Source organism: Rhodococcus sp. IEGM 1306, assembly GCF_036541985.1.
In the GTDB taxonomy this organism is placed as follows: Bacteria; Actinomycetota; Actinomycetes; order Mycobacteriales; family Mycobacteriaceae; genus Rhodococcus_F; species Rhodococcus_F qingshengii.
On record NZ_JAZHFF010000008.1, the window covers coordinates 1 to 56,705 of the forward strand.

Genomic DNA, 56,705 nt, shown 5'->3' on the forward strand with positions numbered 1-56,705 from the left:
AGAACCTCGGCAACGGTAGGGATAATTGGTAAACTCATGACAGATCTCCTGCTTTCGTAAGGGTTGTTGGGGTTCTGGACGGCGCTGGTCACACTTGCGGTTGCAGCCGCAGTGATCGGCGCCGTTTTGCACTCGCGCATCAGTCGTTACTCGCCACAGTTGCGTACTGCGCTTCTTCCCAGGCGATGACATCGCTCAGTTTGTAGCGGCAGAATCGGCCCATTTTCGCGTAGGGGGGACCAACCCCCTCGCTTCCCCACTTGGCCAAGGTCTTGATCGGAATCTTCAGTCGGGTGGCGACGTCTGGCCGAGTGAGCCAGTAATCATCTGAACTGTTCACGTCACTCCTATCGCATTTCGGATTAGCGTCGAACTAGTTTCACGGTACACGACGAGATGCGTTAGGCGCTACCGAGAAACGCAATTAACATGTCGGGTGTGGACACCGACGAAGCAATTGGCAAGCGACTGGAGAAACTGCGGAGAGACGCAGGCTTGAGCCAGGGAGAGCTGGCCGAGAGACTTCGCGACGCAGACTTGAATTGGTCGCAGGGCACTCTATCGAGAGTCGAAACCGGCTCCCGCCCAATGCGTTTCACCGAGGCACTTGTGGTTTCCACAGTCCTCGGCGTCAGCGCCGAAGAACTCAGTCCGGTGAATACGAATCTGGATTACCAGATCCAGAAGCTGCGTGACGAGCAGAAACGCCACATCTCGACGATCGGCGCATCTCGCGCAATGCTACGAGAAGTGAACGACGGCATAGCAGCCCTCACTCTGGCCCAAGAACTGGCCGAAGGCAGAACTCGATACTCCGTCCAAGGCTCACCGCTGCAATTCGCAGAGCTCCTCTCCTCGTGGATCCCCGGAGGTAGCGGCACTTCCATATCCTCGAACTTTCTCCGCGGCTTGGAGCTCATCGGGATCGAGTATGGCGGAGACCCAACGCCGGATGTCGAATCCGAAGAGGATGCATTTCGAGAGATCGAAGAGGCGCGAAGCCTTGAGGTTGCACGCCTAGTCCGCGCGAAATATCCACGCCTAGAGTTCAGCGAGTACAGCGAGAAATTTCGGGTGATCGGACTGACTGAGTTCGTTGAGGAGCCGCAAAACGCCGTTCCTGGGCTTGCCGCATACCTTGATACGCCACCCCGAAGCTGGATAGACGACTTCAATGGCAGGTAGACCGCCCCTGCGAATCGGCCAACACGGCAAGATCGCGCGCATCCCTCTCGGCGGTGACGCGTACCTAGCCCGATGCCGCTACCGCGACGATGACGGCATTGTGCGCATTGTCGAGCGGCGCACACCGGTCGATATTAGGGACCAGCACGGCAAAATCGCCGAAGAAGAATTATTGGACGCACTAGCGGCACGCCGAGCGCCTTCCGAGGATGAAATCGACTCCGACACATTGGTTTCCGCGCTCTGTACAACTTATCTTGCAAGACTCCAGGAAGAGGGTCGCGCCGCCAACACGATGTCCACTTACGAGTTCGCGCTCGGCAAGCTCAACCTGAAAATCGGTGGCCTCCGCCTGAGTGAGGCATCCGCCGGCCGGATCGACACGGCGCTGCGGGCGATGTCGAAGCAGCACGGACCAACTATGGCGCGCCAAGCGAAGACCATCCTCCGCGGCGCGTTGGCAATGGCGGTCCTTGTCGGGGCACTGAGTTCGAATCCTGTGAATGACGTGTCGAGGATCCGGGCCAAGAATCCGCCGGCGGGCGCGAAAGCACTCACAGGCGACCAGCTGGGAACTCTCCTGGTCGCACTCGGAGAGTCGGACTACTGCCAAGCGAACGACCTCGTAGACCCGATCACCCTCTTGATTGCCACGGGGGTACGGCGTTCCGAGCTGCTTGCGATCCGTCGTCAGGACATCGACCTGGACTCCGGCACCGTAGCCATCACCGGCAAGGTCGTCAGGGAAAAGGGAGTGGGGCTGAAACGTGTCGATGAGACGAAGACCGCCGCCGGACTACGCACCATCCCGCTCCCCCAGTTCGCAATCGAGATGCTGAAGAAGCGAGCGAAGCAACCGCGTTCCGGCACCCTCGATGTCATCTTTCCTTCAGCTGTCGGCACGTTGCGAGACCCGAACAACTTCGGCAAGCAGTGGCGCAAGGTCCGCGATGACCTCGGGGTCGCTGACAGTACCTCCCACACGTTCCGTAAGTCGGTGGCCACGCTCATCGACGACGAGGGCCTGTCTGCACGCGTTGGCGCCGACCATCTCGGGCATCGAAACATCTCGATGACTCAGGACAAGTACATGACACGCGGACGCCAGCACTCGGAAGTTGCGAAACTGCTGGACAAAGCTGTTGCCATAAAAGATGAATAAACGATGGATGCCCTCTCTCGATTTTCGAAAAAGGGCCTCTGACGTGGGGCGGGCGGGGCTCGAACCCGCGACCAATGGATTATGAGTCCACGGCTCTAACCGACTGAGCTACCGCCCCATCCGGATGCGATGCATCGCGGCGAATCCGAATGTTACCGGCACATCCGACGCGGATCACAATCGGGCAGGCGGTGACGCGTTGCACTCTTTCGAGTCGAGTCTTCCAAGGTTGGTCGGCACAGGCGCGATGAGCCGATACCGTGGGAGTGCACACCCCACGGAACAGGATCACCACATGAAGCTTGCACTGACCGAATTCAAGAACTCGAAGGCCACGATCCGGATCATCATGTCCGACGGCGCGAAACTGAACGGCACCGTCACCGATTTCACCGAAGACACTCTCGTTCTCAATTCTCCGAATGGTGTCTACTACATCAACCCCAGCCACATCATCCGGCTGTTCGAGCCTTCGGATCGCGCAGCGAAGTAGGCGCACCGGTCAAACAGTTCGACGGTTCCACCGAAAGCCCGACGCAGACACTTGCGTCGGGCTTTGGTGTATCTGTCGCCAATATCTTCGCGTCGCGTTCACGGGTGCTGATGCCGCCTATCCTCTCCGACATGGCGAACGACAGCGGACCACCTGAACTCGTGTTGTTCGACCTGGGCGGTGTGCTGTGTCGATTCGAGCCTGACCGTCGCGCCGCAGAACTGGCTGCGGCCATCGGCGTCACGGAAGACGAGATTCATGCCCTCGTGTTCGCGTCCGGGTTCGACCAGGAATGCGATCTCGGCATTCACTCCGAAACCGCGATCCTGGAACGCTTTCGACGACTCGGGTTTCCTGGTGACCGCGACGAGCTACGCCGAGCCTGGGCCAAGGCCTTCATCCCGGACCGCGCGGTCATCGATCTCGCAATCGCGCTTCGAAGCGAGGGGGTCGTGGTCGCCACACTCTCCGACAACGGACTTGTTCTCTTGGCCGCCATCGAGAGTGTCGTAACTCCATCGGCAATCGACGAGCATGTTTTCTCCTGCATGCTCGGAGCTACCAAACCCGAACCTGCGGCCTTCCTGGCTGCGCTGGAGTTGCTCGATGCGCGTCCACAGCAGACCTTCTTCGTCGACGACAACCCGGTGAACGTCCTCAGCGCTCGACGGCTGGGAATTCGCGGCGAACAAGCAAACAAGGCGGCAGACGTCGAATCGGCACTTCGATCGGTGGGTCTGCTGCGAGCGCACTAGGTCAGACAAAAACAAGGTCAGACCAAAACGCGGTCAGACCGAAACAAGAAAGCCCCCCACCCGATTTCTCAGGTGAGGGGCTTCGCTGCTCCCCCGGCTGGACTCGAACCAGCAACCGTCCGATTAACAGTCGGAAGCTCTGCCAATTGAGCTACAGGGGATTGTCTTGCTCGCTTCGCCCGTTCCGGCGTTGCCTGAGAAACTGTAGCGAATCCTTCACCGAAGTACCAAATCGCCTGCCCAGCGAGTCATCAGGCAGGATGGAGTCAGGACGATCGGTGCTGGAGGGAAGCAGGAATGATGCGTTTGTTGATCGGTGTTGCAGCTGGGTACGTCCTGGGAACCAAAGCGGGCCGCGCACGATACGAGCAGATCAGCCGGGCCGCGAAGGCGGTGGCCACCAGTCCGGCCACCAAGAAGGTGTTGGACGCGTCACGGCAGAAGCTGGCCGACTCACTGAGTACTCAGCCCAAGCTCGAGCCGATGAAGCCGATCAACGAGGAGACTACGATTCTGGTCCCCCACGACCAGTTGAAGAAAAACCGCTAGGTCAGACGCTTTGGTCGCCGACAGCCTGCTCACGCAGCTGTCGGCGATACTGCTCCAGCGCCACGAGGTCGCCGAACAGTGAGTTGTACTCCTCGGGGGCTGCAGCAGGTGAAACGCGCTGAAGCTTGGATTTGAGGTCGGCAACCTGCTCGCCCACCCACGCTTCCTGCAGTCGTGCGAGCACTCCGTTGATGTAGCGCGGAACCGTGTCTTCGTCACACGGCATCGGTTCGACGGCCAGCTCAGATACAACCGAGGCCACCGTCATGTCTTCGACGCCCTTGGTTACGACTTCGATCCACTCGGCGCCGCCGAGTCCCTTGCTCGTTCCACCGGCGTCAGCCATTGCCTGTCTGATGACAACGTAGGCGGGGTGGGTGAACGTCTCGGGCGGCAACGAGTCGAAGACACTGCCGGCGATGCCAGGGTGCTGCAATGCGGCCTTGAGGACAGCTCGCTGCGTCGAGAGCGCGGGATCGTTGGGCCGGGGCCTGGAGATTCCGATCGGCAGCGCAAGCGCATCGGCAGCAGGTTGGTCGACAACCTGACGACGCTTGGGCGCCGGTGACGATCCACGCGTCGACGCCCGTTTGCGAGCTTCGTCACGCACGCGTCGTCGAACCGACGGAAGATCGTCCCAACCGACCCATCCGCACAACAGATTCGCGTAGCTGTCGCGCAGAGTTGATTCCTTGATCTGCGCAACGACGGGCACGGTACGACGCAGTGCCTCGACACGACCTTCAGCGGTCTCCAGATCGTGTTCGGTGAGGATGGACTTCACCACGAACTCGAACATCGGAGTGCGCCGTGCCACGAGGTCGCGAACGGCGGCGTCACCAGACTTCAGTCGCAGATCACACGGGTCCATTCCGTCGGGCGCGACGGCGACGAACGTCTGCCCGGCCATCTTTTGATCACCCTCGAACGCCTTCATCGCAGCGGCCTGCCCCGCGGCATCACCGTCGAAGGTGTAGATGATTTCACCGCGAAAGTAGCTGTCGTCCATCAGGAGTCGACGGAGCATCGCAAGGTGCTCCTCACCGAAGGCGGTTCCGCACGAAGCGACGGCGGTCTTGACGCCGGCCAAGTGCATCGCCATGACGTCGGTGTAACCCTCGACGACTACCGCCTGGTGCCCCTTGGCGATGTCGCGCTTGGCGAGGTCCAAGCCGAACAGGACCTGAGACTTCTTGTAGAGAATCGTTTCCGGCGTGTTGACGTACTTACCCGGCATGGTGTCGTCGTCGAAGAGCTTGCGGGCACCGAAGCCGATGACGTCACCGGCGACGCTGCGGATCGGCCACAGAAGTCGGCGATGGAACCGGTCGATCGGACCTCGCCGGCCTTCTTTGGACAGCCCGGCTGCTTCTAGTTCTTTGAACTCGAAACCTTTGGACATCAAGTGTTTTGTGAGAGTGTCCCAACCTTCTGGCGCGTATCCACACCCGAACTGCAGGGCCGCTGCACCGTCGAAGTTTCGCTCGGTGAGGTAGTCGCGAGCCGCCTGAGCATCGGGTTCGCGCAGACGAGCGGCGTAGAACTCCTGAGCCGCCGCGTTTGCTGCGATCAAGCGTGCACGGGTGCCGCGATCGCGCTGAACGGACGGTCCGCCGCCCTCGTACGAAATCGTGTAGCTGAGTCGATCCGCCAACTGCTCGACGGCCTCTACGAAGCTGATGTGATCCATCTTCTGCAGGAACGAGTACACGTCACCACCCTCACCGCAGCCGAAGCAGTGGTAGAGGCCGTGGTTGGGTCGCACATGGAACGACGGCGACTTCTCGTCGTGAAAGGGACACAGACCTTTGATCGAATCGCCACCGGCACGCTTGAGTGAAACGTATTCACCGACGATGTCCTCGATGCGAGTGCGTTCGCGAATGGCCGCGATGTCTCTGTCAGAAATTCGGCCCGCCACGTACATCAGTCTAGGCGGTCGCCCGGCACCTCCTGACAACGATATGTTGATGGCCGACTCTGCACCGCAGCGATGGGACCGACGATGACTGAAAACGCCTCGAGCTCGCACGAAGGGCGATCAGGAACCCGATTCGGCGTGTACGAGTTGCGTAGCCTCCTCGGCCGAGGCGGAATGGGTGAAGTGTACGAGGCGTACGACACCTCGAAGGATCGCCTGGTCGCTCTCAAGTTGCTCCATCGAGAGCTTGCGGCCGACCCGTCATTCCAAGCTCGTTTCCGCCGAGAATCTCGCACCACCGCCGCCCTGAACGAACCGCACGTGATCCCTGTGCACGACTGGGGCGAGATCGACGGAGTTCTCTTCATCGACATGCGATTGGTCGAAGGTCATACGTTGCGAGCCGAGTTGACCGAATTCGGCCGACTCACGCCTGTACGAGCCGTCGACATCGTCTCGCAAATCGCGTCGGCGTTGGACGCCGCCCATGCCCGCGGGCTCATCCATCGTGACGTCAAACCAGACAACATCATTCTCACGAACAACGGCTTCGCCTACCTCGTCGACTTCGGAATCGCATACTCACAGACGGACACGAAGATCACCACCGAGGGAAGCGCAGTCGGTTCGTATGCATACATGGCGCCGGAGCGGTTCGGAATCGAAACGCCGACGGCCGCAGCGGATGTCTATTCCCTGGCTTGTGTCCTCTACCAATCACTCACCGGAACAACACCTTTCAACACCACAAGCATCGAGCATCTGGTCAATTCGCACCTGAACGCTCCGCCGCCACGCCCCACACTGGCGGTTCCGTCGCTCCCGCAAGGCCTTGACGCCATCGTGGCTCGCGGCATGGCAAAGGATCCCGCACACCGCTATCCGACTACGGGAGCGCTCGCACTCCAAGCGCGGCAGGCCCTCTCGACGACCCACACCCCCGGTGCCGCCGGCGGATTGCAACCCACGATCGTCGGGCAGCCCACCTACACCACGGCGAATCCCGCTCACGGGAACTACACGCACATCGTGACAAAGACCAAGCGAAACCGAGCACCGATCGCGATCGGTGCGGCTGGAATTGCACTCGTTCTGGCCGCAGGAGGCACGGCGGCCTGGGTGACGCTGGGGAATTCGGGCCCCGAATCACCAACCGCTGTAGCAGCTTCCACCGCCACGTCGGCACCGGCACCCATTCAGGATCCAGTCAGAACGCCGAAGCTCGAGCCGCTACCCACCGCCGGACTGCAGGCGACCACGACCACCCGGGCGTCGAACCCGTCCGCGAGAAATGGCGACCTCGGGGTGAGCAAGCCGATCACCGTCCCCTCATGCAAAGGAACCGGAATCGTGGTGTTGGCCAATGCCACCGATCCGGCAACGTACGCCAGCGAGATTCAGAACTACCTCGACGCGTTCCCCGGCTCGAAATACCTACGCACAGACCAGTCCTGCCCGTCACTACGTCAAGTCTCCGATTCGGGGACGGCGATCTACACGGTGTATCGCGAATCCGGGAACACCGAGTCGAAGATCTGCAAGGACGTTCGCGCAGCAGGTGGCGACGCTTACGGCAAGTGGCTCGATACCACTACCGACCCGTCGACGCGGATGACTTGCTGAGGGCGTAAGTGGCTCAGCCCCAGCTGGCCTGCGCGCCCAGGCTCGCTTTGTCCACCCGTTCGAGCCGACTCTCCGTGTACGACGCGATCTGATCCACCACTACCCGGACCCGAGCACCGTCGTCCGCGGTGCGTTCCCACGCGGGCAGCAGGATCGGATCGAGCCCGGCCGGCGCAGTTGCCAGCAGCCATTCCGCGACGCGATGAACACGATCACGCTGCCGATCCTGACGCGCCTTGTGTCCGGCGTCGGACATCACATAATACAGCGCTACGGTCTTGAGCAACGCCACCTCGGATGCGACGGCCTCGGGTACGTCGAGGTCGGCTTGATAGCGCGAGAGGGGTCGGTCACCGTGTGTCAGCCGGGTGCTGGCGATCGCCGCGGTGGCGAAGCGACCCACCAATTCACTCGTGAGATTCTTCAACGCGACGGAACTTCCGAGTGTTCCGTCGAAACTTCCGACCCCGCGTACGACGGGGAGTTCGGACAGCCGTTGGGCGGCTTCGATCAGATCGTCGACTACCAACCCCCGAAACTCGGAGGCCCCCAGTTCTGCCAGTGCGCGCTGCTCGGACGGATCAGCAAGCGAGCGAAGGTCGATACGGCCTGCGATCACCCCGTCCTCCACGTCGTGCACGGAATACGCGATGTCGTCGGCCCAGTCCATGACCTGAGCTTCCAGGCATTGCCGACGCTCGGGTGCTCCCTCGCGAACCCAGGCGAGCACCTCTGCGTCGTCGTCGTATGCCCCGAACTTCGCGCCGGGCTCAGGGCGGGTCCAGGGATACTTGATGGCTGCGTCGAGTGACGCCCTGGTGAGATTGAGGCCTGCGCTCAGACCGTCGGGGCGCAGGATCTTGGGTTCGAGGCTGGTCAAGATCCGCAGATTCTGCGCATTGCCCTCGAAACCTCCGCAGTCCTTGGCGACTTCGTCGAGGGCCTTCTCGCCGTTGTGACCGTACGGTGGGTGCCCGATGTCGTGCGCGAGACCGGCGAGGTCCACCAGGTCCGGATCGCAACCGAGTCCGTCGGCGATCCCTCGCCCGATCTGTGCGACCTCCATCGAGTGCGTCAACCGCGTGCGAGGTGTGTCACCGTCGCGCGGGCCGACAACCTGGGTCTTGTCGGCCAAGCGCCGCAAAGCCGCGGAGTGTTGGACACGCGCCCGATCTCGCGAGAAGTCCGAACGATGCTGCGCCGCTGCGATCTGCGAACCCGGCAACCCCGCTCGCTTCGGCGCCTCGACGACACGACGTTCGAGGTCGTGTTCGGAGTAGGTGCCGCCTCCGTAGGTGGTGTGAGCTGTCATGGTCTCTATTGCCCTGCTGTGTAGGGGAAGTCTGCCGAGAAGTGCGTGAGCTGATACCAGAGCAGCGCGCCGGTTTCGCGAGCGATTCCGTGTAACTGGGATTCGCGGGTGAACACAGCCGGGCCTTGACGAGTAGGTGCGGTCCACGCTTGAAGGCCCGTGTCGCGGGCCATCGTCCGCGTTCGCAAGGAGTGCCACGGATCACTGACCAGGACGGCGGAATTGATTCCCTGCGAAGACATCTCGGCACTGACTGCGTCGATGCTGAGCAGTGTGTCCGAACCGGTCTCCACCGCGGTGATCGCACTCGAAGGAATTCCGCGATCGGTCAGATACATCTTTCCCGACGCCGCTTCGGTGTACTCGTCGCCTTCCTGTTTACCGCCGACAGTGATGATCTGCGGAGCCACTCCGCGCTTGTACAGCTTGTACGCCTGCTCGAGTCGGGCCTCGAAGACGGACGACGGAGTGCCGGAATACTGAGCCGCGCCCAGAACGACTATCGCGTCGGCCGGCCGCGTGTCGTCGATGCGCGCCACCTGCCACACCCGGAACGCAGTACCCCCGACCAGAACCACGGCCATCAACACCGCACCGGCGATCAGACGGCGCGTCCAGCGAGCCAATCCTGCCCCGAAGCCGCCCGCCCGCGAGGGTGATGGGTCGTGGGGGCGGTTACCGAAAGCAGGTTTCACTCCCGCAATTCTGCCAGTTCGCAGCGATCACCTCCGATGCCGACGCGCCACAACGGATAGATTTGCGTCATGGCCCTCGCACCACACTTCGCGCAGTTGTCCTCGGTAGAGCAGAGTCGGACAACCACCCGACCCGTTCGGCGTCGGGGAAGCGCCGCCGCCGTCGCTGCGATTTTCGCTTTGCTGGCGCTCGTCTTCAGTCCTGCGCTCGCCTCGGCGGACGCCCCGATGGTGTTGCCGAATCACATCACCGACACCTCCGGGGTCCTCGATTCCGGGCAACGCAGCGACATACAAGCCGCGATCGATCAACTCGGCGAGGACCACCAGATCGATCTGTGGGTCGCGTTCGTCCCCGATTTCAACAACCTGGGTGGCCAGGCGTGGGCACAGCAGACAGCCACGAAGTCGACGCTGAGCACGAAGTCCGTCCTGCTTGCAGTTGCCACGGCGGAGCGTGCTTACTACCTCGATGTGCCCGCTGAGCTGAGCAACATCACGGATTCCGACATCGAATCGATCAATACCGACGCGGTGGAACCGGCTCTCGCCGAGGATGATTGGACCGGCGCGGCAATTGCCGCAGCCGGCGCACTCGGCGACGCGAACAACACGAGCGGCGGAATGGGAGTCGGAACACTCCTCATCGCGGGCGGCGCTGTGGTGGTCGGGACGGGCGGTGTGGTCCTGTACTCACGGAAGCGCAAGAACGACAAGAACAAGGCAAGCGTCGAAGCCGCGAAGAACATCTCCCCCGACGACATCGCCAGCCTCAACGCACTCCCGCTGCCGACGCTCGACGAACGCGCGAAGGAGATCCTCGTCGAGACGGACAACGCGATCGCCGGCAGCCAGGAGGAGCTCGATCTGGCCCGCAGCGAGTTCGGAGACTCCGCCGTCGCACCCTTCTCGGCAGCATTCGACAAGGCCAAGGCCACCCTCGCCGAAGCCTTCGCGATCAGGCAGCGACTCGACGACGCCATCCCGGAAACTCCCGATCAACGCCGACAGATGCTGATCGACATCATTTCCTCGTGCGGTCGAGCCGACCAAGAACTCGAAGCTCGCGTCGAGGAATTCGACGGACTCCGCGACCTTCTCATCAACGCCCCCGCCCGCCTCGATGCGTTGACGCAGAGTGTTGTTTCTCTCAGCGTGCGCTTGCCCGAATCCGAGGCGATTCTGACCAAATTGAAGGATCAATTCCCCGCGCCGACGCTGGCATCGGTCGTGAACAACGTCACGATGGCGAGTGAGCGCCTGACGCTCGCCGAGAAGTCGATCGAGGAAGGACGAGACGCGACGGCACTGCCGGCCGGTAAGCAAGGCGCTGCCGTCACTGCGATTCGCACGGCCGAAGCCGCCCTCGATCAGGCACGCAAGCTACTCGACGGCGTCGATCACGCCGCCGACGACATCCGAAACGCCATCGCGACACTTCCGTCCGCGATGGACGACGTCCAGCAGGGCATCACCGCTGCGGACGCTTACCTGGCGCAAGGCGGGCAGAAGTTGGCGGACGCGAAGGCCGCAGCCCAGGCAGCGTTGGCGAATGCTCAGACGTCGAAGGACAGCGATCCGCTGACAGCCTTCAACCAGATCGTCGCAGCCGACGCCCAACTCGACGCGCTTCTTGCCGACGCTCAGGAGCAGAAGCAGCAGCTCGAACGTGCACAGCAGCGCCTCGCCCAGGACATTCTGGCCGCACAGGCTCAGGTGACCGCTGCAGGCGACTTCCTCGGAACCAGGCGCGGCGCGATCGGGGCGGAGGCGCGCACTCGCTACGCCGAGGCTCAGCGGCACCTGCAGGCGGCCCAGCAATTGCAGACCTCGGATCCGTCGAAGGCACTGCAACACGCCCAGGCCGCGACCACCTTGGCGACGCACTCACTTCGCGCCGCGCAGAACGACGTCAACACCTGGGAAGCAAACCAACGACCCCGCGGTGGCGGCGGCGATGCGACGGGAGCGATCCTCGGCGGCATCCTGATCAACAGCATTCTGCGAGGTGGCGGCGGGCCCCGCTCGTACGGCGGACCGAGCAGCAGCGGACGCTCCGGTCGCGGTGGCGGCGGCGGTGGTTTCGGCGGCGGGGGCGGCGGCCGAACCAGTCGAGGCGGCGGCGGCCGGTTCTGACGGATCCCGTCGAGGTAGTAAAATCCCTACTTTGTTCACGACCGCACTCGTCGTACGCTTCATCCGGCAAGTCGGGATCACAGATCATACGAAGGTGTTATGGAAAGCGTCGCCCCGCAGATAACCGTCGTTGTACCTACATACAACGAGCGTGAGAACCTGCCAAAGCTCGTCGATCGCCTCGCCGCGTTGAAGATCCCGAACCTGCACGTCCTCGTGGTGGATGACAACTCCCCCGACGGCACGGGTGAGGTTGCGGACAAGTTGGGTATCGACGGTCCCATCCCGGTCGGAGTGCTTCACCGCACGGTCAAGGACGGACTCGGCCGTGCTTACGTCGCGGGCATGAGCCGGGCTCTGGCGGAGAACGCAGACATCGTCATTCAGATGGACGCAGATCTCTCGCACCCGTCCGAGGCGATCCCCGCCATGATCGAGATCCTCACCACTACCGATGCGGCAGTCGTTCTCGGCTCCCGCTATGTCGAAGGCGGCGCAGTCGCCGGCGACTGGCCGTGGCACCGCAAGGCTTTGTCCGCCTGGGCGAACTTCTACGTCAACGCCATTCTGCGACTGCACGTCAAGGATGCGACCGCCGGCTTCAAGGCGTGGCATGCAAAGACCTTGCGCGACATCGACGTCGAATCGGTGCAGAGCAACGGCTACGCGTTCCAGGTCGAGATGAACTACCGAGTTGTTCAGCGCGGCATGAAGATCGCCGAAACGCCCATCCGCTTCGAGGAGCGCACCGAAGGCGTCTCCAAGATGAGTCTCTCGGTTCAGTTGGAGTCTGCACTGGTGCCGTGGAAGCTCAAGTTCGGCAAGAAGTCCCTGTGACCTCGGCGGCCGATCGAAAGTAGTCGGCCGTCTGCGTGTCCGACGGGTAGAACGATTCGATCGCAATCTCTGCGAGCGTGACGTCGCGCGGCGTACCGAACACTGTGGTGGTGCTGAACATCGCCAGTTCGGTATCGCCGACGCGTAGACGCAACGGAACCAGCAGGGAATTCGCGCGGTCGTCGTGCCAGTCTCCGCCGCTGGGATAGGCGCGCAGCTCGTCGAGCAACGACGACAGCTGCGCATCCGCACTGACCTCCACTTCCCGAGCCAGCCTTGTGAGCAGGTGGGCCCGCCACTGCGCGAGGTTCACGATCCGCGGCGCCATGCCCTCGGGATGCAAGCTCAGACGCAATACGTTCACCGGTGGTTCCAGGAGGAAATCAGCGGCGCCCGCGGTCAAAATTCCCACGGCCTGGTTCCCGGCGACCATCTCCCACTGCTGATCGACCACCACGGCCGGATACGGGTCATGCGCGTCGATGATGCGATCGATGGCCTCACTCACCGCTGACATCGGCGCTTCTGCCAACGACTTCTGCGAGTACTCCGGCGCGTGGCCACTTGCCAGCAGAAGCGTGTTCTGTTGTCGTAGAGGAACATCCAGACATTCGGACAGGTGAAGAATCATGTCCCGGCTCGGCTTGGAGCGGCCGGTTTCGATGAAGCTCAGATGCCTGGTCGACACTCCTGCCGCCGCCGAGAGTCCCAACTGAGTGAGCCTTCGCCGCTCCCGCCACCGCTTGAGTTCGGAGCCCACGTCCATCGTCTCGAAGGTCATTCTTTCAAGTTAGCGACCCGAGGTAGCCGAGGCCATGACCTCAGAGGTAATCGACCCGACGCAGTTTCGGAGGAACAGTGGTCTCAGCCGGCGAGGCCGCCGGACATTCACCACCGGAAACTGATCAAGGGAGCGACCATGAGCGACTTCGACGCAATCGCCGACGCCTACATCGACATGTGGAACGAAACCGATACCACCGCCCGTAAAGCACGGGTCGAGCAATTGTTCGCACCCGGCGGTCGCTACACCGATCCGCTCGCGGACGTCACCGGACACGATCAGATCGACGCGATGATCAACGCTGTGCAGCAACAATTTCCGGGCATGCACTTCACCCTCGTCGGACCTGTGGACGCGCATCACCGACAGGCCCGATTCGGTTGGGCTCTCGGCCCGTCGGGGGCCGAGTCACTGATCGACGGATTCGACGTACTCGAACGCGACGACGACGGCCGGGTGACGCTTGTCCTCGGGTTTCTCGACAAGGTGCCTTCGGCCTGAATCGGGACTACCACCGACAGCGTTCGTCACGAAGGTTGTCGGTGGTTCGTGGCATCATCGGTGCCGATGAACGCCGACGGATTTACCTGGTCCACACCGATTCCCGAGTCCGAGGGTGCTGAGTACGACGCTCACACGCTGACCGTCAACGGCCTTCCCACCGTCTATCGAACCGCCAAGACGACGCCGACCAAGCTCGGTCAGTTCGTCACACTGTGGCGCCGTTCCGAGGCCGGGCCCATCCGCCCATTCGACGCCAGCGACCGCGTGATGCTGTTCGTGGTGAAGGTATACGACGAAGAGCATTCGGGGCACTTCGTCTTTCCCGTCGAAACCCTCGTCGAACACGACATCGTCTCGACGAACTTCTCCGGCGGTAAGCGCGCTGTCCGGGTCTATGCGCCCTGGGTTACGCCGACCAGCGCGCAAGCAGTCAGAACTCAGCGCTGGCAGATCCGGCATTTCGGCGAGTTCCCTGATGTACTCAGCTCGACTGTGTTCAGCTCAACTGTGTTCAGCTCAACTGATACGTCGCGATGATGACGCCTGTTGTCGTGGGGACGCTGTCGGTGAGGGTGAACTGAGCGAGCGCAGCTCCGTCGGGGAACAATCTGCGCCCGGTTCCGAGAACCAGCGGATGTATCAGCAGAGTGTAGGTGTCGACGAGACGTCGCTCGGCCAAGGACGTGATCAAGTCGCCGCTGCCCAGAATCACCAGATCCGGGCCCTCACTTTCCTTGAGCGTGGCGACCGCTTCGGCGGCATCACCTTTCAACAAGGTCGAGTTCTTCCACGGCAGCGGTTCACCCAAAGTCCTTGACGCTACGTACTTCTGCGTGTTGTCGAGCACCTCGGTAAACGGATTGTCGGTCTGAAACGGCCAGTACGAGGCGAAGTTTTTGTAAGTTCTGCGACCGAACAGCAACGCCGATTTCTTCGCCATCCCCTCCCCCATCTTCTGCGCCATGACGGAATCGTTGAAGGGTGCTGCCCACCCACCGTGCTCGAATCCGCCACGACGGTCCTCGTCCGGCCCACCGGGCGCCTGCATGACACCGTCGAGAGTCACGCTGTTGGTCACGCTGAGTTTTCTCATAACTTCGATCCTGCGCCTGAAGGACCATCGGGGAAAGAGAAAACGGGCGGTCCTTCTCGATTGAGAAGGACCGCCCGTCAGCTTCGAACGAGAATCAGGAGCCGATCAGCCGTGCGGCCAGGTAGCTTTCCACCTGATCGAGGGCGACGCGTTCCTGCGCCATGGAGTCACGCTCACGCACCGTCACAGCCTGGTCTTCGAGAGTGTCGAAGTCGACCGTGATGCAGAACGGTGTGCCGATCTCGTCCTGGCGACGGTAACGACGACCGATGGCGCCGGCGTCGTCGAACTCGACGTTCCAATTCTGACGCAGCTGCGCTGCAAGATCTTTGGCCTTCGGCGTCAGGTCCGCGTTACGCGAGAGCGGCAGAACGGCAGCCTTGACGGGAGCGAGTCGGCGATCCAGGCGGAGCACTGTGCGCTTGTCGACGCCGCCCTTGGAGTTGGGCGCCTCGTCCTCGGTGTAGGCGTCGACCAGGAAGGCCATCAGCGAACGCGTGAGACCGGCCGCCGGCTCGATGACGTACGGCGTGTACCGCTCGCCCGTCGTCTGGTCGTAGTAGTTCAGCTCGGTGCCCGAATGCTTGGAGTGCGTCGAGAGATCGAAGTCGGTACGGTTCGCGATGCCCTCGAGCTCGCCCCATTCGCTGCCCTGGAAGTGGAAGCGGTACTCGATGTCGGTCGTGCCCTTCGAGTAGTGCGAAAGCTTTTCCGGCGCATGCTCGTACAGACGCAGGTTGTCCTTGTTGATACCGAGGCCGGTGTACCAGTCAAGGCGGTAGTCGATCCAGTACTGATGCCACTGCTCGTCCTCGCCCGGCTTGACGAAGAATTCCATCTCCATCTGCTCGAACTCGCGGGTGCGGAAGATGAAGTTGCCCGGGGTGATCTCGTTACGGAAGCTCTTGCCGATCTGACCGATGCCGAACGGCGGCTTCTTACGCGAGGTGGTCAGCACGTTGGCGAAGTTCACGAAGATGCCCTGTGCGGTCTCGGGGCGCAGGTAGTGCATGCCCTCTTCGCTCTCGACGGGGCCGAGGTACGTCTTGAGCATCATGTTGAAGTCGCGCGGCTCGGTCCACTGGCCGACGGTGCCGCAATCGGGGCAACCGATGACATCCATCGAGACGTCGTCCGGGTTGTCGAGCTTCTTCTTCTCCGCGTACGCCTCCTGCAGGTGATCCTGACGGTGACGCTTGTGACAGTTGAGGCACTCGACGAGCGGGTCGTTGAAGACACCGACGTGACCGGACGCGACCCACACCTCGCGGGGCAGAATCACCGACGAGTCGAGGCCGACAACGTCCTCGCGGCTGGTGACCATGTTGCGCCACCACTGGCGCTTGATGTTCTCCTTGAGCTCGACACCCAATGGGCCGTAGTCCCATGCGGACTTGGTACCGCCGTAGATCTCACCGCACGGGTAGACCAGGCCTCGCCGCTTGGCGAGATTGACAACGGCTTCGATCTTGGACTTGGGTGCCACTCGATTGCTCTCCATCTGGGTAATAGATGCATGATTTTCGTGCGCTTTTCGCACCATCAGCCTATCTGGCGGCTGCCACGCACTTCCGTCCAAGGTTGACATGCATACTTGTGCATATCAAAATGAAAGTGATTTGCAATAATGTGGTGAGATGGCTATGCCCGGACATCATGATCTACCCCTCGAAGGAGCCTCGCTGTGAGCATTGCGGATACCGGCGATCTCCACAAAAGCCATGATCATTCCGACCTCGGACACACGCACGACCCGTTCGAAGCCGCACCGCCCGCGCCCGTGCCGCCCAAGGAAACCCTGGCGGCCGCCGGCGAAATTCTGCGGGCGCTCGCTGCACCCGTTCGGATCGCTATCGTGCTTCAGTTGCACGAGTCGGAGCGTTGCGTTCACGAACTCGTCGGAGCTCTCGGTGTCACTCAGCCACTCATCAGCCAGCATCTGCGCGTACTCAAAGCAGCGGGCGTCGTCCGCGGCGAGCGCAACGGACGAGAAGTTCTCTATCGACTCGTCGACGATCACCTTGCACACATCGTCGTCGACGCTGTCGCCCACGCCGAAGAAGGATGAGATTCCACCGCATGAACACCCCGGGCAGTACGACCTCGAAACGTGGACCGGCCACAGTCGGCGTTCGTTCCACGAAACAGCGCAGCGCCATCTCCGCCCTGCTCGACGACATCGACGAATTCAAGTCGGCACAGGAATTGCACGACGAACTGCGCAAGCGAGGTGAAGGCATCGGCCTGACCACCGTCTACCGCACGCTGCAGGCACTCTCCGACGCCGGAACCATCGACGTCCTACGCACCGACACAGGTGAGTCCGTCTACCGACGCTGCTCCTCCGGGCACCACCATCACCTGGTGTGCCGCAACTGCGGATTCACCGTCGAGGTCGAGGGCCCGACGGTCGAGCAGTGGTCACAGACCATCGCCGAGGACAACGGTTTCACCGAAGTGAGTCACACCGTCGAGATCTTCGGCACCTGCCGCGACTGCGCCGCCGCCTGAGAGCGTCAGGGAATCAAACCCTGCCGGGCGGTATCGGCACCGGTGAGCGCCAGTAGCAACATCGTGGTCAGTGCCTCGTCGTCCAGTCCGGCGGCAGGGAACGTGTAACGCAGGATGACGTCCGCCAGACTGCCGTGGCCGAACACCGCGATGGAGCCGAATTGGATGGTGCGATTTCGCTCGGCCACCTTGCGATGCAGTGCCGCGCTGACCGGTCGGTCCCATGCGAGAACGCACGTCATGGACAGCACGTCCAGACCCTCGGACAGATTCATCGCCTGGATGGAACACAGCGCGCCGGAGTACTGGAAACCCAGTGATCCGTCGGCAGCCACATCGACCGTCACGAAATGCGCCAGCGAGGCGGCCGCGCGTTCTTGTAGGCGGGCTGCTTCGTCGGTGGTGTCGGTCATGTTCTCCCCTGTCATTTGACGCCACCGAATCTACGGTCGCGTGAGGCGTACTCGACGCAGGCGGCCCAAAGGTCGCGGCGGTCGAAATCGGGAAACAGCTTCTCCTGGTACACCATTTCGGCGTAGGCGGATTGCCAGATCAAGAAATTGGACGTCCGCTGTTCCCCCGACGGACGCAGGAAGAGATCGACGTCGGGCATGTCGGGTTCGTCGAGGTACTTGGCAACCGTCGCCTCGGTGATCTTGTCCGGATTGATCTCACCGGCCGCGACACGCTTCGCGATTTCCTTTACCGCATCGGCAATTTCGGCCCGGCCGCCGTAGTTCACACACATGGTCAAGTTCATGACGGTGTTGTTCTTGGTCAGTTCTTCGGCGATCTCGAGTTCCTTGATCACGCTGGCCCACAGGCGTGGCTTACGACCGGCCCAGCGAACACGCACACCCATTTCGTTCATCTCGTCGCGTCGACGGCGGATGACATCACGGTTGAAGCCCATCAGGAATCGAACCTCGTCGGGACTGCGCTTCCAGTTCTCGGTGGAGAAGGCGTAAGCGGAGAGCCACTCGACACCCATCTCGATGCACCCGCAGACGGTGTCCATCAGGACAGCTTCGCCGCGTTCGTGCCCGGCGGTTCGGGGCAGACCGCGCTCCTGCGCCCATCGTCCGTTGCCGTCCATCACCAAAGCGACGTGGCGCGGGATCAGTTCGGTCTGCAGGATCGGCGGGGTCGCCCCGGACGGATGTGGGTCCGGTGGTCGGATCACCCGGTCAGCAGCAGAATCAAGCGGAGTTCGCGGTTCGCGTCGTCGAATCACGTGTTCCATCCTGCCTCACGGGCAAGTCGACCTCGACGGCTGCATGCGGCCTCGAACGCTCGATCAGCGGCAACGTCCGCAATTGGCGCTCGAGATGCCACTGCAGGTGTGCCGCGACCAGTCCGCTGGCTTGCGTCCGCAGCGTCGCGGGCGCCGAATCGGTACCCTCCCACTCCCCTCGGAGCAGGGCTTCCATCAAGTCGAGCACTCCGGGCGACGGCGTCGCAGCACCCGCCGGGCGGCAATAGGTACACACGGCTCCGCCTGCGGCGACATGAAAGGCCCGGTGCGGTCCAGGAGCACTGCAGCGGGCGCACTCTTCGAGGGCAGGCGCCCAACCCGCATAGCCCATGGCTCTCAACAAGAACGCGTCGAGCACGAACTCGACCGGTCGTGCCTGCTCGGCGATCGCACGCAGTGCTCCCACCGTCAATCGCTGAAGCTGCGGGGCCGGCGCGCGTTCCTCGCCGGCCAACCGCTCGGCAGTTTCGAGTACGGCGCAGGCCGTGGTGTACCGGCTGTAGTCGTCGACGATGTCGGTGGCGAATGCGTCGACCGTCTGCACCTGAGTGATGATGTCGAGATTCTTGCCCGGAAGTAGTTGCACGTCGATGTGAGCAAACGGTTCGAGTCTGGCACCGAATTTGGAGGTGGTTCGGCGGACACCTTTGGCCACGGCACGTACCAACCCGAACTGACGGGTGAGCAACGTGACGATGTGGTCGGCTTCGCCCAGTTTGTGCAGGCGCAGCACCACCGCCGTGTCTCGATACAACCTCACTCGACCAGTGTCCCACGTTGTACCGACGACCGATCCCGATGCCGCGCCCGATGACAAGTCGGAAACACGGCAGGTCCGTCCGGATAGACTGGCGCGATGCCGAGCGACGCAATTGCGCAACCTGTCACTGCAGAGTTGACCGGTCGCGAAGCGCGGTGGGAGCGACACAACTCCGAGCGTCAGAAACGGATACTCACCTCGGCGGTCGAACTGATCGAAGAGCGTGCGGCAGGTGCCGAGGTGTCCGTCCAGCAGATCGCCGATCGTGCCGGCCTCGCCAAGTCGGTGGTGTACCGCCAATTCAGCGGCCGAGACGACCTCGATCGACGAGTCCGAGCGTTTGTGCTCGGACAATTTGCGGCGGCCCTGGACGCCTCGATGAGCATTTCGGTAGGCACTCTCGACCAGATCCTGACCCGAACCATCAGCGCCGTCGCCGAGTGGATCACCGAGCATCCGCGGATTCACGAGTTCATGGGTACCGGCCCCACTGACTACGACGACGAGAGCATCGACGCGATCAGCAGTCTGAAGGCCACAATCGCCGACTCCGCCCGCACCACTATCACCGAAGTCGGTCGTTCCGTGGGGATCGACTCCTCACCCTTCGATTCACTACCGTTCGCAGTGGTGACAATGGTCGAGGGCACGCTCACCCACTGGGTCCGAAGCACCGATCCGAAACCGAGCCGCGAAGAGATCGTCGCCGACCTCGCGAAATACACCTGGTACATCTTCGACGGCGTTGCCCGCTCGAGCGGACTACAGATCGATCCCCATGTCGAATTGTCCACGCTCATAGCCGAGCTGGTGTCCTCCGACGGAGGAACCTCGCAGCCGGACTAGATCCGGGTCTTGTCGGAACGCTTCGGCTCGCCGCGGTAGCGGGCGTAGTCGCCGTCGATGCGCAGCTTTCGCCACGCACGCTTCGACACCGGATTCATCAATCCGAGTTCGTCTGCCAGGGATCGCATTTCACCGAAGTAGTTACCCAGGATGCGGCGTGAATGCGGGCTCCCCCAGAAGGCGCTCTTCATCACCTCGTCCGGGATTCCGAATTCTTCGGCGAATTCCTTTGGCGGTGACATGATTTCACCCGCAAGCCAACGCATCGCGCCGGGGAAGGCGACCGATGTGATGGCTCGACTCGTACGACTGAGTCTGGGGACGTGATTGCGCAGGAACTCGTGAGCAAACGAGATGTGTCTCGCTTCTTCGGCGATGTGGATCTCCATGGTGCGGAGCATCGCCGGCGGCGTGTCCTTACCCTCACGGATGAGATCCTTCTGGAAGTGGTCGATCGGTTCTTCACCAGCCAGAATGCCGATGAAGAAGATGACCGGGAACTTTGCTCCCAGCACTCCGATGATCGGCGACAGTCGCCGGAACATCGGACGCATACCCGGCACGTCGATGTCCATGCGATTGACGAGTTCCTGGAACATCTGGATGTGATTGCACTCTTCGGTCATCTCGTGCAGGCAGTACCGGAACTCAGGCGACTGGTTGGGTAGCGCCATGATGTATTGCAGCATTCCCCGGATCAAGATGCTCTCGAAGGCCGAACCCACCTTGGTCACGTTCGCCTGACGCCACATTCCCATGGCGATTCGACGCTCCAACGACTGATCCTGGTACCACTGCGTCGCCCCGAGGGGGTCCGACACGGACGAGAGCACCCATCTCGGATCATGCGGATCGATCGCGAACTCTGGTGAATCCCAGTCGATGTCGAGATAGGGATCGAAACTGCGGGCAACTGAGCCCTCGGACAAAGTCTGCAGTACCTGGTGGTACGGCTTTTCCACTTCGATCGACGCTGACCGAGCCATCGGTGTCTCCTCACGGCCAGTCCGTCGATTGCAGTCGACGGACTTGAATGAGGTCAAACATAATGGGACACCGCGTCCCACGCAACCCCCTCGGGGGCCTATTTCAGGCCCGACGCAGCGGGATGATCTCGCGAACCTTCTCGTCCCGGAGATACAGTCCCGCCCACATGACGATTCCGGTGTAGACGGCAAACAGGGTCGTGCTCAGCAGAGGCTGTTCAGCTCGAAGGTTGGTCAACACCGCTCCCCCCAGGTAACCGGTGAGCAGAATCGCGCCGAGTATCGACGTTCGCGGAATCACGTACAGCGCAAGGCAGATCAGTTGCACCACCCCAGCCGTCAATGCCAGCGAGTCCGGCAACCCAAGTTCAGCCGACGCATCCTTGACTGTCTGAAGGTTGAGAATGTGGATGATGCCGTCGAAGAGCATGAAAACGACGAACAGCCCACTCAGGACGCATCCGAGCTTGCGAGCCGTGGCCGAAGGTGTCGTCGTCGTGGCGTTACCGGAAACAGTTTCGTTGTGGACGGGCTGGGTGGTCATCGGAATCTCCTGGGGCGAAGGCGAGCGGCCGGTTGCCACTTCGCTTGCAATTACGACTCCCGAGCGATCGAAAACTCATCGCGCCGGCCGTTACAACGCACCCGGCGTTCAGGACGATTCACCGCTCGTGGTCTGATGGTCGGTGACACGGGGTGCCGAAAAAGTCGGCTGAGATCAGACCCGATGAACCTGACCAGTTAGCACTGGCGGAGGGATGTCGACATGACCGAACAGCAATTTCAGCGCGCATTGAACCTGGACGAGCAGATCGTTCTGATCACCGGTGGCGCCCGCGGGCTCGGCGCCGCACTGAGCCGAGCATTCTCCCGCTCGGGGGCCCGGGTGATCGTGAACTACAACAAGAGCCACGATGCCGCCGAGGCCCTGGTCGCCGAACTGGGTGAGGATCGCACCTTCGCAGTCCAGGCGGACGTGACGGACCGCAGTTCCATCGACCAGTTGTTCTCCGCTGCACGCGAGAGATTCGACGCACCGATCTCGACCGTGGTCGACAATGCACTGGTCGACTTCTCGTTCAACGGCGATGCACGGCCGAACGCGGACACGATCACCTGGGCCGACTTCGACTCTCAACTACGCGGAGCTGTTGCCGGAACACTCAATACCACCCAGGCAGCGCTACCAGGCATGCGCGAACTCGGCTTCGGCCGAATCATCACTGTCGGAACCAATCTGGTCCAGAATCCGGTAGTTCCGTACCACGACTACACCGCTGCCAAGGCCGCACTGTTGGCACTGACACGGACGCTGTCCGCCGACCTCGGTCCGGACGGGATCACAGTCAACATGGTCTCGGGCGGCTTGCTCCGCACCACCGATGCGAGCGCCGCAACACCCGAAGCCGTCTTCGACATGATCGCTGCAAGCACTCCCCTGCGCCGAGTCACCACGCCGGACGAATTTGCCGACGCTGCACTCTTTTTCGCCTCACCATGGTCACGGGCCGTGACCGGTCAGAACCTGGTTGTCGACGGCGGACTCGTCAAGAACTGATGGGCGCGCAATTACGGATAGGTGCGTTCCTGCTCGGGTGCGGACATCACAGTGCGGCATGGCGTCATCGCGACTCACCGGTCGAAAGTCTCGGCGACATCACGTATTACGAGTCGCTCGCCCAGATCGCCGAACGCGGAAAGCTGGACGCCGTCTTCTTCGCTGACGGTCACAGTGTTCGCGAACCGGAGTCGGGTGCGTCGTGGTTTCTCGAGCCGATCACCGCATTGACTGCCATGGCACGAGCGACAGCGGACATCGGCCTGGTGACCACCATTTCCACCACTTTCTACACGCCGTTTCACGCGGCGCGACTGTTGGCCTCGCTCGATCACATCAGCGGCGGACGGGCCGGCTGGAACGTCGTGACCTCGATGTTCGACCAGGAGGCGCGCAACCACGGACTCGAGGCGATGCCCGATCATGCATCCCGATACGAACGAGCCGACGAATTTGTCGAAGTGGCCCTCGCATTGTGGGATTCATGGTCGGAAGACGCGCTGATTCTCGACCGGTCGGGGCGTTTTGCCGACGCAAACAGGATTTCTCGAATCAATCACGACGGCAAACATTTTCGGGTGGACGGGCCGTTGACGGTTCCGCACTCCCCGCAAGGCCGGCCGGTCTTGTTCCAGGCCGGGGCGTCCGAGCAGGGCCGCGATCTGGCGGCGCGTCGCGCCGAGGCAATCTATTCGGTTGCCTACGACTTACCCAGCGCACAGACCTACTACGCGGACGTGAAATCGAGAATCGAGCGAGCCGGCCGGGATTCGAACTCTGTCGCCGTGATGCCGGGACTGGTCACCTACGTCGGCAGCACCGTCGCCGAGGCCAGGGCGAAGAAGGCCGAACTCGATCTCCTGCTGCCCACCGAACAGTCAATACGCCAACTCTCGTTGTTCACCGGACAGGATTGCGAGAACTGGGATCTCGACGGGCCCGTGCCCCCGTTGCCTCCACTCGAAGCGTTCACAGGGCCGCAGGGACGCTACGCCACTATTTTGCGGATCGTCGAGAAGGACGCACCGACTGTGCGGGAGCTCCTCGGGACGCTCGCTGCGGGTGGTGGTCACGCAACGATGATCGGAACACCGGAGTCGATTGCCGACGAGATGGGATCCTGGTTGAACGGCCGCGGTGCCGACGGTTTCAATCTGATGCCGCCGACCTATCCGCAGGGTCTGGAAGATTTTGTCGATCACGTGATTCCGGTGCTGCAGGCGCGTGGGTTGTTCCGTCGCGAATACGAGGGAGCGACTCTGCGAGAAAACCTCACCTAGTCCGGCAGTAGCGGCACCGACAGGTCCGGATCGCGTCCCAGGAGCACTCCCCTCGTGAGGGCCGCGGAGCCGAACTTCTTCCGGACACTGTCCATTGCCGAGTCGAGGGCGGCAGTGTCCGGACCCGCGAATCCTGGACCGTCGAAGGGCAATTCGAGTTGTTCGGCGCCGTCCCGATCCAGGTTGGAGACAGCGACACCGATCAACGTGATGCCCTTGTCCGCGATCATCGGTATCGCTTCGTCCAGCAGCACCATCGAGGCGCTCAGCAATTCCGCTGTGTCGGCGGTGGACCGGCGCAGCGTGTGAGATCGAGTTGCCCGCGTGAAATCCGCGAAGCGGAGCCGGAGCGTGACCGTGCGCCCCGTCCGCTGCGCCGAACGCATGCGTCGACTGACACGGTCGACAAGGGACATCAACGACGCATCGAGTTCTGCGCGGGGATGGGATCCGCGACCCAGCGCATGCTGAGCACCCATCGAACTGCGGCCACGATAGGCGCGGACGGGGCGCGGATCTCGATTGTGTGAGAGTGCGTAGAGATGGCGACCGGCGCCGCCCCCGAGAATCGAGACGATCGAGGATTCGTCGTGCCGAGCGATGTCACCCACCGTCACGATGTCGAAGTTTCGCAGCTTCTGGGCCGTGATCTTGCCGACGCCCCACAGCTTCTCGACCGGCAAGGGATGCAGGAACTCGGTCTCGCCCTCCGGCGGCACTCGCAGCAATCCGTCGGGTTTCGCGAATGCACTGGCGACCTTGGCCAGGAACTTGGTGCGTGCGATTCCGACCGTGATCGGTAGTCCGACCTGCTCGGCCACATCGCGTCTGAGGTTGGCTCCGATCTGCAGCGGGTTTCCCACGATCTTGGCGAGCCCGCCGACCTCGAGAAAGGCCTCGTCTATGGAGATTCCTTCGACCAGCGGCGACGTGTCGTGAAAGACGTCGAACACGTCTTTGCTCGCCTGCGAGTACGCCGACATTCGCGGAGGGACGACTATCGCCTGAGGACACAGTGATCGGGCCTGACCACCGCTCATGGCTGTGCGAACCCCGAACGCCTTGGCCTCGTAGCTTGCCGCCAAGACCACCCCACCACCGACGATGACCGGCCTGCCGGCCAGAGTCGGGTCGTCGCGTTGCTCGACTGATGCGTAGAACGAATCGAGGTCCGCATGCAGGATTGTTGCGTCACCTGTGGACCGACTACCGCCAGAATGATTACCGCCGGAACGAGCACCGCCAGGGTGATTACCTGGCGTTTCTTGATCCAGCGGTTCATGCGACACGAACATATGTTCCCATGCGCCACCGACACAATGAAAGGCCGCAAATAGATTCCATGGAATTAATCACGAATCGGGCGTACGGTGAGAAAATGATTCCACGGAATGCATATCGGTTCGGAGTCTGCTCGTGACCAGATCAGCCCTGAGCAGGCACTTCGACAACCTCGTCCGCTTCGAAACTGAACTGTGGACGGCCGTCGACCAGCGACTCCGAATCGAGCACGACCTGCCACTGAGTCGATTCGAGCCGATGCAGATCATCGACAGGCTCGGCTCCTGTCGGGTCTTCGACATCGCCGAGGCCCTCGCGATCACCGTCGGTGGCACGAGCAAGCTGGTGGATCGAATCGAAGCGGCTGGACACTGCCGTCGAAAATCCAATCCCACCGACAAACGATCCTCACTCATCGAGTTGACTCCCGAGGGCAATGAGCTGTTGCGGCGGGCGAAGGCAACGTTCGACGACGAATTGGAGCGCCGTCTCGGTTCCGTGCTGACGCCCGACGCTCTCGATCGGTTCGGCGCCACACTGGCCACGCTGCGTGAAGCCAATCGAAACCTGACACCGACCACGAAGGAAAAAGCATGACCGACACAATGCGCGCAATCGTGCTCGACGCCCCCGGCCCGCCAGAAGCATTGACTATCAAAGTGATTCCGATACCGGTGCCGATTGCGGGCTGGGTACTGGTCCGGGTGAAGGCTTTCGGCCTCAATCGATCCGAACTTCACACCCGCCTCGGCCTCGCCGAAGGCGTGACATTCCCGAGGGTGCTGGGCATCGAGGCCGTCGGCGAAGTGGTGAACTGCCCCGGCGGGGAGCTCACCGAAGGCCGGCAAGTCGCCGCCATGATGGGTGGGATGGGGAGGACGTTCGACGGCGGTTATGCCGAGTACACGTGCGTTCCCGTCAGTCAGGTCGTTCCCTTCTCGAGCGAACTGGACTGGTCGACAGTGGGAGCTGTTCCCGAGATGCTGCAGACGTCCTACGGCTCGCTGACGGTAGGACTGGACGCGAAATCCGGTCAATCCCTGTTGATCCGGGGAGGAACCTCCTCGGTCGGCATGGCAACCGCAGTCCTGGCGAAGCAGTGGGGACTCACTGTCCTTGCGACCACCCGAGATGCGAACAAAGCGTCGTCGTTGACCGCGATCGGGGTTGACCACGTTATCGTCGACGACGGTGCTGTGGCCGGCCAGGTTCGAGACATCCTCCCGGGCGGTGTTGATCTGGCCCTCGAATTGGTCGGAACACCAACACTTCCCGACACGTTGCGCGCGACCCGCGTTCACGGCACCGTGTGTTTCACGGGAATGCTGTCCAACGAGTGGACAGTCAAAGACTTTTATCCGATCGACTACATTCCACGCGGAGTGCGATTGACCTCGTACGGTGGGGACGCGTCCGACCTGCCTGCCGGCGTACTGCAAGACTTCCTCTCCGCTGTGGCGTCAGGCGAGGCGGTGGTACCGATCGACGAGGTGTTCGCGTTCGAGGACATCGCGCGAGCACATGCCAAGATGGAAGCCGGTACGGCACGTGGCAAATTGGTAGTTGTGCTCTGACCTGGCTTCTCACACCACGAATCGATAACCCATTCCTGCCTCGGTGATCAGATGCTTGGGGTTCGCCGGGTCATCCTCGAGCTTCCGACGAAGTTGAGCCAGGTAGACACGTAGATAGTGGGTCTCGGTGTCGTACGCCGGTCCCCACACTTCCCGAAGCAACTCCTTCTGCCCGACCAGCTTTCCGCGGTTGCGCACAAGCATCTCGAGCATGCCCCACTCGGTCGGAGTCAGGTGCACCTGTTCACCGCGCCGACTCACTGTTTTCGCAGCCAAGTCCACCGTGAAGGACGCGGTCTCGACCGACGGTTCCGAAGTGTCCGCCGCGGAGGTTCCCCGCCTCGCCGCAGCGCGCACGCGGGCCAGAAACTCGTCCATCCCGAAGGGCTTGGTGACGTAGTCGTCCGCACCGGCGTCGAGAGCCTCGACCTTGTCCGCGGAATCCGTGCGCGCCGACAGCACGATGACCGGCGCCGTGCACCAGCCACGCAGGCCGGCAAGCACTTCGGTGCCGTCCATGTCGGGCAGTCCGAGATCGAGTACCACGACGTCCGGTGGACGCTCGGCAGCAGCCCGCAAGGCACCGGCGCCCGTCGACGCGGTCACCACCTCGTACCCGCGCACCGAAAGATTGATACGCAGAGCTCGCAGAATCTGCGGTTCGTCGTCCACTACCAGGATTCGACTCATGATCCATTCCCATTCGTACCGGCCGCAGCCAACTCCACGATCATCGTCAATCCCCCACCAGGTGTGTCTGTGGCGCTGACTGTTCCGCCCATCGCATCGACAAATCCGCGCACCACGGAAAGTCCGAGGCCCACTCCGCCGGTGTTGTCGCGATCTCCCATCCGTTGGAACGGCTGGAACATCGTTTCGGCCTCACCTCGCGGAACACCTGGGCCCGTATCGGCAACACTGATCACCACACGATCACCGAGTTGCGCCGCCCCGACGCGCACCGGGGTTTCTCCCCCGTAGCGCAGAGCGTTGTCGACGATGTTCGCAATCACCCGCTCTAGCAGACCTTGATCTGCTTGCATTGCAACGGTACCCACGTCGACGACTACACTTCGAGCCCGCGAATCCGAGCGTCCACCGATGCCGAGGCCCAGCAACGCGCGGTGAACCACCTCGTCCAGATACACCGGCCGCAGCGTGGGTTTCACCACCCCGGCGGCAAGTCGGGACGAGTCGAGCAAGTTCCCGACCAGCGCCGTCAACTGATCCGCCGACTCCTCGATGGTTGCCAACAATTCAGCGGTGTCTTCGGGCGAGAACTCGATGTCGTCGCTGCGCAGACTCGACACCGCCGCCTTCACTCCGGCGAGAGGCGTTCGCAGGTCATGGCTTACCGCTGACAGCAGGGCTCGACGCAGTTGATCAGCCTCGGTGAGCGCGGCAGCCTTGCTCGCCTCGACTGTCAGTTTCTCCTGGCGGATCATCCCAACTGCTTGGTGAGCCACCACCGTCAGCACTCGTCGATCCCGCGCACTCAGGTCGGGCCCAGCCAACAACAGCGCGTATTCCCCGTCGTTGACCTCACAGACCGTATCCGCTTCGTCGTCCGTGGTCGGCGGCTGCGTACCCACGGCGGCGATGACTCCGTCGTCGTGATGAATGACGGAAACCCCTCGCTGGCGATAGATTTCGAGTGCCTTCGCCAGAAGTGTCGACAGATCCGCTCCGCGGAGAACTGATCCCGCGAACAGTGTGAGCAGTTCGGCTTCCTCGGATGCGCGCTTCGCCTCGCGGGCGCGCTTTGCTGCGGCGTCGACCAGAACGGCAACTGCCACAGCCACGATCAACAGCACGACAGTGGTGATGAAGTTGTCAGGTTCGGCGATGGTGAAGCTGTACCGCGGATCGGTGAAGAAGTAATTGAGCAGCAGTCCCGAGATCAGGGCCGACAATATCGCCGGGCCGACGCCGCCGAGGAGGGCGACCAGAACGACCACGACGAAGAACAGCGCGTTCTCGCCGTTGACCCCGGAGATTCGGTCGACGAGACCCATGATCGCGGCCGCGAGCGAAGGCACGACGATCGCCGCAATCCACGACAGGACCCGGCGCTCCGAGCGCCCCAGCACCGAAATGTGTCGTCGCGCCGTCGCTTCCTCGTGCGTGACCATGTGAACGTCGATACCACCGGACTGCTGAACCACCGCAGCGCCGATCCCCTCGTCGAGGATGCGAGCCAGACGGGAACGCCGCGACGTTCCCAGCACCAACTGTGTGGCGTTCTCCTCACGCGCGAACTCGAGGAGCGTCGACGGTACGTCGTCACCGACAACAGTGTGAAGCGTGGCGCCGACTCCGACAGCCAACGCGCGCACCTTGCCCATCTCGGGGGCCGAGACTCCGGTGAGTCCGTCACCGCGTACGACGTGGACCACCATCAGCTCGGCGCTCGACTTCGACGCGATTCGAGATGCGCGTCGTACCAGGGTTTCCGACTCCGGTCCCCCGGTCACGGCAACGACGACACGCTCGCGCGCTTCCCAGGTATCGGTGATCTTGTTCTCGGCCCGGTATTTCGCCAGTGCGGCGTCCACCTGATCGGCCACCCACAGCAGAGCCAGTTCGCGTAGCGCCGTGAGGTTTCCGCGTCTGAAGTAATTGCCCAAGGCCGCATCGACCCGTTCCGGTGAATACACGTTTCCGTGAGAAAGTCTGCGGCGCAGCGCCTCCGGGGTGATGTCGACCAGCTCGACCTGCGCCGCACTACGCACTACCGCGTCCGGAACCGTCTCCTGCTGAACCACGCCGGTGATGTGCGCGACAACGTCGTTGAGGCTTTCGAGGTGTTGCACGTTGACCGTGGACAGAACGTCGATCCCGGCTTCGAGCAGTTCCTGTACGTCCTGCCAGCGCTTGTGATTCTTGCTCCCTGGCGTGTTGGTATGTGCCAACTCGTCCACCAGGACAAGGGCCGGACGCCGAGCCAACACGGCCTCGACGTCCAGTTCCGGCATCCGTGTTCCGCGATAATCCACCAGCTTGGGCGGCACTGTTTCGAGGTCTCCGATCTGCGCCGCGGTGCGGGCGCGGCCGTGTGTCTCCACGACGGCCGCGACCACGTCACAGCCACGATCTCGACGCCGATGAGCCTCACCGAGCATCGCGAAGGTCTTTCCGACGCCGGGCGCAGCGCCGAGGTAGATACGCAATTCACCACGTTTGCGTGCCCTACCGAAAGATTGACCGACCTTCTCCGAAGAACTCACGTGACAATCATCCACCAGTCGTCGGCGCAGCACACGTAGGTGCCGTCAATCCGAGTGCCAGGTTCAATTCCAGTACGTTGACTCGCTCGGCTCCGAGAAATCCGAGTTGCCGACCGTCGGTGTGCTCGGCCACCAAGTCCCGCACCTGGTCTTCCGAGATGCCGTTGTTGGCCGCCACCCTCGCGACCTGCAGTTCGGCGTACGCCGGACTGATGTGGGGATCGATACCCGAGCCCGAACCGGTGACTGCGTCGACGGGAACCGATGCCGGGTCGACGCCCTCACGTGCCGCGATGGCTGCCCGGCGCTCGATGACGAATCCGGCCAGAATCTCGCTGCTCGGCCCCTGGTTGGACGGCAGTGCCGCCGCGGGATCACCGGTGGCAAACGGATCCTCGTCCGAAACGGATCCGACAACACGATTGTGGAAGAACGGGTCCTGCTGCCCTTCGGCGACCTGCGGATCGACACCCACCCAGGCACTGCCGACCACGCAACCGGCGGCATCGGTGACCGGTGAGCCTTCGGCAGATCCGGAACTGATCCGGCTGACACCCCACACCGCGGCGGGATAGACCACACCGAGAACGACGGTGAGCGCGAGCAATACGAGCAAACCCGCCCACACCTGTTTGGCAAAACCGATAGTGAAACGCATGTCAGGTCACCCAATTCCAGGAATCAAACGTACGACGAGATCGATCAACCAGATACCGACGAACGGTGTGATCACACCGCCGAGACCGTAGACGAGCAGGTTGCGTCCGAGCAACTGCGATGCCGTCGACGGTCGGTATCGAACACCCTTGAGTGCCAACGGAATCAAACCGATGATCACCAAGGCGTTGAAGATCACGGCCGAGACGATCGCCGATTCGGGGGTGGCGAGACGCATGATGTTCAACGCGTCCAGCTGCGGGTAGATGCCGCTGAACAAGGCCGGCAGGATTGCGAAATACTTCGCCAGGTCGTTCGCCAACGAGAATGTGGTCAACGCGCCGCGGGTGATCAGCAATTGCTTGCCGATTTCCACCACCTCGATCAGCTTGGTGGGATCGGAATCGAGATCGACCATGTTGCCGGCCTCTTTGGCTGCCGAGGTTCCCGTGTTCATCGCGACCCCGACATCCGCCTGGGCAAGGGCGGGAGCATCATTGGTCCCGTCACCTGTCATCGCGACGAGACGTCCTCCTTCCTGTTCCTTCCGGATCAGGGCCAGTTTGTCTTCCGGGGTGGCCTCCGCCATGAAGTCGTCGACGCCCGCCTCGTCGGCAATCGCCTTCGCGGTCAACGGATTGTCGCCGGTGATCATGATCGTGCGAATACCCATCGCCCGGAGTTCGGCGAACCTGTCAGCCATTCCCGGCTTGACGACGTCGGACAACGCGATCACGCCGAGGATCGAGGTACTCTCACCTTGCTTGACGGCAACTACCAGCGGCGTTCCGCCGGCTTGGGCGATGTCGCCCACGGTGTCGGTTACCGCGGTCTCCGCGTGTCCACCACCACTGACGACCCAGTTCATCACCGCATCCGCTGCACCCTTTCGGATTTGGCGTCCGGAGTGGTCGAGTCCGCTCATCCGGGTTTGTGCCGTGAACGGAACGAACTCGGCGCGTTCTTCGTCCAACGTCGGCTCGGCAGCGAGACCGAAATCCGCTGCGCACAGCTCGACGATGCTCCGCCCCTCGGGAGTTCCGTCGGCCAGGCTCGACAAGCGAGCTGCCGCAGCAAGATCGTCGGCGGATACACCGGGCGCCGGATGGAGTGCGGTGGCCCGGCGGTTACCGAAAGTGATGGTTCCGGTCTTGTCCATCAACAGGGTGTCGATGTCGCCCGCAGCTTCCACCGCGCGTCCCGACATCGCGAGAACGTTGCGCTGGACGAGGCGGTCCATGCCCGCGATACCGATCGCCGAGAGCAGCGCTCCGATGGTCGTCGGGATCAGGCAGACGAGAAGTGCGATCAGCTTGATCGGATCCTGCTCGTGCCCCGCGTACAAGCCCATCGGGCCGATGGCTACGACGGCGAGGAGGAAGATGACGGTCAACGACGCGAGCAGGATGTTGAGCGCAATCTCGTTGGGTGTCTTCTGACGTGAAGCACCCTCGACGAGCGCGATCATCCGGTCCACGAACGAACTGCCCGGTGCTGCGGTGATTTCCACGACGATGCGGTCCGAGAGAACCGTCGTACCACCGGTGACGGCGCACCGGTCACCACCGGATTCACGGACCACCGGCGCGGATTCACCGGTGATCGCCGATTCGTCTACGGAGGCAATACCTTCGACCACGTCGCCGTCGCCGGGGATGACCTCGCCGGCAACCACTATCACCCGATCGCCGACCACCAGTTCGGTGCCGGAAACCGATTCGATCGCACCGCTCATCGTGATCCGATGTGCTGTGGTGTCCTGCTTCACCTTTCGCAGGCTCGCCGCCTGCGCCTTGCCGCGCCCTTCGGCCACGGATTCGGCGAGGTTCGCGAAGATCACCGTGAACCAGAGCCACAGGGTGATCACCCAGGAGAACACCGAGGGATCGGCGATCGCCATGACAGTGGTGATGACGGAACCGACGAACACCACGAACATGACCGGGTTGCGGGCGAGGTGGCGTGGGTCGAGTTTGCGCACGGCCCCCGGCAACGCGGTGATCATCTGCCGCGGGTTGAAAACGCCTGCGTGTACTTGACGGGACTGCCCTGGATCAGCCTTGTCGGCGGCGTCTTGCGCTACCACGGGTTTCTCACTGATACGCACGGTCATTGAGGAGCCTCCGCTAGCGGGCCCAGCGCGAGGGCCGGGAAGAATGTAAGTGCAGCAACAAGAACGACGGTGCCGGTCAACAAACCGGTGAACATCGGTCCGGACGTCGGGAGGGTGCCGGCCGTCGGCGCCACCTTCTTCTGCGAGGCAAGAGCACCGGCCAAAGCGAGAACGAAGATGATCGGCAGGAATCGGCCGAGAAGCATGCAGATTCCGAGAGACGACTGGAACCAGTCGCTGGTGACCGTCAGACCGCCGAAGGCGCTGCCGTTGTTGTTGGAGGCGGAGGCGAAGGCGTAAAGCACCTCACTGAACCCGTGGATCGATCCCGGCGTGCCCGGATCTCCCCCATTGCCTTGATAACCGGTGGTCGAACCGAGGATGACGGTGATGGCGGTACCGATCAAGACCAGCGCGGGCATGACCAGAATCGACAGCGCCGCAAGGGTGATCTCGCGTCGACCCAACTTCTTGCCGAGATATTCGGGCGTGCGACCGACCAGCAGTCCGCCGACGAACACTGCGATCAATGCCAGCACAAGAATCCCGTAGAGGCCGGTTCCGACTCCACCTGGCGCAATTTCGCCGAGCAACATGTTGAGCAGGACCGCGCCGCCGCCGAGGGGTGACATGCTGTCGTGGGCCGAGTTCACCGCGCCCGTCGACGTTCCCGTGGTCGCCACCGCGAACAACGCCGATCCGGGGATTCCGAAGCGAACTTCCTTGCCCTCCATCATCGAACCAGCTGCTGTGGCGGCAACACCGCGTGCGCCGGATTCGGCAGCGAGCGTGACTGCGAGCAGCCCGCTCCACAGGATTCCCATCACTGCCAGCAGGGTGAGGCCTTGCCTACGATCCCCGACGAGAGTTCCGAACGTTCGGGTGAGGCAGACCGGAATCAACAGGATCGCCAGGATCTCGACGACATTGCTCAACGGGGTGGGGTTCTCGAACGGGTGCGCCGAGTTGGCAGCCAAGATCCCGCCACCGTTGGTGCCGAGTTCCTTGATCGCTTCCTGGGACGCGACGGGGGCCAGTGCATTGGTCACCGCATTGCCGTCGAGGCCGGTGGAGGCGAAACCGCTGTGGAACGACTGGATCACTCCCTGGCTCAACAGGATCAGGGCGATCACGAAGGAGAACGGGAGGAGGATGCGCAGAGAACCACGCGTCAGATCGACCCAGAAGTTGCCGATCTCGCCGCCCCTGGCCACCCGAACGAAGCCGCGAACCAATGCGATGGCCACCGCCATGCCGACCGCTGCCGAGACGAAGTTCTGCACCGCCAGACCGACGGGCTGAACGAAGTTGCTCATCGTCGTTTCCGGCGTGTACGACTGCCAGTTGGTGTTCGCCACAAACGAAATCGCGGTGTTGAACGCTACGGCAGGACTGACCCCGGACAGACCGTCACTCAGCGGCAGTACTCCCTGAATCCGTTGCAGGAAGTACAGGAACAATGCGCTGGCCAGCGAGAATCCGAGAACGCTTGCGGCGTAGCCGTACCACGTCTGCTCGGCCCTGGAGTCGATCCGACCGACGCGGTAGATCACACTCTCGACCCGAAGATCTCGCGTCGACGAGTAAACACGCGCCATGTAGTCGCCCACCGGAACGTAGGCGATTGCCAGAACGACGAGGACAAAAGCGATCTGCAGGCCGGCTGCAAGAGCGGGCGACATCAGAACCTCTCAGGATCTACGAGTGCAACGAGCAGGTAAATGACCAATGCCGCGGCGACGGCGATCAGAACCACGCTGACCACACCGGCAACCGTCATTTGGGAGCGCTCGCCTGTAGGGCGCGCAGTACCAGCGCGCACACGAGAAAACCGCCGAGAATCAGAGCAACGTAGGCCAGATCGGCCATGAGCTTCCCTCTTCGAAATCTTTTGCCGTGCTGCTGTGCATCGCAGCCATGACGCGCGGTCGCCCTCGACCGGATGCGCTCTCTCAGCTTCGACCTCCGGAAAGGCCGATTCCGCGTCTCTGACGATCCGCTTACGCACTGACCTGGCGTCTTGACGCGATCTTGACGCGAAACCGAAGTTCACTAATACTGAAACAAGTTACTGTTCGTTCGAACGAACAGTTTTGCGAAGGGAACCTGATGACTTCTCGAACCGACCACGATCTCGCCCCCGGTCTTGTCGACCAGGTTGCGAGTCTGGCCTCGGGCGCCACCTCGTCCGTCGCGGCCACGGAGGCAACGCTGAGCCGGATCGAGGCCACTCAGCCTCACCTCAATGCGTTCAAGATCGTGCGGCGCGAGAAGGCACTCGAGGAAGCTGCCGAGGCCGACAGGCGTCTCGCACTCGGCGAGCGCCTACCTCTTCTCGGCGTGCCGATCGCAGTGAAGGACGACGTCGACATCACCGGCGAACCCACGGCCTTCGGTTGCCCTGGCGATTTCCCGGCCAAGACCGAGGACTCGGAGATGATTCGACGCCTTCGCGACGCCGGCGCAGTGATCGTGGGCAAGACCAACAGTCCGGAATTGGGCCAGTGGCCGCTCACGAGCGGTTCAGCCTTCGGTTACACGCGCAATCCGTGGTCGCGTCACCACACTCCAGGCGGATCGTCGGGCGGCACCGCCGCGGCCGTCGCCGCCGGATTGGTCAGCGCCGGAATCGGTTCCGACGGTGCCGGTTCCATCCGAATCCCTGCGGCCTGGACCAACCTCGTCGGAATCAAACCGCAGCGCGGGCGCATCTCCACCTGGCCCGACGCCGAAGCGTTCTACGGCCTGACGGTCAACGGCCCGCTCGCTCGCACCGTCGCCGACGCGGCACTGCTGCTCGACGTCGCTGCCGGCAACCATGACGGCGATCTCCACAAGCCGACACCGGTCACCGTCAGCGACGCGGTGGGACGCGACCCCGGAAAACTGAAAATCGCGCTTTCCCTTCGCAATCCGTTCACCGCCACTCCCGTGAAGCTGGACCCGGAAGTGCGCCTGGCCGTGCATTCGATCGCCGACACGCTGCGGGAACTCGGACACCATGTCGTCGTCGACGATCCCGCATACGGCCTGATCTTCGGCCTGAACTTTCTGCCCCGCTCGCTCGTCGGGGTCCACGACTGGCTCGGACGCGTTCCCGACCCGACACTGGTCGATGCCAGAACACGCGGAAATGCCCAGAACGGCAAGCTACTTCGCGGCGCACCTCTGCGCGCGGCCCGCGCGGCCGAGCCGCGGATGCGAAAGCGGATCGGAGCGATCTTCGACACCTACGACGTCGTCCTGGCACCCACGACGGCAACTCCACCGATCATGGCGACCGCGATCGACGGCATCGGTGGCTGGGACACCGACAAGGTCATGACCGGCGCCTGCCCCTACGCGTGGCCGTGGAACGTCCTCGGCTGGCCCTCGGTCAACGTGCCGGCCGGATTCAGCAAGGCCGGCCTGCCCATCGGTGCGCAGTTGATGGGCAACGAGAACACCGAACCTCTGTTGGTCTCCCTCGCTTCACAGTTGGAATCGGCCCTGCGTTGGGATCAGGTCCGACCCGAGCCGTGGTGGTGACCCGATGAGTAACCGGGACGTTCGCGAGCGAATACTCGACGCCGTTCTGCACGTCGTCGGTACCGACGGCATCCCGGGTGTGAGCAACCGGCGCATCGCCGCGCAGGCCGGCGTCTCACTCGGATCGATCACGTATCACTTCGCCAGCCAGTCGGACATGCTGCGGGCCGCGCTGTCTCGTTTCGTGACCGACGAGACGACGCGCCTGCGCGCCTTGGCCGAGGAGTACCGCGACAAAGGTCTGAGCGTCGAGGACGCCGCGGCAATAGCCGAAAAGGTGACGCGAGATCTTTCGTTCTCGGCCGAGCGGATCGCGCCGTTCGAGATGTACATCGCCGCCGGGCGCGACCACGAACTCCACGAAGTCGCCGTCGAATGCTTCGCCGCCTACGACGATTTGACCGTCACGATTCTGACGGCACTCGGTGTACCTGATCCGGAGTCGATTGCATCGACGCTCGTCGCCGTCATCACCGGCCTCCAACTCCGACGCCTGGCCACCGGCGTCGACGAGCAGGACATCGGCGCGGCGATCCTCAGGGTCCTCCGGCCCTAGAAGCCCAGCCGGCCGAGCTGCTTCGGGTCGCGCTGCCAGTCCTTGGCGACCTTGACGTGCAGCTCCAGGAAGATCCGCACACCGAGCAGCTTCTCGATCTGCAGGCGCGCACTGGTACCGACTTCCCGCAGACGCGCTCCGCCCTTACCGATGACGATGCCCTTCTGACTGGGCCGCTCGACGTAGAGCAGTGCATGCACGTCGAGCATCTCGCCCTGCTTCTCGGTGCGTCCCTCGCGCGGGATGACCTCCTCGATCACCACAGCCAGGGAGTGCGGCAATTCTTCGCCGAGCCCCTCGAGCGCAGCCTCACGGATCAGTTCGGCCATGAGCACCTCTTCGGGCTCGTCCGTCAGTTCCCCGTCCGGGTAGAAGGCCGGGCCCTCGTCCATCAGACCGGCGAGGACGTCGACCAGGATCTCGACCTGTTCACCCGACTTCGCGGACACCGGAACGACCTCGGATTCGGGACCGAGCAGGGTGGACAGCGCGAGCAACTGCTTTCCGACGGCGTCGCGGCTGACCTTGTCGATCTTGGTCACGATGCCGACCAGCTTGGTCTTGGGCGCCATCTGACGGACCTGCTGCACGATCCAGCGGTCTCCGGGCCCGATGGCCTCGTCGGCCGGGATGCACAGGCAGATGACGTCGACCTCGGAGTACGTGTCGCGAACCAGGTCATTGAGGCGCTGCCCGAGCAAAGTGCGGGGCTTGTGCAGTCCAGGGGTGTCCACCAGGATCAGCTGCGCATGCTCGCGGTGAACGATGCCGCGAATCGTGTGGCGCGTCGTCTGCGGGCGCGAGGACGTGATCGCGATCTTGCTGCCGACCAACGCGTTGGTCAGCGTGGACTTGCCCGTATTGGGTCGACCCACGAAACACACGAAGCCTGACCGGAATTCGTTCTTGCTCATAACTGCTCCTCGCTGAACTCTCGCTCAGTCATCGGTGTCTTCTGTCTCTTCGTCTTCCGACGGCGGGATGCGCTGCACGAACACCGTGCTGATGCGTACCCGGCCTCGGCCCGTATTGGTTCCCTCGCCGCGCAGGATCAAACCGTCGTACTCCACTTCGGAACCGGGAAGTGGCACTCGGCCGAGTACGTATCCGATCAGCCCGCCGACGGTCTCCACCTCGTCGAGTTCGAGTTCGAGATCGAACAATTCACCGAGGTCTTCGATGGGAAGTCTCGCGGATACGCGGAACATTCCGTCACCGAGATCCTCGATGGGCGGCGTCTCGTCCTCGTCGTACTCGTCGGCGATCTCACCGACGATCTCTTCGATGACGTCCTCGATCGTGACGAGCCCGGCGATTCCGCCGTACTCGTCGACGAGTATCGCCATGTGGTTGCGGTCGCGCTGCATCTCGGCCAGCAAGCTGTCGAGCGGCTTCGAGTCGGGAACGAAGACGGCGGGCCGCATGACGTCGCAGACGTTGACGTTCCGGCCGCCGTCGGGCAGGTGGTAGGTCTGCTTGACCAGATCCTTGAGGTAGACGACACCGAGCACGTCGTCGACGTTCTCCCCGATGACCGGCAGGCGCGAGTGACCACTGCGGACGGCCAACGACGTTGCCTGCCCGGCATTCTTGTCGTTCTCGATCCACACCATGTCGGTGCGCGGCACCATCACCTCGCGCGCCGACGTGTCTCCCAGTTCGAAGACGGACTGGATCATTCGGCGTTCTTCGTCGGCCACGACGCCGCGTTCCTGCGCCATGTCCACGAGTTCACGCAACTCGATTTCCGACGCGAACGGGCCGTTGCGGAAGCCCTTACCCGGGGTCAATGCGTTACCCACGAGGATCAGGACGCGACTGATCGGCCCGAGCAGAACCCCGATCCACAGCAGTGGCAGCGACGCGGCCATCGCGATGGAGTACGCATGTTGGCGCCCAAGCGTTCTCGGTCCGACGCCGATGACCACGTACGAGACGAGAACCATGATCACCGCGGTAACGGTCAGCGCCCAGCCCAGCGAGAGGACGTCGATCAGGCCGCCCACGAGTACGACGGTGGCCGTGATCTCGCACAAAATGCGAAGCAGGACCATCAGATTCACGTATCGCGGACGATCGGTCAGAATGCGTTGCACTCGCGCGGCGCCGGCTCGCTCTTCCTTTGCCATCTCGTCGATCCGCGCCGACGAAATGGTGTTGAGCGCCGAGTCGACGGCCGCGAAGACACCACCGACCGGGACAAGAGCAATCGCCAGAACAAAGAGCGCTATGGCGCTACTCACTACAGAACCCCCGGATAACTGTTATCGGTCCACTCCGTCGACGAAACCGGTCTTACCGAGCAGCTTCTGATCGCGTTCGGCCAGTGCTGCTTCGCGGTCGATACGGCGAAGGTCTTCGTACCACTCTTCGAGGAGGCTGTTCTGCAAGCCGAACATCTCCTTCTCCTCTTCCGGCTCCGCATGGTCGTAGCCGAGAAGGTGCAACACACCGTGGACGGTCAGGAGGGCAAGTTCGTGAGCCAGTGAATGCCCGGCCTTGTCAGCCTGATCCGCGGCAAAAGACGGACACAGCACGATGTCGCCGAGCATCGACGGCCCCGGCTCGGGGGAATCGGGACGGCCACCCGGCTCGAGTTCGTCCATCGGGAACGACATGACGTCGGTCGGACCCGGCAGGTCCATCCAGCGAACGTGCAGATCCGCCATCGTCGCGGAGTCGACGAGAACCATCGACAGCTCGGCCGCCGGATGGACATCCATCCGAGCGATCACGAAACGGGCAACGCTGATCAACTCCGGTTCGGAGATGTCCATGCCCGATTCGTTCGAGACCTCGATGCTCATGTGCGACGCTCTTTCCTGGGAAAAGTAGGGGTTGATGCGTCGCTCAGCCTACCGTCGCGGTGAATGAGCATGTGCAGCGCGGCGCTGCGCCCGGTTTCCGACCGCCAACTCGCCGGACCGATCCGATTCGTGACGCTCGTAAGCGTCGACGATGTGAGAGACCAGCCGATGACGTACGACGTCGCTGCTGTCGAGAGTGGCGAAATGAATATCGTCGATCCCGGTGAGGATTTCGGATGCCGCGCGCAGACCCGAACGGGCCCCGCCCGGCAGATCGACCTGGGTCACGTCTCCGGTGACCACGATCTTGGAACCGAACCCGAGGCGGGTCAGGAACATCTTCATCTGCTCGGCCGTGGTGTTCTGCGCTTCGTCCAAGATGATGAAGGCGTCGTTGAGCGTCCGGCCACGCATGTAGGCGAGCGGAGCGACCTCGATGACTCCGGCCTGCATCAACTTCGGAATCGCCTCGGGATCCATCATGTCGTGCAATGCGTCGTGCAGCGGGCGGAGATACGGATCGATCTTCTCGTGCAGCGTGCCGGGCAGAAAGCCCAGTCGCTCCCCGGCCTCGACTGCCGGCCTGGTCAAGATGATCCGAGAGACCTGCTTGGCCTGCAACGCCTGAACGGCCTTGGCCATGGCGAGGTAGGTCTTGCCGGTACCGGCCGGGCCGACTCCGAACACGATGGTGTTCTCGTCGATGGCGTCGACGTAGCGTTTCTGGTTGAGGGTCTTCGGCCGAATCGTCTTGCCCCGACGCGAAAGAATGTCGAGGGAGAGCACCTCGGCCGGAGACTCGCCGACCTCGTTGGTGAGCATGCCGATGGTTCGTCGAACAGCGTCCGGAGCAATGGGCTGCCCCCGACCGGCCAGCGACGCCAATTCACTGAACACACGTTCTGCCAGCGCCACGTCTGCAGCCGTCCCCGACAAAGAGATGGTTCCGCCACGTACATGAATGTCGGCACGAAGCTCACGTTCGATCGCGGTGAGATTCTCGTCCGTCGCCCCCAGGATTTGACGCACGGTCTCCGGCGCCAGATCCATACTCGAACGGACGGTGCGCTCTGCGGGCAGAGCGCGCTCGGTGATGGTGGTTACACGGTTCCCGTCGAGTTCACTGTGTTCACTCACGTGGTGAATATGGCCTGCTTTCTGGTCCGATCAGCCCACTCGACTCGTGAGCCTCGATACTTCGAAGTCTAGCGCCAGAGTCGGACACGGCCCACTTGTTAATCGTCCCGGCCTAATCCTCGCGGCGACCGGACGGCAGCGATTCGCGGATCCACTCCGACGCTTCGGCGACGATCTCGGAGCTTCTGTCCGGACTGATACCCGCGATGACCAGGCACACGGCGGCAAAGGATTCGCCCGAGTCCGTGATGAGCCCACTGTTGGCCTGATCGAACAAAGTGATCGTGATCGCCTCGGTCATCGCTACCAGAGTCTCGGCCGGCAGGTATTTCGAGAAGGTTCCGTCACGCTGACCGCGCTCGACGACGCTGATACTCACGGCGCGCGCGGGCTCCATCAGATCGAGAATCCGCTGCTCCCCCAACTCTTTGCGAGCAAAGCTGAGCAGCATCCGGAAGCGATCACCGACCGGCCATGACAGCAATGCCAGTACGGCAGTCGCCAGATCCGGGCGCTCGGGCGGCTCGCCGGCTTGGCTCAGCGCAGCTACGAGATCGGTCGACGCCTCGTCCACGATGCCGTTGATCAGCGCCTCTCGGCTGTCGAAATGCGCGTACACGGTTCGCCTGACCACACCGGCGGCCTTTGCGACGTCGTCCATGCTCGCATCCGGATCAGCAGCGAACGCCGTGATCGCCGCCTCGATGATGCGATTGCGATTGGCCGCGGCCTGACTACGACGCTGCCGTCCGCCCGATTCGGCAGTTCCCGAAACGACTGTGCCCGAATGCGTCAACGCGCGTTCCACCTCTTTCGACTGCCCAACTGTGATCTAGGTCAATCATAGTTGCACATCGGTGTGCAAGTTATTAACTTACACATCAGTGTGCAAATAGATCGAGGAGTGTCTTCGATCATCAGGAACGGAGTCGCGTCATGACGACACTCATGAGCAAACCTGTCTCGGAGATGGACCAGCCGTACTCACGGCGGTGGGCCGCGCTCGGGGTGTTGTGCCTGAGTCTGCTGATCGTCGTAATGGCGAATACCGCGCTGATCGTCGCGGCGCCGGACATGACCAGAGACCTCGGCCTCACCAGCACGCAACTTCAATGGGTCATCGACGGCTACACCGTCCCCTACGCCGCATTGATGCTGCTGTTCGGCGTGATCGGTGACAAGTACAGTCGCCGCGGCGCACTTCTCGCCGGACTCGCCGTGTTCGCCGGCGGCGCCGTCTTCGGCAGCATCGCGGACACCACCAACGCCGTCATCGCGGCACGAATGATCATGGGCGTCGGCGCCGCGATCATCATGCCCGCGACGCTTTCGCTTCTGGTCGCTACCTTTCCCAAAGCGGAGCGATCACGCGCCATCGCGGCGTGGGCGGCGACGTCGGGTCTCGCGATTGCACTCGGTCCGCTGTTGGCCGGATGGATTCTCGACAGTCATTCCTGGAGCATCACTTTCCTGATCAACGTCCCGATCGCCGCAGTCGCTGCCGTCGCCGCCGTAATTCTGGTGCCGCCGAGCAAGGCCGAGCACCTGGGCCGGATCGACTGGATCGGCGGCGCACTCTCGGTGGTCACCATCGGCTCGCTCGTGTACTCGATCATCAACGGATTCCACTTCGGGTGGACCGGCGGACCCATCGGTGCCGCGGTACTCGCTGCGATCGGCCTCGTCTCGTTCGTCGTCTGGGAACTGCGTCACCCGCAGCCACTGCTCGACGTCCGTAAGCTCGGCCAGCGCATGGTCGGCGGCGCGACGCTCGCCGTACTTCTGCTGTTCCTGGCCGCCTTCGGCGCCATCTACTTCATCTCACAGCAGTTCCAGTTCATCCTCGGCTACGGCGCACTCGAAACCGGTGTTCGTTTGCTGCCCTTGGCAATTGCCGTTTCGATCGGCGCCGTTGTCAGTGGGCGGATCACTCCGCTGATCGGCGTCCGGGCGTCCATCGTCGGCGGCATGGTGGTCGCCGCGATCGGCGTTCTGATTCTCACGCAGGTCGACGGCGATTCGGGCTACTGGATGTTCGCAGTCCCACTGATCCTGCTCGGCCTGGGCATCGGTCTCAGCGAACCGCCGGCCACCGACGCCATCATGGACAACTTCTCCGAGGACGATCTCGGTGCTGCGGGTGGCCTCAACGACACCGCCATCGAACTCGGCGGCTCGCTGGGTATCGCGATCCTCGGCTCGATCCTCGCTGCGAGCTACAAGGATTCGATTGCCGGATTCATCGATGGAATGCAGGTTCCGCAGTTGACGGGCGAACTTGCACAACAGGCCGCGTACGCGATGGAGGTGTCGGGCGAATCCGTCGGCGGCGCTTCGTTGGTCGCCGAAGAGATGGCAGGCAACCCGTTGGCTGCAGCTCAGGCAGGGCCGTTGCTCGACGCCGCAGGCAGTGCCTACGCCGACGCGATTTCGGCGGCCAGTTGGGCGGGCGGTCTTGCACTGTTCGTGGGGGCAGTTGTCGTGGCGTTCATCCTGCCGGGCAAGAAGGCCCCTGTGGAAGTGGACCCCGCGTCAGTCTGACGTGCTCGGAGCCAGCGGGTCTTCGGCGAGAACCAACTCGCGGGAGACCCGCCACGACTCGGTCGAGGGTGAGAGAAATGCGTCGTGTCCTTCGCCCTCGATCACACGCAGTGCCACGGGATCACCAGCCGCTTCCGCGGCTTTCGCGTACCGGGAGCTCACCTTGGCCGGCACCTGCAGATCCTCCGCACCCGTGACGCACACAACGGGGACGCCGATCGGCAATCGATGCTGCGGCGACGCACTGCGATACAGATCCGGGTCCGCGTCGAATGGAACGCCGAACAGATCCTCGATGAAGCTGATCCGTCGTCCACGCTCGCCTGCCGACGCCAGATCGAGTGCGGCCGCCTGGGCGATGACCCGTTCAGGCCGGGTGAACGTGTCCTTCTCCCCCGCCAGCCACACTGCAAGATGTCCTCCGGCCGAATGCCCGAGCAAGCGAATCTGATTCAGATCCAATTCGGCCGAGGACTTCCCGGCAACCAGTCCGGGGATTTCGTCGTACGCCGTTTTCACGTCGGCGGACATCTCCGGCCAACCACCGCCCGCCCCGAGACGGCGGTATTCGATGTTCCACACCGCGACGCCGTGCCGCGCGAGTTCGACGGCAAATGCGGTGCCCAGAGTCAATCCGTACTGCCCGCTCCAGAAGCCGCCGTGGATCTGCATGACGACCGGGATCGGGCCGTCAACGACTCCGTCGGGAACGTAGAGATGCCCGAACTGCTGCTCGTGTCGGCCGTACGGAATCTTGAATCGAGGCACCGAGGAAATCTATCTCAGGCGAGGGCGCTGCCTGCGGCCCAGTCTGCCCAGGAAAGGGTCCAGTCGCCGTTCTGCCACACCTCCAGCGGAGCGCCGCCGGTGTTCTTGATCTCGACGACATCTCCCGGCTGCGAGAAATCGAAGAACCATTTGGCATTGGCCGCACTGAGATTGAGGCAACCGTGCGAGGTGTCGGTGTTTCCCTGCGCCCAGACGGTGCTCTCCAACTCGTGAAGATAGATACCGTCCGTGCTGATGCGGGTGGCCCAGTTGATGGATTCCTTGTAGCCCAGGCGCGAGTTGATCGGCAGACCGTAGGTCGACGAATCCATGATGACGGGATTTGCCTTGTCCATCACGGTGTACGTGCCGGGCTGGGTCCAGAACGAGAGCGTCGTGCCGCCGATCGTCTCGGTGCCGCCCATTCCCATCGAGGTCGGCATTTCCTTGATCACCTGACCGTTTTCGTAGACGGTCACCATCTTGGTGTTGTCGTCGGCGACCGAGACGTGGGAGTCGCCGATCTTGAAGGACACGGTGTCGTCCTGCTGGCCGTACAGGCCGTTGCCGAGCTGCTTGCCGTAGATGTTCGCGTTCACCGAGACCGTCGTGCCTGGTGCGTAGTAGTTCTGCGGTCGCCAGTGAACGTTCTGACCGTCGACCCAGTACCACGATCCCTGTACGGGCGGATTGGTTGTGACCAGCAGAGACTTCTCGGCCGCGGCCTTGTCACCGATCAACTCGTCGAAATGAACGGCGACGACGGTGCCGACACCGTACGTGCCACCGTCCGATATCGAGGCGCCACCGGTGGTGTTGATGTACGCCCGGGTCTGGTTACTCGGCGCGACGGTGGTCAGCGTCGTGTTCTTGGTCGTGGCAACACCATTCGCGTCGACGGCGTCGACGACCAGCTTGTAAGTCTTGCCGTATCCGAGTGGTTCGCTCGGTTTCCAGGACGTCTTGTCCGGCGTGGTGATACCGGCGACTTCCTTACCCTCGGGATTGGTCAGCGCGACGGTCGTCAATGTTCCCTTCGCGACCTGGACCTCGATGGGGTCGAGTGGACTCACCGGAGTTCCGCCGTCCGCCGGTGTGACGGTGACGAGCGCCTCGCTGGTCGGGGTAGTGGTGACGGCGCTGCTGGAGGAACCCGTGTTGTCTCCGGTGGAGACCGTGCACCCCGCGACGAGCATCAACGCCGCCGCGGCACACACCGCTCCAACGATTCGCATATGCGCACGTGACAACATCTGGCCTCCTGAAATCCCCGAACCAACTCACGCCGAAGGCGACCCCCGACGTCTTTACGATAGTGCGCAAATCTGACACTTCGCTGAGCGCCGGATCCGATTCAGCTCGGGATCACAACAAGATCAGTGCAGTGGCCGTGGTCCCCAGCGATCGGTCAGCACTCCGATCGCGCCCAGAGCAACAGCCCCGGCGGTCGACGTGCGCAGGACCGTCGGGCCGAGAAGCACCGGAGTGGCCCCGGCCTCCGACAACGCGCTGATCTCCGAATCGTCGAGCCCACCTTCGGGACCGACAACCAGAAATACCTCGTCCGCGCTCGCCAGCGGCAAACCGGCCAACGGCGTCGTCGCCGATTCGTGAAGCACCGCAACCACAGCGCCACGGGCAACGGCGTCACGAACCAACGCGATCACCGCCGGCGTCTTGTGCAGTTCCGCAATTTCCGGGACGAACGCGCGTCTGGACTGCTTTGCCGCAGACACTGCCGCACTTCGCCAGCGTGCGACGCCCTTGGCGAGCTTGGGGCCCTCCCACTTGGCGACACAACGCAAGGACTGCCACGGGATCACCGCGTCGATCCCCGCCTCGGTCGCCAGTTCGACGGCCAACTCGGAACGCTCGGCCTTGGGAAGTGCCTGAACGAGGGTCACCAACGGCTTGGGCTGCTCGAGAACCTGAACGTCACTGACCAACAGTTCCAGGCGGTCCTTGCCGACGCTCGTCACCTCGGCGTCGGCCACCCGGCCACGGCCGTCGGCCAACACCAATCGCTCACCGACGCCGATCCGGCGGACAGTGGCCGCGTGGCGACCCTCCTGTCCGTCCAGAACTGCGATTTCACCGACGCCGGGAACCGGGTCGAGAAAGAAGACCGTCGCGGCCACCGTCAGCGGCCGCTGAATGCTTCGCGAAGACGCGAGAACAATCCACCGCTGTTCTGCGAGGCCGTCGAGACAACCTCGGCCTCGTCGCGATCGCGGAGCAGCTTGAATTCCTTGAGCAGCTTGGACTGCTTGTGATCGAGACGGCTCGGGATGACCACCTCGAGGTGAGCGTGCACGTCGCCGCGCACTCCCGACCGCAGTTTCGGCATGCCATGACCGCGAAGAACAGCAACGTGTCCGGGCTGGGTGCCTGGCTCGATGGTGATTTCCTTGGGGCCGTCGATGATGGTGTCGACGGTGACAGTCGTACCGAGCGCTGCGTCGACCATCGGAACGCGGATCGTGCAGTGCAGGTCTTCACCGTCTCGAACGAAGACGTCGTGCTGCTGCTCGACGATCTCGACGTAGAGGTCGCCGGGGTGTCCGCCGCCCGGGCCCACTTCACCCTGCGCGGTCAAACGGATGCGCATGCCACCGGCGACGCCCGCGGGAACCTTCACGGTGATGTCACGCTTGGCCCGCACTCGGCCGTCGCCGCCACACTTGTGGCAGGGATCCGGGATGGTCTCACCGGCACCGCGGCACGTCGGGCAGGGACGCGAGGTCATGACCTGACCGAGGAACGAGCGCTGGATGGATTGAACTTCGCCGGCACCGTTGCAGGTCTCACAGCGGACAGGCTTGGAGTCGCCGTTGGTTCCGGCTCCGGTGCAGCTGTCGCACAGAATGGCCGTCTCGACGGTCACGTGCTTGCTGACTCCCGTCGCACATTCTGCGAGGGTCAGCTTGGTGCGAAGCAACGAGTCGGCTCCGGGCTGAACGCGACCGCGCGGCCCACGACCTGCGCCGCCACCGCCGCCGAAGAATGCTTCGAAGACGTCGCCGAGGCCGCCGCCACCGAATCCGCCGCCGAAGCCACCACCGCCGCCACCACCGGACTCGAGCGGGTCTCCGCCGAGATCGACGATGCGACGCTTCTCCGGGTCGGTCAGGACCTCGTAGGCCGTCGAGATCTCCTTGAACTTGGCCTGCGCCGCCTCGTCAGGGTTGACGTCCGGGTGCAGTTCGCGTGCCAGCTTGCGGTAAGCGCGCTTGAGCTCCTGGTCTGTCGCGTTCTTGTCGACGCCGAGCAATCCGTAGTAATCCCGTGCCACGTTGAGTCTCTCGTCCTTCTCTTACTTCTAGGTTTTCCTCAGTCCTCGCGAGGAGGCGTGCCGACGAATGTCGACGTCCGTCATCGCTCGGAGAGAACTTCGCCGATGTATCTGGCAACGGCGGCAACCGATGCAATTGTTCCCGGATAGTCCATCCGAGTGGGTCCGAGCACACCGACACCACCGAAAACGGTACCGGCCGCGCCGTAGCCAGTCGAAATCACGGAGGTTCCGCGCATCTGTTCGACCTGCGTCTCTTCACCGATCTGAACGGTGACCGTGCCGGAGTTCTGCGTCGCAGCGAGCAGTTTGAGGACCACTACCTGCTCTTCCAGTGCTTCGAGCACTGCGCGCAGCGAACCGGGGAAGCCGGCCAGACCGGAGAAATCGGCGGCATTGCGCGTGAGATTCGAGGTTCCGCCCAGAACGAGACGATCTTCCGGATGTTCGACCAGGGTCTCGACCAGAACCGTTGCCGAGCGGATCACGGCGTCGCGAAGGTCGGCCGGAGACTCGTCAGCCAGTTCCGCCACGGCAATCGACGCGGCGGCCAGGCGCTTGCCTTCCAGTGCTCCGCCGAGAAGCGTGCGCAACCGGGAAAGGTCTTCGTCTTCGAGGACGTCTCCGAGTTCGACGATTCGCTGATCGACGCGGCCGGAATCGGTGATGAGAACGAGAAGCAGGCGCGCCGGCGTCAACGCGACCACCTCGAGGTGGCGAACCGACGACGCGGACAGCGACGGGTACTGGACAACCGCGACCTGACGGGTCAGTTGCGCGAGCAGTCGCACACCGCGGCGCAGAACGTCGTCGAGATCGACACCCGACTCCAAGAACTCGAGGATCGCTCGACGCTCGGGCCCGGACATGGGCTTGACGTCGGCGATGCGATCGACGAATTCGCGGTATCCCTTGTCGGTGGGGACGCGGCCGGAACTGGTGTGCGGTTGGGCGATGTAGCCCTCGGCCTCGAGGAATGCCATGTCGTTGCGCACAGTGGCGCTCGACACTCCGAGGTTGTGACGCTCGACCAGTGCCTTGGATCCCACCGGGTCCTGGGTGGAGACGTAATCGGCCACGATTGCACGTAAGACCTCGAAACGCCTGTCGTCGGTACTCGACATCGTTGCCACCTCCGTTTCCTGAAAAGAACGAACACCGACATTTACACATCGGTTTCCACTGGCAGTCTAATCGCCCGAGCGCCAGAGACGGCTGTTGCCCTTACTGTGGAGTGAGATCGGCGAAAGGTCGATCGCACAACCATGGACAAGGCGGCACATGATCTTCAAAGGCGTGATGGACGGCAAACCGTATCCCGATCACGGACTGTCTCTACGCGACTGGTCGAAGTTCCCTCCACGTCAGGTTCGACTCGACGAGATCGTGACCACCACGAAGGTCCTCGAACTCGATCGCCTGCTGTCGGAGGACTCGACCTTCTACGGCGATCTGTTCCCGCACGCAGTGCAGTGGCGCGGCACTCTCTACCTCGAGGACGGTCTGCACCGAGCGGTTCGTTCGGCCCTGCGAAACCGCGTCGTGCTGCACGCGCGTGTCTTCGACTTCGACGCGATGCCCGGTGTCATCGAGGGAGTCCGCTGACGCTCACGCGACTCGGGTACCGAGACTCAACCGACGAACGCGAGCAGTGCGGGATTCGTCTGCCCCGGCCAGGTTCCGGTGAGTGTTGCCGAGCCTGACACTCGATCTGCGTCGATCACTCTCACCACGGTCAATTCCAGATCTCCCGCGCTGATGGTCGTGTCGGTGCCGACCGTCGAGCAGGTCACGGATTCGACTGCCGGTACGGAAGCGCGGGCCGTACCGCTGCCTACTACGCGAGCCGTCACGGGGATGTGATCGGCGGTGTCCGCGAAGACCAGTTCGACTCCGGCCCCACCCGTCAGAATCGCGGTCGCCACCGCGCTGACGTAGACCGGATCACAGCATGCGTCGTACACCCACCGTTCGCCGAGTACCGAATGATCCATGGTCGCGATCAGCGCGGTCTCCGCCCCGTCCAGCGGAGCACCACGATAAGTGAGCGGGACCTGAAGAATTCGACCGTCGGCAGAGCGCATCAGGTGCGTCTCGATTCCGACCTCGCCGTCCGGGTCGTCGAAACGATAGGCGTCGACGCGTTCGAGCGTCGAACAGTCGACCGACACGAGCCACTGCTGCTTGGGCACCCACGCTCGGAGCAGGTCGTTCTTGGACGGATTCAGCTGCGCACGATGAATGATGGCCACCACGGCCACATTACGCGGCGAAGGATGGTTGCGCGTCAGGTCAGGATCGTGCGAATCACCGCATCGGCGAGCAGGCGACCACGGTCGGTGAGAACCACGTGATCGTTCTCGATCACGGCCAACCCGTCGACTACCACCTGTTCGGCCGAAAGACGTTCGGATGCAGACAGTTCCGACAACGGAAGTCCCGTACGCAACCGCGCGGTCAACATGACGCGCTCCATGTGTTCGTCCTCGGCGGTCAGTTCTTCGCTGCCGCCGACGGGAAGTTCACCGAGCGCCAACTGTTCCGCGTACCGCGCCGGGTGCTTGACGTTCCACCACCGCACTCCGCCGACGTGACTGTGCGCGCCCGGACCGGCACCCCACCAGTCACCACCGTCCCAGTAGCCGAGGTTGTGACGACACCGGGCGTCACCGGAGTCCGCGGTTTCCGCCTTTGCCCAGTTGGAGACCTCGTACCACCGCAAGCCTGCCTCGGACAGGCGTGAATCGATTCGTTCGTACCGCGAGGCCAGCACATCGTCGTCCGGCGCGGGCAGCTCGCCGCGCCTGACCTTGCGAGCCATGGCGGTGCCGTCCTCGACGATCAACGCGTAGGCCGAGACGTGATCGACATCGGCGGAGAGAACCGCATCGAGAGAGGCGTCCAGATCTTGATCGCGCTCCCCTGGCGTTCCATAGATCAAATCCAAGTTCACGTGCGAAAAACCAGCTGCGCGAGCCTCTTTCGCGGCAGCGACGGCGCGACCGGGAGTGTGGGTGCGGTCGAGGATCTTCAGAACGTGCTGGGCGGCCGACTGCATGCCGAGGGAAATCCGGGTGAATCCCGCACTGCGGAGAGCACCGAAGAACTCCGGCGACGTCGATTCGGGGTTCGATTCCGTGGTCACTTCGGCGCCGGACGCCAAGCCGAAGCTGCTCCGCACCGCCGACAGCACGTCGGACAATCCGTCGCCACCGAGCAGCGACGGCGTTCCACCGCCCACGAACACCGTCTCCGCCGCCGGGGCGCCCGTCATCTCGGCCGCGAGATCGAGTTCGCGCCGCAGACCCTCCAGCCACGACTGCGGCGACGCCGAGGTTCCGAGCTCACCGGCCGTGTAGGTGTTGAAATCGCAGTACCCACACCTGGTGGCACAGAACGGGACGTGGATGTAGATCCCGAACGGCCGTTTCCCGACACCCTCGAGCGATCGCGCGGGCAAGGCGAAGGGCGTCGCCTCGCTCTGTCGAGTGGGAGTCGTGCTGGTGGCATTCACACCTCCAGTGTCCCAGCATCCGGAACGCACACCTATTCAGCCTGCGATGCAGGTCGGCGTATGGCTTGAACTCGATATTTCCCCCGTTTTTCGTGGAAATATGCGCCCGAGTCGGAATTATCGAGTTGACGTGGCACAATGGTCCGCATGACCGGACTCGGAGTGCGACTTGTGGCGCGTCGCCATGTCGACTTCAAGCGTGTGTGCAGCTCGTCGTGTCTGCACCTGTGTAGCTGTTGATCTTTCACTGATCTTCCAGCCTTTCCCGCTCATCTCCATCTGCTTCACCGAAACACTCTCTGCAGAGACATGCCTTTTCAGGGACGCAGCTTCTCCAGCTGTTCGTTTTCGTGAGCACACCTGCCGGCCGCGAGCTTTCCGAGACCGAGGACAGCCCCCTCGATTTCCGACACGGACCGGTGCGTCCCGATCAGACACCGCCACAGTTCATCGATAGTGCGTGCCGCGTGCCGATCAACCGCCCAGATCCAGGAGTTCATCGATGACGTCGACCACCGACGCCGCCACACCCGCCGATTCGGCAGCAGCTGCCGAAGCCCGGCCTGCACGCGCTGCGCGTCCCGCCAAGCGTCGCGCCGAAGGTCAGTGGGCCCTCGGTTACCGCGAGCCTCTCAACGCCAACGAGCAGGCCAAGAAGGACGACAACCCGCTCAACGTTCGGGCCCGCATCGAGAACATCTACTCCAAGCAGGGCTTCGACAGCATCGACAAGGGCGACCTTCGCGGCCGCTTCCGCTGGTGGGGTCTCTACACCCAGCGCGAAGAAGGCTACGACGGCACCTTCACCGGCGACGAGAACATCGACCTGCTCGAGGCCAAGTACTTCATGATGCGCGTGCGTTGCGACGCCGGCGCTCTGAACGTCGAGCAGCTGCGCACCATCGCCGGTATCTCGAAGGAATTCGGCCGGAACACCGCCGACCTGTCGGACCGTGAGAACGTTCAGTTCCACTGGATCGAGGTCGAGAACGTCCCGGAGATCTGGAAGCGCCTCGAAGCCGTCGGGCTCAAGACCACCGAAGCGTGCGGTGACTGCCCTCGCGTCGTCCTCGGTTCTCCCCTGGCCGGCGAATCGCTCGACGAGGTCCTCGATCCCACCCCGGCGATCGACGAGATCGTTCGCCGCTACATCGGCGACCCCAAGTACTCCAACCTGCCGCGCAAGTTCAAGACCGCTATCTCCGGTCAGCAGGATGTTGTTCACGAGATCAACGACATCGCCTTCATCGGCGTGAACCACCCCGAGCACGGCCCGGGCCTCGACCTCTGGGTCGGCGGCGGACTGTCCACCAACCCGATGCTGGCGCAGCGCGTCGGCGCCTGGATTCCGCTCGACGAGGTCCCCGATGTCTGGGAGGGCGTCGTCTCGATCTTCCGTGACTACGGCTACCGCCGTCTGCGCGCGAAGGCCAGGCTCAAGTTCCTCGTCAAGGACTGGGGTATCGAGAAGTTCCGCGAGGTTCTCGAGACCGAGTACCTGAAGCGCCCGCTCATCGACGGCCCCGCGCCCGAGAAGCCCAAGCGCCCGATCGATCACGTGGGCATCCAGAAGACCCGCAACGGCCACAACGCAGTCGGTTTCGCTCCGATCGCCGGCCGCGTCTCGGGAGACATCCTGGCTCAGGTCGCCGACGCCGCGGAGAAGGCCGGCAGCGACCGGATCCGCTTCACTCCGTACCAGAAGCTGATCATCCTCGACGTCGCCGACGAGACGCTCGAGCCGCTCATCGCCGATCTCGACGCGCTGGGCCTTCCCGCCCGACCGTCACACTGGCGCAAGAACCTGATGGCCTGCTCCGGCATCGAGTTCTGCAAGCTCTCGTTCGCCGAGACCCGCAAGCGTTCGCAGGTGCTCGTGCCCGAACTCGAGCAGCGTCTCGCCGACATCAACAGCCAGCTCGACGTGCCGATCACCATCAACATCAACGGTTGCCCCAACTCCTGCGCTCGCTCGCAGATCGCCGACATCGGCTTCAAGGGCCAGCTCGTCGACGACGGTGAGGGGAATCAAGTCGAGGGTTTCCAGGTTCACCTGGGAGGCAGCCTCGGATTCGACAGCGCCTTCGGACGCAAGCTGCGCCAGCACAAGGTCACCAGCGTCGAGATGGGTGACTACATCGACCGCGTCGTACGTCAGTTCGTCAAGAACCGCAACGAAGGTGAACGGTTCGCCGAATGGGCAGTGCGCGCAGACGAAGGAGATTTGCGATGACAGTGGACATTTCGCGAGCAACTGCCGACGAGCTTCGGTCCATCGCCGAGCGCGGTGCCGTAGAACTCGACGGAGCCGGCGCGCAGGAACTGTTGCAGTGGACCGAGGACACGTTCGGCGACTCGTACATTGTTGCGTCGAACATGCAGGATGGAGTGCTGGTTCACCTTGCCGCACAGGTGCATCCGGGCGTCGACGTACTCTTCCTCGACACCGGCTATCACTTCCCCGAAACCATCGGCACGCGTGACGCGGTCGAGCAGGTGTACGGCGTCAACGTCATCAACGCTCGTGCGCTGGCAAGCGTCGCCGAGCAGGATGTCGCCGAGGGCAAGGATCTGTTCGCCCGTGATCCCAACCGCTGCTGCGCACTACGCAAAGTCGCGCCGCTCAAGCAGACACTGTCCGGGTACAGCGCGTGGGTGACCGGCATCCGCCGCGTCGAAGCGCCCACCCGCGCCAACGCTCCCCTGATCTCCTTCGACGAAGCCTTCGGACTCGTGAAGATCAACCCGATCGCTCCCTGGTCGGACGAGGAGATGCAGAACTACATCGACACCAATTCCATCCTCGTCAATCCCCTTGTCGACGAGGGATATCCGTCCATCGGCTGCGCACCCTGCACCAGCAAGCCAGCCCCCGGCAGCGATCCGCGTAGCGGTCGTTGGGCCGGTGCCTCCAAGACAGAATGCGGGTTGCACGCATCATGACAGTTGACTTGACACCTTCACGGCCTCAGCTCGACGGCACACAGTTCGATACTCTCGACGCCCTCGAGTCCGAAGCGATCCACATCTTCCGAGAGGTAGCCGGCGAATTCGAACGCCCGGTCATTCTCTTCTCGGGCGGTAAGGATTCCACGGTGCTGCTGCATCTGGCGATCAAGGCCTTCTGGCCTGCGCCGCTGCCGTTCACCCTGCTGCACGTCGACACCGGCCACAACCTGCAGGAAGTCCTCGACTTCCGCGACCACGTGGTAGCCAAGTACAACCTGCGCCTGCACGTGGCCAGCGTCGAGGAGTACATCGCGGACGGTCGCCTCACCGAGCGCCCCGACGGTATCCGCAACCCGCTGCAGACCGTGCCGTTGCTGGACGCGATCTCGGAGAATCGTTTCGACGCCGTCTTCGGCGGCGCTCGCCGCGACGAGGAGCGGGCCCGCGCCAAGGAGCGGATCTTCTCGCTGCGCAACGCTTTCGGACAGTGGGATCCCAAGAAGCAGCGCCCGGAGCTGTGGAACCTGTACAACGGTCGCCACTCCCCCGGCGAGCAGGTACGCGTCTTCCCGCTCAGCAACTTCACCGAGCTGGACATCTGGCGTTACATCGCCCGCGACAACGTCGAGCTCGCCAGCATCTACTACGCCCACCAGCGTCCGGTGTACCAGCGCGACGGCATGTGGATGACCCCCGGAGTCTGGGGTGGGCCGGCTGACGGCGAAGAGCTGCAGACCCTTTCGGTGCGATACCGCACCGTCGGCGACGGTTCGACCACCGGCGCAGTCCTCTCCGATGCCGCTGACAACGAGGCCATCCTGGCCGAGGTTGCGGCATCACGTTTGACCGAGCGCGGCGCGACCCGTGGCGACGACCGAGTTTCCGAAGCGGCCATGGAAGACCGCAAGCGAGAGGGCTACTTCTGATGAGCGATCTGCTCAGACTGGCAACTGCCGGCAGCGTCGACGACGGAAAGTCCACCCTCGTGGGCCGTCTGTTGTACGACACGAAATCCGTTCTCGCCGACCAGATCGACGCCGTGACCCGTGCGTCGGTGGACCGCGGTCTCGACACCCCTGACCTCTCGCTCCTGGTGGACGGACTGCGCGCCGAGCGTGAGCAGGGCATCACCATCGACGTGGCGTACCGCTACTTCGCGACCCCCAAGCGCACCTTCGTGCTCGCCGATACACCGGGCCACGTGCAGTACACCCGCAACACGGTCTCCGGTGCCTCGACGGCTCAGCTCGTGATCCTGCTGGTCGATGCTCGCAAGGGCGTCATCGCGCAGACTCGCAGGCACGCAGCGGTTCTCGCGTTGCTCGGTGTCCCGAAGCTCGTTCTCGCCGTGAACAAGATCGACCTCGTCGAGAACCCCGAAGAGGTCTTCACCTCGATCTCCGCCGAGTTCAACGAACTCACCAGCTCACTTGGCTGGGCAAGCGAAGACGTCGTCGAGATCCCGGTGTCGGCACTGCACGGTGACAACGTCGCCATCCGCTCCGACAAGACCCCGTACTACACCGGCCCCACACTGATCGAGCACCTCGAGTCGATTCCGGTCGACGCCGAGCCACATCGCGTCGGTCTGCGTTTCCCGGTGCAGTACGTGATCCGCCCCCGCACCGCAGAGTTCCTCGACTACCGCGGCTACGCCGGTCAGGTCGCTGCCGGTTCCGTCGTGCCCGGCGACGAAGTGGTGATCCTGCCCTCGGGTACGCGCACCACCGTCACACGTATCGACACGGCCGACGGCGAACTGGACGTCGCCCACGCCGGACGCAGCGTCACGCTGATCCTGGCCGACGACGTCGACGTCTCACGCGGCGACACCATCGCATCGCCGTCCGACGCACCCGAGCCGATCGGCGAATTCGACGCCACTGTCTGCTGGCTGGCCGAGAAGTCGCTGCGCCCCGGTGCACGTCTGCTGCTCAAGCACGGCACGCGAACGACGCAGGCCATCGTGGGCAGCTTGGTGGAACGCTTCAACGAGCAGGACCTCACCACGGATCAGGGCCCGGACACTCTCGAGCTCAACGAGATCGGCAAGATCTCCATCCGGGTGGCCGAGCCGATCGTGGCTGACGACTACGCCGTCAACCGCCACACCGGCAGCTTCCTGCTGATCGATCCCGCTGGTGGAAACACTCTCGCAGCCGGCCTGGTGGGCGACGTCATTTCCGCTGTCGAATTGGGCGAGCGCGTCTAAGTCGATGGTTCCGCTCATCGCTGTTGCGCACGGCAGCCGTGACCCCCGTTCTGCTCGGGTGATCGCGGCTGCTGTGGCAGCTCTTCGTGAAGTCCGGCCAGACCTCGATGTCCGGCTGGCGTTCCTCGACCTCAATGCACCGTCCATCGATCAGGTCCTGGACGGAGTTGCACACGACGGCCACACTCACGCCGTTGTTGTTCCGATGCTGCTGGGCAATGCCTTCCACGCCCGGGTAGATCTGCCCGGACTCTTGGCCGCTGCCGCGACACGCCACCCCCAGTTGACCGTGTTCCAAGCAGAC

Annotated in this window: 57 protein-coding genes, 2 tRNA genes and 1 riboswitch (1 of these 60 running past the window's edge); of the genes, 26 read left to right on the plus strand and 33 right to left on the minus strand. The window is 63.0% G+C overall.

Features of this window, described 5'->3' with window-relative positions; genetic code table 11:
• Positions 1–139: 139 nt before the first annotated feature.
• Complete coding sequence (locus tag V3587_RS22035; RefSeq protein ID WP_283377236.1) at positions 140–340, minus strand: helix-turn-helix transcriptional regulator; 201 nt, start codon at positions 338–340, stop codon at positions 140–142.
• A 98-nt stretch (positions 341–438) separates the two neighbouring features.
• Between V3587_RS22035 and V3587_RS22040 the strand changes: the two genes are divergently transcribed.
• Positions 439–1,185, plus strand: coding sequence for a helix-turn-helix domain-containing protein (locus V3587_RS22040; protein ID WP_283377237.1), 747 nt, complete (start codon positions 439–441; stop codon positions 1,183–1,185).
• Entirely contained in the window at positions 1,175–2,347 is a 1,173-nt protein-coding gene (locus V3587_RS22045; RefSeq protein ID WP_283377238.1) for a site-specific integrase, read from the plus strand. The genes V3587_RS22040 and V3587_RS22045 overlap by 11 nt, the downstream gene beginning before the upstream one ends.
• Before the next feature lie 44 nt (positions 2,348–2,391).
• On the opposite strand, the gene V3587_RS22050 is transcribed toward V3587_RS22045, so the two are convergent.
• Positions 2,392–2,465: transfer RNA gene (locus V3587_RS22050), tRNA-Ile, on the minus strand.
• 177 nt (positions 2,466–2,642) lie between these two features.
• Between V3587_RS22050 and V3587_RS22055 the strand changes: the two genes are divergently transcribed.
• Both V3587_RS22055 and V3587_RS22060 read left to right on the plus strand, forming a co-directional pair.
• Positions 2,643–2,840 (plus strand): hypothetical protein, encoded by a 198-nt coding sequence (locus V3587_RS22055; protein WP_003941659.1) that lies wholly within the window; start codon positions 2,643–2,645, stop codon positions 2,838–2,840.
• Positions 2,841–2,971: 131 nt separating this feature from the next.
• A complete protein-coding gene (locus V3587_RS22060; RefSeq protein ID WP_283377239.1) occupies positions 2,972–3,595 on the plus strand; it encodes an HAD-IA family hydrolase in 624 nt (207 codons plus the stop codon).
• Between the two features lie 88 nt (positions 3,596–3,683).
• Here V3587_RS22060 and V3587_RS22065 read toward each other — a convergent pair.
• Positions 3,684–3,756 (minus strand) — tRNA-Asn (locus V3587_RS22065).
• A gap of 136 nt (positions 3,757–3,892) precedes the next feature.
• Between V3587_RS22065 and V3587_RS22070 the strand changes: the two genes are divergently transcribed.
• Positions 3,893–4,144 (plus strand): hypothetical protein, encoded by a 252-nt coding sequence (locus tag V3587_RS22070; protein ID WP_003941570.1) that lies wholly within the window; start codon positions 3,893–3,895, stop codon positions 4,142–4,144.
• A 1-nt stretch (position 4,145) separates the two neighbouring features.
• Here the strand turns inward: V3587_RS22070 and dnaG are convergent, their stop codons facing one another.
• Positions 4,146–6,065 (minus strand): DNA primase, encoded by a 1,920-nt coding sequence (dnaG, locus tag V3587_RS22075; RefSeq protein ID WP_030536590.1) that lies wholly within the window; start codon positions 6,063–6,065, stop codon positions 4,146–4,148.
• 72 nt (positions 6,066–6,137) lie between these two features.
• Between dnaG and V3587_RS22080 the strand changes: the two genes are divergently transcribed.
• Positions 6,138–7,688: a serine/threonine-protein kinase gene (locus V3587_RS22080; RefSeq protein WP_058039420.1), complete on the plus strand. Its 1,551-nt coding sequence runs from the start codon at positions 6,138–6,140 to the stop codon at positions 7,686–7,688.
• 13 nt (positions 7,689–7,701) lie between these two features.
• Here V3587_RS22080 and V3587_RS22085 read toward each other — a convergent pair whose 3' ends face one another.
• Both V3587_RS22085 and V3587_RS22090 read right to left on the minus strand, forming a co-directional pair.
• Complete coding sequence (locus V3587_RS22085) at positions 7,702–9,000, minus strand: deoxyguanosinetriphosphate triphosphohydrolase (RefSeq protein WP_058039419.1); 1,299 nt, start codon at positions 8,998–9,000, stop codon at positions 7,702–7,704.
• A gap of 5 nt (positions 9,001–9,005) precedes the next feature.
• Positions 9,006–9,695 carry a YdcF family protein gene (locus V3587_RS22090; protein ID WP_007731109.1) on the minus strand — a complete coding sequence of 230 codons (690 nt, stop codon included), beginning with the start codon at positions 9,693–9,695 and terminating at the stop codon, positions 9,006–9,008.
• 69 nt (positions 9,696–9,764) lie between these two features.
• On the opposite strand from V3587_RS22090, the gene V3587_RS22095 reads away from it, so the two are divergent.
• Complete coding sequence (locus tag V3587_RS22095; RefSeq protein ID WP_283377240.1) at positions 9,765–11,831, plus strand: TPM domain-containing protein; 2,067 nt, start codon at positions 9,765–9,767, stop codon at positions 11,829–11,831.
• Between the two features lie 99 nt (positions 11,832–11,930).
• Positions 11,931–12,668 (plus strand): polyprenol monophosphomannose synthase, encoded by a 738-nt coding sequence (locus V3587_RS22100; protein ID WP_003944487.1) that lies wholly within the window; start codon positions 11,931–11,933, stop codon positions 12,666–12,668.
• Here V3587_RS22100 and V3587_RS22105 read toward each other — a convergent pair.
• The gene (locus tag V3587_RS22105) at positions 12,643–13,449 is read right to left on the minus strand and encodes a helix-turn-helix domain-containing protein (protein WP_042924110.1); all 807 of its coding nucleotides are present in this window, start codon (positions 13,447–13,449) and stop codon (positions 12,643–12,645) included. The two genes, V3587_RS22100 and V3587_RS22105, sit on opposite strands and share 26 nt — an antisense overlap.
• Before the next feature lie 138 nt (positions 13,450–13,587).
• On the opposite strand from V3587_RS22105, the gene V3587_RS22110 reads away from it, so the two are divergent.
• On the plus strand, positions 13,588–13,953 hold the full coding sequence (locus V3587_RS22110; protein ID WP_054781579.1) for a nuclear transport factor 2 family protein: 366 nt from the start codon (positions 13,588–13,590) through the stop codon (positions 13,951–13,953).
• Between the two features lie 48 nt (positions 13,954–14,001).
• Complete coding sequence (locus tag V3587_RS22115) at positions 14,002–14,493, plus strand: MepB family protein (protein ID WP_054781578.1); 492 nt, start codon at positions 14,002–14,004, stop codon at positions 14,491–14,493.
• Here V3587_RS22115 and V3587_RS22120 read toward each other — a convergent pair.
• Positions 14,468–15,049, minus strand: a complete 582-nt coding sequence (locus tag V3587_RS22120; RefSeq protein ID WP_283377241.1) for a dihydrofolate reductase family protein — start codon at positions 15,047–15,049, stop codon at positions 14,468–14,470. The two genes, V3587_RS22115 and V3587_RS22120, sit on opposite strands and share 26 nt — an antisense overlap.
• A gap of 94 nt (positions 15,050–15,143) precedes the next feature.
• On the minus strand, positions 15,144–16,535 hold the full coding sequence (locus tag V3587_RS22125; protein WP_003944491.1) for a glycine--tRNA ligase: 1,392 nt from the start codon (positions 16,533–16,535) through the stop codon (positions 15,144–15,146).
• 198 nt (positions 16,536–16,733) lie between these two features.
• Here V3587_RS22125 and V3587_RS22130 point away from each other — a divergent pair, with 198 nt between their 5' ends.
• Together V3587_RS22130 and V3587_RS22135 are read left to right on the plus strand one after the other, a co-directional pair.
• Positions 16,734–17,117, plus strand: coding sequence for an ArsR/SmtB family transcription factor (locus V3587_RS22130; RefSeq protein ID WP_003944457.1), 384 nt, complete (start codon positions 16,734–16,736; stop codon positions 17,115–17,117).
• Positions 17,118–17,128: 11 nt separating this feature from the next.
• Entirely contained in the window at positions 17,129–17,560 is a 432-nt protein-coding gene (locus tag V3587_RS22135; RefSeq protein ID WP_003944514.1) for a Fur family transcriptional regulator, read from the plus strand.
• A 5-nt stretch (positions 17,561–17,565) separates the two neighbouring features.
• Here V3587_RS22135 and V3587_RS22140 read toward each other — a convergent pair whose 3' ends face one another.
• Genes V3587_RS22140 through recO form a run of 3 tightly spaced genes read right to left on the minus strand, consistent with a single transcriptional unit; the run spans position 17,566 to position 19,575 of the window.
• A complete protein-coding gene (locus tag V3587_RS22140) occupies positions 17,566–17,988 on the minus strand; it encodes a YbjN domain-containing protein (RefSeq protein ID WP_019749000.1) in 423 nt (140 codons plus the stop codon).
• A complete protein-coding gene (locus V3587_RS22145) occupies positions 17,985–18,803 on the minus strand; it encodes an isoprenyl transferase (protein WP_003944543.1) in 819 nt (272 codons plus the stop codon). Before V3587_RS22145 ends, V3587_RS22140 begins: the two co-directional genes overlap by 4 nt.
• Positions 18,760–19,575 (minus strand): DNA repair protein RecO, encoded by an 816-nt coding sequence (gene recO, locus V3587_RS22150; RefSeq protein ID WP_029255636.1) that lies wholly within the window; start codon positions 19,573–19,575, stop codon positions 18,760–18,762. Before recO ends, V3587_RS22145 begins: the two co-directional genes overlap by 44 nt.
• Positions 19,576–19,671: 96 nt before the next feature.
• Here recO and V3587_RS22155 point away from each other — a divergent pair, with 96 nt between their 5' ends.
• Positions 19,672–20,421, plus strand: a complete 750-nt coding sequence (locus V3587_RS22155; RefSeq protein WP_283377242.1) for a TetR/AcrR family transcriptional regulator — start codon at positions 19,672–19,674, stop codon at positions 20,419–20,421.
• Here the strand turns inward: V3587_RS22155 and V3587_RS22160 are convergent.
• On the minus strand, positions 20,418–21,407 hold the full coding sequence (locus V3587_RS22160; protein WP_070161085.1) for an AurF N-oxygenase family protein: 990 nt from the start codon (positions 21,405–21,407) through the stop codon (positions 20,418–20,420). The genes V3587_RS22155 and V3587_RS22160 overlap by 4 nt on opposite strands.
• 103 nt (positions 21,408–21,510) lie before the next feature.
• Complete coding sequence (locus V3587_RS22165) at positions 21,511–21,951, minus strand: DoxX family protein (RefSeq protein ID WP_283377243.1); 441 nt, start codon at positions 21,949–21,951, stop codon at positions 21,511–21,513.
• Between the two features lie 138 nt (positions 21,952–22,089).
• A riboswitch (TPP riboswitch) is annotated at positions 22,090–22,183 on the plus strand.
• Positions 22,184–22,200: 17 nt separating this feature from the next.
• Between V3587_RS22165 and V3587_RS22170 the strand changes: the two genes are divergently transcribed.
• The gene (locus V3587_RS22170) at positions 22,201–22,965 is read left to right on the plus strand and encodes a 3-oxoacyl-ACP reductase (RefSeq protein ID WP_411742243.1); all 765 of its coding nucleotides are present in this window, start codon (positions 22,201–22,203) and stop codon (positions 22,963–22,965) included.
• Positions 22,965–24,245, plus strand: coding sequence for an LLM class flavin-dependent oxidoreductase (locus tag V3587_RS22175; protein ID WP_054187674.1), 1,281 nt, complete (start codon positions 22,965–22,967; stop codon positions 24,243–24,245). Before V3587_RS22170 ends, V3587_RS22175 begins: the two co-directional genes overlap by 1 nt.
• On the opposite strand, the gene dinB is transcribed toward V3587_RS22175, so the two are convergent.
• Positions 24,242–25,540: a DNA polymerase IV gene (gene dinB, locus V3587_RS22180; protein WP_007731083.1), complete on the minus strand. Its 1,299-nt coding sequence runs from the start codon at positions 25,538–25,540 to the stop codon at positions 24,242–24,244. The genes V3587_RS22175 and dinB overlap by 4 nt on opposite strands.
• Positions 25,541–25,661: 121 nt before the next feature.
• Between dinB and V3587_RS22185 the strand changes: the two genes are divergently transcribed.
• Both V3587_RS22185 and V3587_RS22190 read left to right on the plus strand, forming a co-directional pair.
• Complete coding sequence (locus V3587_RS22185; protein WP_030536603.1) at positions 25,662–26,123, plus strand: MarR family winged helix-turn-helix transcriptional regulator; 462 nt, start codon at positions 25,662–25,664, stop codon at positions 26,121–26,123.
• Positions 26,120–27,100 (plus strand): zinc-binding alcohol dehydrogenase family protein, encoded by a 981-nt coding sequence (locus tag V3587_RS22190; protein WP_042924097.1) that lies wholly within the window; start codon positions 26,120–26,122, stop codon positions 27,098–27,100. Before V3587_RS22185 ends, V3587_RS22190 begins: the two co-directional genes overlap by 4 nt.
• A 9-nt stretch (positions 27,101–27,109) precedes the next feature.
• Here V3587_RS22190 and V3587_RS22195 read toward each other — a convergent pair whose 3' ends face one another.
• The 6 genes from V3587_RS22195 to kdpF are packed head-to-tail and all read right to left on the minus strand — an operon-like array spanning position 27,110 to position 34,877.
• Positions 27,110–27,790: a response regulator gene (locus V3587_RS22195; protein ID WP_003944545.1), complete on the minus strand. Its 681-nt coding sequence runs from the start codon at positions 27,788–27,790 to the stop codon at positions 27,110–27,112.
• Positions 27,787–30,327: a sensor histidine kinase gene (locus tag V3587_RS22200; protein ID WP_283377245.1), complete on the minus strand. Its 2,541-nt coding sequence runs from the start codon at positions 30,325–30,327 to the stop codon at positions 27,787–27,789. Before V3587_RS22200 ends, V3587_RS22195 begins: the two co-directional genes overlap by 4 nt.
• Before the next feature lie 7 nt (positions 30,328–30,334).
• Entirely contained in the window at positions 30,335–30,985 is a 651-nt protein-coding gene (locus tag V3587_RS22205; protein WP_007731080.1) for a potassium-transporting ATPase subunit C, read from the minus strand.
• 6 nt (positions 30,986–30,991) lie between these two features.
• Positions 30,992–33,097: a potassium-transporting ATPase subunit KdpB gene (gene kdpB / locus V3587_RS22210; RefSeq protein WP_070161083.1), complete on the minus strand. Its 2,106-nt coding sequence runs from the start codon at positions 33,095–33,097 to the stop codon at positions 30,992–30,994.
• Positions 33,094–34,779, minus strand: coding sequence for a potassium-transporting ATPase subunit KdpA (gene kdpA, locus V3587_RS22215; protein ID WP_283377246.1), 1,686 nt, complete (start codon positions 34,777–34,779; stop codon positions 33,094–33,096). Before kdpA ends, kdpB begins: the two co-directional genes overlap by 4 nt.
• Positions 34,779–34,877, minus strand: coding sequence for a K(+)-transporting ATPase subunit F (gene kdpF / locus V3587_RS22220; protein WP_007731078.1), 99 nt, complete (start codon positions 34,875–34,877; stop codon positions 34,779–34,781). The genes kdpA and kdpF overlap by 1 nt, the downstream gene beginning before the upstream one ends.
• 329 nt (positions 34,878–35,206) lie before the next feature.
• Here kdpF and V3587_RS22225 point away from each other — a divergent pair, with 329 nt between their 5' ends.
• Together V3587_RS22225 and V3587_RS22230 are read left to right on the plus strand one after the other, a co-directional pair.
• Positions 35,207–36,625: an amidase gene (locus V3587_RS22225; RefSeq protein ID WP_125051429.1), complete on the plus strand. Its 1,419-nt coding sequence runs from the start codon at positions 35,207–35,209 to the stop codon at positions 36,623–36,625.
• A gap of 4 nt (positions 36,626–36,629) precedes the next feature.
• Positions 36,630–37,181 (plus strand): TetR/AcrR family transcriptional regulator, encoded by a 552-nt coding sequence (locus V3587_RS22230; RefSeq protein WP_030536607.1) that lies wholly within the window; start codon positions 36,630–36,632, stop codon positions 37,179–37,181.
• On the opposite strand, the gene era is transcribed toward V3587_RS22230, so the two are convergent.
• The 5 genes from era to V3587_RS22255 all read right to left on the minus strand — a co-directional run bounded on the left by era (position 37,178) and on the right by V3587_RS22255 (position 41,933).
• Positions 37,178–38,095 (minus strand): GTPase Era, encoded by a 918-nt coding sequence (gene era / locus V3587_RS22235; RefSeq protein WP_003944451.1) that lies wholly within the window; start codon positions 38,093–38,095, stop codon positions 37,178–37,180. The genes V3587_RS22230 and era overlap by 4 nt on opposite strands.
• 24 nt (positions 38,096–38,119) lie before the next feature.
• Positions 38,120–39,424: a hemolysin family protein gene (locus V3587_RS22240; RefSeq protein ID WP_003944509.1), complete on the minus strand. Its 1,305-nt coding sequence runs from the start codon at positions 39,422–39,424 to the stop codon at positions 38,120–38,122.
• A 21-nt stretch (positions 39,425–39,445) separates the two neighbouring features.
• Entirely contained in the window at positions 39,446–39,988 is a 543-nt protein-coding gene (gene ybeY / locus V3587_RS22245) for an rRNA maturation RNase YbeY (RefSeq protein ID WP_003944525.1), read from the minus strand.
• A gap of 48 nt (positions 39,989–40,036) precedes the next feature.
• Positions 40,037–41,125 carry a PhoH family protein gene (locus tag V3587_RS22250; protein WP_003944580.1) on the minus strand — a complete coding sequence of 363 codons (1,089 nt, stop codon included), beginning with the start codon at positions 41,123–41,125 and terminating at the stop codon, positions 40,037–40,039.
• Between the two features lie 112 nt (positions 41,126–41,237).
• On the minus strand, positions 41,238–41,933 hold the full coding sequence (locus V3587_RS22255; protein ID WP_007731067.1) for a TetR/AcrR family transcriptional regulator: 696 nt from the start codon (positions 41,931–41,933) through the stop codon (positions 41,238–41,240).
• A 128-nt stretch (positions 41,934–42,061) separates the two neighbouring features.
• Between V3587_RS22255 and V3587_RS22260 the strand changes: the two genes are divergently transcribed.
• Positions 42,062–43,666 carry an MFS transporter gene (locus V3587_RS22260; RefSeq protein WP_054187677.1) on the plus strand — a complete coding sequence of 535 codons (1,605 nt, stop codon included), beginning with the start codon at positions 42,062–42,064 and terminating at the stop codon, positions 43,664–43,666.
• Here the strand turns inward: V3587_RS22260 and V3587_RS22265 are convergent.
• The 5 genes from V3587_RS22265 to hrcA form a co-directional block, all read right to left on the minus strand.
• Positions 43,658–44,434 (minus strand): alpha/beta hydrolase family protein, encoded by a 777-nt coding sequence (locus V3587_RS22265; RefSeq protein ID WP_064444118.1) that lies wholly within the window; start codon positions 44,432–44,434, stop codon positions 43,658–43,660. The genes V3587_RS22260 and V3587_RS22265 overlap by 9 nt on opposite strands.
• A gap of 14 nt (positions 44,435–44,448) precedes the next feature.
• A complete protein-coding gene (locus tag V3587_RS22270; protein ID WP_003944568.1) occupies positions 44,449–45,687 on the minus strand; it encodes a L,D-transpeptidase in 1,239 nt (412 codons plus the stop codon).
• A gap of 123 nt (positions 45,688–45,810) precedes the next feature.
• Positions 45,811–46,572 (minus strand): 16S rRNA (uracil(1498)-N(3))-methyltransferase, encoded by a 762-nt coding sequence (locus tag V3587_RS22275; protein ID WP_003944495.1) that lies wholly within the window; start codon positions 46,570–46,572, stop codon positions 45,811–45,813.
• 2 nt (positions 46,573–46,574) lie between these two features.
• Positions 46,575–47,726 (minus strand): molecular chaperone DnaJ, encoded by a 1,152-nt coding sequence (gene dnaJ, locus V3587_RS22280; protein ID WP_003944460.1) that lies wholly within the window; start codon positions 47,724–47,726, stop codon positions 46,575–46,577.
• Positions 47,727–47,806: 80 nt separating this feature from the next.
• Entirely contained in the window at positions 47,807–48,850 is a 1,044-nt protein-coding gene (gene hrcA / locus V3587_RS22285) for a heat-inducible transcriptional repressor HrcA (RefSeq protein WP_003944583.1), read from the minus strand.
• 157 nt (positions 48,851–49,007) lie between these two features.
• On the opposite strand from hrcA, the gene V3587_RS22290 reads away from it, so the two are divergent.
• Positions 49,008–49,331, plus strand: coding sequence for a type II toxin-antitoxin system VapB family antitoxin (locus V3587_RS22290; protein ID WP_003944521.1), 324 nt, complete (start codon positions 49,008–49,010; stop codon positions 49,329–49,331).
• 26 nt (positions 49,332–49,357) lie between these two features.
• On the opposite strand, the gene V3587_RS22295 is transcribed toward V3587_RS22290, so the two are convergent.
• Both V3587_RS22295 and hemW read right to left on the minus strand, forming a co-directional pair.
• The gene (locus V3587_RS22295) at positions 49,358–49,978 is read right to left on the minus strand and encodes a CG0192-related protein (protein WP_136471193.1); all 621 of its coding nucleotides are present in this window, start codon (positions 49,976–49,978) and stop codon (positions 49,358–49,360) included.
• Between the two features lie 35 nt (positions 49,979–50,013).
• Positions 50,014–51,240, minus strand: a complete 1,227-nt coding sequence (gene hemW / locus V3587_RS22300; RefSeq protein ID WP_283377247.1) for a radical SAM family heme chaperone HemW — start codon at positions 51,238–51,240, stop codon at positions 50,014–50,016.
• A 502-nt stretch (positions 51,241–51,742) separates the two neighbouring features.
• On the opposite strand from hemW, the gene V3587_RS22305 reads away from it, so the two are divergent.
• The 5 genes in view from V3587_RS22305 to V3587_RS22325 are tightly spaced (at most 4 nt apart) and all read left to right on the plus strand, a layout consistent with a single transcriptional unit that may run on beyond the window.
• Positions 51,743–53,473 carry a nitrite/sulfite reductase gene (locus V3587_RS22305; protein ID WP_042450188.1) on the plus strand — a complete coding sequence of 577 codons (1,731 nt, stop codon included), beginning with the start codon at positions 51,743–51,745 and terminating at the stop codon, positions 53,471–53,473.
• Entirely contained in the window at positions 53,470–54,183 is a 714-nt protein-coding gene (locus tag V3587_RS22310) for a phosphoadenylyl-sulfate reductase (protein ID WP_003944488.1), read from the plus strand. The genes V3587_RS22305 and V3587_RS22310 overlap by 4 nt, the downstream gene beginning before the upstream one ends.
• Positions 54,180–55,115, plus strand: a complete 936-nt coding sequence (gene cysD, locus V3587_RS22315; RefSeq protein WP_007731054.1) for a sulfate adenylyltransferase subunit CysD — start codon at positions 54,180–54,182, stop codon at positions 55,113–55,115. Before V3587_RS22310 ends, cysD begins: the two co-directional genes overlap by 4 nt.
• The gene (locus V3587_RS22320) at positions 55,115–56,401 is read left to right on the plus strand and encodes a sulfate adenylyltransferase subunit 1 (protein ID WP_020969973.1); all 1,287 of its coding nucleotides are present in this window, start codon (positions 55,115–55,117) and stop codon (positions 56,399–56,401) included. The genes cysD and V3587_RS22320 overlap by 1 nt, the downstream gene beginning before the upstream one ends.
• A gap of 4 nt (positions 56,402–56,405) precedes the next feature.
• On the plus strand, positions 56,406–56,705 hold the start of the coding sequence (locus tag V3587_RS22325; protein ID WP_007731050.1) for a sirohydrochlorin chelatase. The gene runs 456 nt beyond the window's last position; 300 of the gene's 756 nt are visible here — the first part of the coding sequence; its start codon is at positions 56,406–56,408; its stop codon lies off the right edge, out of view.

Excerpts from the sequence above, each read along its gene's own strand:
- V3587_RS22045 (WP_283377238.1), top strand. The coding sequence starts at position 1,175 with ATGGCAGGTAGACCGCCCCTGCGAATCGGCCAACACGGCAAGATCGCG.
- V3587_RS22055 (WP_003941659.1), top strand. The coding sequence starts at position 2,643 with ATGAAGCTTGCACTGACCGAATTCAAGAACTCGAAGGCCACGATCCGG.
- V3587_RS22060 (WP_283377239.1), top strand. The coding sequence starts at position 2,972 with ATGGCGAACGACAGCGGACCACCTGAACTCGTGTTGTTCGACCTGGGC.
- V3587_RS22070 (WP_003941570.1), top strand. The coding sequence starts at position 3,893 with ATGATGCGTTTGTTGATCGGTGTTGCAGCTGGGTACGTCCTGGGAACC.
- V3587_RS22080 (WP_058039420.1), top strand. The coding sequence starts at position 6,138 with ATGGGACCGACGATGACTGAAAACGCCTCGAGCTCGCACGAAGGGCGA.
- V3587_RS22085 (WP_058039419.1), bottom strand. The coding sequence starts at position 9,000 with ATGACAGCTCACACCACCTACGGAGGCGGCACCTACTCCGAACACGAC.
- V3587_RS22095 (WP_283377240.1), top strand. The coding sequence starts at position 9,765 with ATGGCCCTCGCACCACACTTCGCGCAGTTGTCCTCGGTAGAGCAGAGT.
- V3587_RS22100 (WP_003944487.1), top strand. The coding sequence starts at position 11,931 with ATGGAAAGCGTCGCCCCGCAGATAACCGTCGTTGTACCTACATACAAC.
- V3587_RS22105 (WP_042924110.1), bottom strand. The coding sequence starts at position 13,449 with ATGACCTTCGAGACGATGGACGTGGGCTCCGAACTCAAGCGGTGGCGG.
- V3587_RS22110 (WP_054781579.1), top strand. The coding sequence starts at position 13,588 with ATGAGCGACTTCGACGCAATCGCCGACGCCTACATCGACATGTGGAAC.
- V3587_RS22120 (WP_283377241.1), bottom strand. The coding sequence starts at position 15,049 with ATGAGAAAACTCAGCGTGACCAACAGCGTGACTCTCGACGGTGTCATG.
- V3587_RS22135 (WP_003944514.1), top strand. The coding sequence starts at position 17,129 with ATGAACACCCCGGGCAGTACGACCTCGAAACGTGGACCGGCCACAGTC.
- V3587_RS22140 (WP_019749000.1), bottom strand. The coding sequence starts at position 17,988 with ATGACAGGGGAGAACATGACCGACACCACCGACGAAGCAGCCCGCCTA.
- V3587_RS22145 (WP_003944543.1), bottom strand. The coding sequence starts at position 18,803 with ATGGAACACGTGATTCGACGACGCGAACCGCGAACTCCGCTTGATTCT.
- V3587_RS22155 (WP_283377242.1), top strand. The coding sequence starts at position 19,672 with ATGCCGAGCGACGCAATTGCGCAACCTGTCACTGCAGAGTTGACCGGT.
- V3587_RS22160 (WP_070161085.1), bottom strand. The coding sequence starts at position 21,407 with ATGGCTCGGTCAGCGTCGATCGAAGTGGAAAAGCCGTACCACCAGGTA.
- V3587_RS22165 (WP_283377243.1), bottom strand. The coding sequence starts at position 21,951 with ATGACCACCCAGCCCGTCCACAACGAAACTGTTTCCGGTAACGCCACG.
- V3587_RS22175 (WP_054187674.1), top strand. The coding sequence starts at position 22,965 with ATGGGCGCGCAATTACGGATAGGTGCGTTCCTGCTCGGGTGCGGACAT.
- dinB (WP_007731083.1), bottom strand. The coding sequence starts at position 25,540 with ATGTTCGTGTCGCATGAACCGCTGGATCAAGAAACGCCAGGTAATCAC.
- V3587_RS22190 (WP_042924097.1), top strand. The coding sequence starts at position 26,120 with ATGACCGACACAATGCGCGCAATCGTGCTCGACGCCCCCGGCCCGCCA.
- V3587_RS22195 (WP_003944545.1), bottom strand. The coding sequence starts at position 27,790 with ATGAGTCGAATCCTGGTAGTGGACGACGAACCGCAGATTCTGCGAGCT.
- V3587_RS22205 (WP_007731080.1), bottom strand. The coding sequence starts at position 30,985 with ATGCGTTTCACTATCGGTTTTGCCAAACAGGTGTGGGCGGGTTTGCTC.
- kdpB (WP_070161083.1), bottom strand. The coding sequence starts at position 33,097 with ATGACCGTGCGTATCAGTGAGAAACCCGTGGTAGCGCAAGACGCCGCC.
- kdpA (WP_283377246.1), bottom strand. The coding sequence starts at position 34,779 with ATGTCGCCCGCTCTTGCAGCCGGCCTGCAGATCGCTTTTGTCCTCGTC.
- kdpF (WP_007731078.1), bottom strand. The coding sequence starts at position 34,877 with ATGACGGTTGCCGGTGTGGTCAGCGTGGTTCTGATCGCCGTCGCCGCG.
- V3587_RS22225 (WP_125051429.1), top strand. The coding sequence starts at position 35,207 with ATGACTTCTCGAACCGACCACGATCTCGCCCCCGGTCTTGTCGACCAG.
- V3587_RS22230 (WP_030536607.1), top strand. The coding sequence starts at position 36,630 with ATGAGTAACCGGGACGTTCGCGAGCGAATACTCGACGCCGTTCTGCAC.
- era (WP_003944451.1), bottom strand. The coding sequence starts at position 38,095 with ATGAGCAAGAACGAATTCCGGTCAGGCTTCGTGTGTTTCGTGGGTCGA.
- ybeY (WP_003944525.1), bottom strand. The coding sequence starts at position 39,988 with ATGAGCATCGAGGTCTCGAACGAATCGGGCATGGACATCTCCGAACCG.
- V3587_RS22260 (WP_054187677.1), top strand. The coding sequence starts at position 42,062 with ATGACGACACTCATGAGCAAACCTGTCTCGGAGATGGACCAGCCGTAC.
- V3587_RS22270 (WP_003944568.1), bottom strand. The coding sequence starts at position 45,687 with ATGTTGTCACGTGCGCATATGCGAATCGTTGGAGCGGTGTGTGCCGCG.
- hrcA (WP_003944583.1), bottom strand. The coding sequence starts at position 48,850 with ATGTCGAGTACCGACGACAGGCGTTTCGAGGTCTTACGTGCAATCGTG.
- V3587_RS22290 (WP_003944521.1), top strand. The coding sequence starts at position 49,008 with ATGATCTTCAAAGGCGTGATGGACGGCAAACCGTATCCCGATCACGGA.
- V3587_RS22305 (WP_042450188.1), top strand. The coding sequence starts at position 51,743 with ATGACGTCGACCACCGACGCCGCCACACCCGCCGATTCGGCAGCAGCT.
- V3587_RS22310 (WP_003944488.1), top strand. The coding sequence starts at position 53,470 with ATGACAGTGGACATTTCGCGAGCAACTGCCGACGAGCTTCGGTCCATC.
- cysD (WP_007731054.1), top strand. The coding sequence starts at position 54,180 with ATGACAGTTGACTTGACACCTTCACGGCCTCAGCTCGACGGCACACAG.
- V3587_RS22320 (WP_020969973.1), top strand. The coding sequence starts at position 55,115 with ATGAGCGATCTGCTCAGACTGGCAACTGCCGGCAGCGTCGACGACGGA.